Source organism: Amycolatopsis sp. NPDC001319, assembly GCF_042896185.1.
In the GTDB taxonomy this organism is placed as follows: Bacteria; Actinomycetota; Actinomycetes; order Mycobacteriales; family Pseudonocardiaceae; genus Amycolatopsis.
The window spans coordinates 114,096-171,766 of the sequence record NZ_JBIAWY010000016.1 but is presented as its reverse complement, the minus strand read 5'-3'; the positions used below and the strand labels follow the sequence as shown (position 1 = coordinate 171,766).

The following is a 57,671-nucleotide window of genomic DNA, read 5'->3' as shown; positions in this document are numbered from 1 at the left end:
CGCCGACGGCGATCGCATCGAACCTGCGATCCGGGCGGCGGCGTCAGCCAGCAACCCCGCGCCGCCGCGGGTCGCTCCTACCACGGAAGCCGAGGCGAACAGCCTTCGTTGACGTACCACGCCATGCTGCGGATCGTCTCCTCGGACACTTCACGCTGCCATCGCGCGAGGTGTCGATCTTGGAATTCGGTGGGCGACATCCGGCCGTAGAAGGCGATGCGCAGCCCACTCACGTCGGCGGCTCGCGTTCGGCGCCTGGAGCCCGCATGGCGTAGAGCGGCGTACCGATGTTCGCAATCGAGTTGGCATCGCCAGCCATGCCGCTCCTCGCCGTCAATCGTTACCAGGCAGGCTGGAACGCGAGGGTCTGGCACCTGATGATGCGGGAGCAGCCGATCTGCGCTCGAACGGCCGCACCCGCGGGGGAGTGCGGAGCCTTCTCAACCGGGGCCGACGTCTTGCTGCTCGGCCTCTCAGTTTTGCCGGAGGTTGCCGATCACGTATTCGGCCATCTTCGCGAGTCCGCCGCAGCGGTCGTTGCTCCAGTAGCTGCCGGGCAGGTCTTTGCCTTGGATGTCGAAGGTGAGCATCTGCTCGTCGGTGACTTGGACGGAGACGGAGCACTCGTCCATGTTCCGGAACACGTGGTAGATGACTGCGGGGAGGCCGGCGATCGACGTTTCGGTCCACGGGTCCAGTTGGCCGTTCTTCTTGAGGCCGTCCACCGATAGTTCGGTGAGGGTCTTCGGGCCGTCGAAGGGCTTCAGGGCTGAGATGAGCGCACCGCCCTGGTTGGTCCAGGCGCAGCCGAAATCAGGTGGGCCGTTCCGTACGTTCGCGCGGATGTCGTTGGGTGGGTCGGCCACGACGGCGGCGGCCTGGTCCTTGGTGAGCAGGCTGCACGGGTCTGCGTCGAACTTGGCCAGGTCGACGGGCCGGTCGACCTGGTTGAACGGAAGCGGCGCACCGGTCTGCGCCGGAGCCGGAGGCTGCGAGAGCACGCGGTGCGGCTTCGCCGGCCCGCACCCGCTGAGCAGACCGGCTGCGACGACCACGAGCCCGGCCAGTGCCCATGCCCTCATGCCGGGGCCGCCGACGGCTCCACGTGCCACTGCTTCTCGTCGTCCATTCCGGAGTTGCCGGGCAGCTCTGGGATATCCGGGAAATCAGTGTCGCTCCGCACCAACGTGATCGCTTGCTTGCTGAAGTCACCCAAGGTGGTTCGGGCCTGCGCGAACAACCCCATGACCGAGGTGACGAGGTTAGCGAACGCGTCCACCGCAGCGTCGAGCACGTCCTTCGCCGTGAAGATGTCCACAATGGGAATCTCTGAAGTCACGATTGCGATGATCGTCTTGTAGCCGAGCTTTCCCAGCTCGACAGCGCATGCACCGATGAACTCGATGGCTTTGCTGTAGGTCTCGATCACACAGCCGGCGATGTCGGTGAGGATGCCGGACATGCCGGCGACGACGTTCTGCTGACCTTCGAGAGCTTTTCCGACCCTGCCCGCGTAGGTGGCGAACTGGTCAGCGGCGCGGCCGCTCCAGGTACCGCTCACCGACTGCACAGCTTCGTCGATGTTGTCGCCGGCATCAGCGAGGGTGTGGTTCTTCGCGAACTCCATGGCCAAGTTCTGGACGTGGACGGCGTTGCCCAGCAGGTTGTTGCGGACGTCTTCCAGCAGCTGCAGGATGTCGCCTCGGCCGAAGAGTTCGGCGATCTTGCGAATTTTCCCGTCAGCGTCTTCCGGATAGGGTTTCGGTGGTGCCGTCGGGCCTGAAGGGACGGCTGGCGATGTGGTCATGGTCAGTTCATCCCCTCTTCCTTCGCGCGCAGCTGCTTGAAGTCCTCGTCATCGAGGGTTTCGTAGTAGTCGGCGGCTTTGTCCATTGCTTCGGCGAAACGCTCCAGCTGTACCGCGCCCTTGCCGGTCTTGTCACGGATCCCTTCGATGGCGTTGTTGAAGGTTGTGACAACGCCTGCCTGGACACCGAGCAGCCCGACATCGTCGTCGCGCAGGACCATCGGCGACAGGTCGTCGATGCCGAACTTCACGAGCTTTTCCCGCGCGGCGAAGACGTCGTCGGTCGCCGCCCGCAAGGCCTCGGGGTAGACCTCGAAACGCGAGCCTGCCGCCGCGTTGCCCAGCGGATTGAAGTTGCTGTTGTTCAACGGGCCTCCCGTGCCGCGTCCTCGACCATGGTTTTGCGCCGGGTCGATGCCGCCGACTCGGCGTTGTTGATCGCGCGCAGGACGTGCCTGGACAGGCTTGTTCCGGTGTGCCCGGCAACCGCGTCACGGTTGAGGTCCACCGAGACCAGTCGGCCCGAGCCGTCCACCGTCACGGTGCCGAGACCCGCGCCGATGTCGTGCACCAGCGGCAGGCTCTCCCCGGCCTTCGCGGCCTGCTCGACCGCGGCCACGCGCGCGTCGATTTCCTTCGCGAGGTTGTAGAGCTGCTCTTCGCTGATCACCAGCGTCCACCTCCCGGCTCCGGCTCGTCGGTCAGGAAGTCGAGCTCCTCGAAGTTCTGGTCGTCCTCCGGTTCGGGCGGGTAGTGGGCAGGTTCCGGCGCGGCCGCCTGCCGCTGCGGTGCGGGGCCCGTGGCCGCCGGAGGCGGCGGTTGTTTGCCGAACAGCGCGTTCAGCTGCGGCAACGACGACGCCAGCGCCTCGTTGCGCGCGTTCCGGATGGCGTCGACGATGCCGACCCCCAGCTTCTGCGCGTGCGTGCCGTGGAGCGCCCGGTCATCGATACGCAGGTCGACCAGCTTTCCCTGGCCCGTCACTATCGCGCTGACCAGCTGATCGGCCGACCTCGCGGTGTGCCTCGCGGCCGCGAGCTGCGCGTCCAGCTCGCCGGCCTGCCGCTGCATCAGCCGCAGATCGCGGCGCGGCGCGGTCATGACCGCAGCACGGTGTCGAGCATCCAACTCCCCCTACCCTAGGTTCCATCAAGTGACGGAACATGCCCAGTGGATCTTACTGCGACTCACCGACAAGGCAGAACCGGACGGGGAACAGCCGGGGCTGAGTGCTGGATGCCGCCCAACCGCCACCGGGCCGGACATGTGTCGAACGGCGGAAGCGAGAGCTGATCATCGCCGTTGGCGACTTCGACCAACTATCGGTGGCCCCGCATGTCGGCGTCGTCATGCCACCGACTTCCCCTTATAAACGTTCGGTCCGCGACCCGAGCGACAGGCGTGTGGTTAGTGCGCAAGACGCCCCTCGGACACATATTTGGTTCTCTGACCTGCGGGTTCGTCGATTCTTCTGATTGGTTCCTCCGTGGATCCGCTGGTCATGGGCGTGGGGGTTCAAGTCCCCTTCCGATACGCTCGCTAAACCCACGTTGTGATCGCTGGTCAGAGGGCTCACGCTGTGGTTTCCGGGTGGGGTGCAGGAGCAGTTCGGCGATGGCTTGGACGCGGGCCCGGGTGATGCCAGTCCGTTGTTCGACCGCCAGTGGGTGGTCGGTGGGCTCGAGTTCCACGATTGGCCGGACGCCGACGGGCTGGGTGTGCAGGTTGGTTTTGAGGTTCGGGGTTGTCGGCTCGTAGGTGGGGAGTTCGGTGGCGAGCCAGCCGAAGTAGGGTGGTTGCTGGACTCGTTCGGGCTTGTCCCACAGTTCGGTGACGCGGGCGAAGCTGGCTTTGCTGAGCGAGATCCACACGCCCCATTCGAAGTCGTCGTCGGTGTCGAGGGTGGGCAGGATCAGGCGGGCTTTGACGAAGAAGTGCTCGCGGTCGATCACGCATTGCTCGTCGCCGAGGATGCTGTCGGGTTGGCCGGTCAGGCCGTCGTGCCAGTAGGCCGGGGCGAAGGTGCCGTAGGCCAAGGGGAGCTCGTCGTGGTGCTGGTGGCAGCAGGAGCACTCGAATCCCAGATCCGTCGTCATGGCGAACAGCATATTCGTCTTTTACCTAACCTTGATCGATGTGCTCTCTGTACTCAGCGGGAGTGCCGACTTGTCGGCTGAGTGAGTCATTGGTGAGGTCGCCGAGGTGATGGGCGAGGCGACCGTGAGGTCTGCTTGATCGTTGGCTGGCAGCGTCGGGTCGAGCGCTACAGGGTGGATGCCCCGACTCGGACAGCGGAACGGTGCTGCAGCTAACGGGCGGGCTGAGGTGAAGCAGGCCAACACGGAGCGGGACTCCGGTGTCGAGCCCGAGGTGGTGTGCTGCAACCGCCCAAGAAGGCCGGCTGGCACGCGCGTGATACTGCCCAGAGTGTCGTCCTTGTCACTCTCTGGCTGTGTAACATTGTGAATCGACCCTGTAGCTGGGTCTTCGCTGAACGGGACTGGGCAGCTCGCGGGGTGTGCGCCAACTTGGCTGCCGACGATTTACCCGATCGCGAAGTCAGTTAATTTCACACCTCTCATTTATCTCGTCTTGGCACAAGCTTGATTGGTTGATACCTATCTCCTGATCGACATCGTGTCCGGGGTTCGCATGCCGGGCCGTAGCTGGGGGAGACTTCGTGCGTTCACTCTGTCGTGCCTTGCCGGTTGCTGCGCTGGTGGCGTTGCTACTCTCCGGCAACCCCGTTCCGGCCTCGGCGGAAGCTGTTGCCGGGGACACTCCCGCTGTGAACGCGGCGCTTGCCGAGGCGAAGCAGACGGGTGATCAGGTTGCCGTCCCGAGCGAGACGACGGAATACGCCGAGGTCGTCGCGAACCCGGACGGCACGCTGACGCGGACGGAAAGCTTTGAGCCACAACGGGTTCGCCGAGGTGATGCATGGCAACCGGTAGACCTCACCCTGATGGCGCGGTCTGACGGAACCATTGGGCCGAAGGTAGCCCCCGTGGACGTGCGCCTGTCGGACGGTGGCTCCGGGGAAATCCTCGTGGCGGTGGCTGAAGGCGCGCACGAGATCGGACTCGGCTGGAATGGAACCCTGCCCAAGCCCTCCCTTGACGGGCCGGCCGCGACGTACGCCGATGTCCTCCCCGGCGTCGACCTCACACTGACCGCGACGACGAAGGGCTTCAGCGAACACCTCGTCGTCAAGAACGCGGACGCGGCCAAGAATCAGGCGTTGCGCGAGATCTCGTTCCGCAACCACGTTCGAGGCGTAACACCGCGGACGACCAGCGCGGGAACGATCGAGGCCGTCGATCCGGATGGTGACGTCGTGTTCCGGGGTGACGCCTCGAAGATGTGGGACTCGGCGGCGCAAGCGCCGCAAGTGCGATCCGCGGTGGCCGGCGATCCGCCCGCCACGCCCGGTCAGGTGTCGACCATGGACGTCGAGGTGACGCCGGCGGCGACGATCGTGCGGCCGGACTACGAGTTCCTCACGGACTCGGCCCGCGTGTTCCCCGTGGTGATCGACCCCGAGTATTGGTGGGCCGGGGGCAAACGCAACCACGTCGTCGTCCAGGCTCCGTGGCCTGATGACCACAACTTCAACCGCACTGACGGAGACCTCGGCGACCTCAAGGCCGGCTACCAGGGCGGCTACATCTCCCGCTCCTACTTCGACTTCGATGTCTCCGCAATGCGGGGCAAGATCGTCAACCGCGCGGACATGCGGATGCGGGTCGTGAACTCCTACTCGTGCAGCGGCGGGCCGACCGAACTGTGGCGGACCGGGCCGATCGACTGGGGCACCACCTGGAACCACCAGCCCGGCTGGCAGGCGAACCTCGGGTCCTTCACGAAGTCCAACAACGTCAAATACTGCCCGACGGACGGCGCAGCCGGTGTCGCGACCAACGCGATCAATGACACCGTCCGCGGTGCGGCGGCCACCGGTGGCACGAGCTTGACGTTCATGGTCAAGGCAGCCGCGGAGAACGACCAGGACGACTGGCGCCGTCTGGCGCTCGACCCTGTGCTCGAGGTCAACTACAACTCGGTGCCGGGCCTGCCCGCCGACCTGGGCATGGAGGGCGGGCAGATCCCGTGTGCGTCCGGGGACGCTCGGCCGTTCGTCTTCACGCCAACGCCACGGGTGCGGGGGCGCGTGTCGGATCCCGACGGTGGCATGCTCACCGCCAGGTTCTCCCTGCACAAGGGAAAGCTCGGCGCGAGCAGTGAGATCTGGTGGACCACCACCGCCAACATCCCCTCCGGCTCGTACGCCGAAGTCACCGTGCCGACCGGGCTGGTGACCGCCGAAGGTGTCTACAACTGGTCCATGTACGCCTCGGACGGCGGTGCGAACTCGATCTGGGTCGGCAACTGCGAATTCGAAGTCGACAAGACCGCGCCCGGCTCGCCGTCGGTGACCTCGACGGATTACCCCGGCGGTGGGAACACCCCAGCAGGTGGGATCGGTCAGACCGGGTCGTTCACCGTCGATGCCAACGGCAACCCCGACGCACAGTACTTCCTGTGGTCGGTCACCGATCAGCAGAACGACGACCCGAAGACCAGGGTCAATGCTGACCGACTCGGTGGCTCAGGGGTCTTCAGGTGGACGCCGGAGACCGAGGGCCCGCAAACGGTGTTCGTGAGATCGGCGGATCGCGCCGGCAATCTCTCACCGGTCGTGCGCTACCAGGTGTACGTGCGCGCGGGTGACCCACTAACCGGAAACCTCAAAGGGTACTGGAAACTTGATGGTGACCAGACCGACGCCAGCGGCCAAGAGCATTCTCTGATTGCGACCGGAGCCGTGGACACCTCGGCCACCGGATATCTGGGCAAGGCCGCGAGCCTGGGCATTGGCAACCGCTTGTCGAGCTCCGGTCCCGTCGTGGACACCGCCCAGAGTTTCTCGGTCTCGGCCTGGGTGCGTCTCGACCAGATCGGCGCGTGGCCGTGCGCGGTCTCGCAGGACGGTAAGCGGACGAGCGGGTTCCAGCTGCAAGCTTCACCCGACGGCAAGTGGTCCTTCGCGATGTTCGCGTCCGATGTGGACGGCGGCGGGCCCGTGCATACTCGCGCCATTTCGAACGAATCGGTGCAGACCGGTGCGTGGACGCATCTGACAGCGTCTTATGACCAGGCCGCGGGGCGGGTTCGCCTCTACGTCAACGGTGCCCTCGCAGCGGAGGCTGCGCACGCCGGCGCGTGGACAGCGACCGGCGACGTGCAAATCGGCGGCGCGCTCTGGAACGGCACTCGGGTGGACTACTTCCCCGGCGCGGTTGACGACGTGCGGCTGTACCAACGAGTCCTCGTGCCCAGCGAAGCCGCCGCTCTCGCGAACCAGTCGGTCCTGCGCGCGCACTATGCGTTCGACGAGGGCGCCGGCGCCACTGCGAAGGACGAAGTGACGGGGAAGGACGCCACCTTTACGGGCACTGCGTCGTGGACCGAGGCCGATGACGAGAAAGCAGCGAACTTCACCGGCCTCGCCGATAGCGAATACGGCGCAGTGATCGGCCCTCGGCCGGAGCTGCGCACCGACCGCAGCTACACCGTGTCGGCGTTCGTCCACCTGAACGCGGCCGACGAGGCTCCCCGCACCGCGGTGAGCCTGCAAAGCCGGTAACCTCCCCGTCTCCGTCGCGGAGGAAGGCGGTTCCGCGCAGGCACGAGCAGCAGCGGTCTCCGCGAAGGTAAAGGTGGACACCTTCGACCAGGCCCGCGCGGCTGATGCCGGGGTGACAGGGCTGGTCCTCGGCGTCGCGGACGCCGGTGGGGCGGCCGGCCGGGCGCTGGATGTCAGGGTCGACTATCGCGAATTTGCCGCCGCGTACGGCGGTGACTACGGCTCGCGCCTCAGGCTCGTGTCGTTGCCCGAGTGTGCGGCGACGACCCCGGGAAAACCCGAGTGTCGGGTGGCTCAGCCGGTCGAGACGTCGAATGATGTGCAGGCGGGGACTGTGACCGCCAAGGTGACGTTGCCCGCGAACGGACGCTCGGGAACGTCGCGCACTCTGCTGGCGGCCATCGCCGCGCCTTCCGGCGCGGGAGGTTCGTTCGGAGCCACTGGCCTCTCGCCAGCCGGCTCGTGGTCGGCGGGTGGCTCGAGCGGTGACTTCACATACTCGGTACCCCTCCGTGTCCCGCCTCCTGCCGTCGGCGTGGCTCCGAAGGTTGGGCTCGGGTACTCCTCCGGAACGGTCGACGGCCGGACCAGCGCGACCAACAACCAAGCGGCCGCCCCGGGCGACGGCTGGGAGCTGTCCGCGGGCGGGTTCATCGAACGTCGCTACAAAGCGTGCGCCGAGGACCTCGGTGGCAGCCAAGGTGATCGCAAGACCGGTGATCTGTGCTGGGCGACCGACAACGCCGTGCTGCACCTCAACGGCGTGTCGTCGGAACTGGTCAAGGACCAGAAGACCGGTGTGTGGCGACCCAAACAGGACGACGGTTCGAAGATCGAGCGGTTGACCGGCGCGGTGAACGGTGACAACGATGGTGAGCACTGGAAGGTCACCGGCAACGACGGCACCCAGTACTTCCTGGGGCTGAACCGGCTGCCTGGTTGGGTGGCCGGCAAGCCGGAGACGAACTCGGCGTTTACCGTGCCGGTGTTCGGCAACAACACCGGCGAGCCGTGTGCGAAGAGCACCTTCGGCGAGTCGTGGTGCCAGCAGGCGTACCGGTGGAATCTCGACTACGTACTCGACACCAACGGCAACGCGACCACCTACTACTACGACACCGAGACCAACTTCTACGGCCGCGACATGGACCCGGCCAAGGGCACGTCCTACGTCGCCGACGGCAGCGTTCGCCGCATCGAGTACGGGTTGCGTGCGGGTGCCCTGTTCGCTCCGGCACCGGCGCGGGTGTGGTTCGACACCGCCGAAAGGTGCCTGCCGACGAGCACGTTCGCGTGCAATCCGGACCAGCTCACCAAGGACACGGCGAAGTCGTGGCCGGACGTGCCGTTCGACCGGATCTGTGCGGCGGGACAGACGTGTGACAACCGCACGTCGCCTGCGTTCTTCAGCCGGAAGCGGCTGGTGAAGGTTCTCACCCAGGTGCGCAGCGACGATGTCAGCGGTGCCGCGCAGTGGCGTGACGTGGATCAGTGGACGCTTCGTCACGAGTTCCCCGACACCGGCGATGGCTTGTCGCCGGCACTCTGGCTCGCCGGCATCCGACACACCGGTCTCGCGGGCACTACCAAGCCCGAGGACGGCATCGCGTTGCCGGAGATGGTCTTCCACGGCCTGGCCAAGGCCAACCGAGTCACCACGCCCGGTGACGGGCTGCCTCCGATCACCCGGTACCGCATCGAGCGTGTCCAGAACGAGGCCGGCGGCATCACCGAGGTCAAGTACTCCGATCCCGAGTGCGTCTCAGGTGAGTCCATGCCGGCCAACCCCGAGACGAACACGATGCGGTGCTTCCCCAGCTGGTGGCTTCCGGAATTCGGGTACGACGCGGTGCTTGGCTGGTTCCACAAGTACGTCGTCACGGCCGTCACGGAGGACGATCGCACGGGTGGATCGGCCCTGAAGAAGACGTTCTACGACTACCCCGGCGGGGCCGCTTGGCACTTCGACGACGCCGAGTTCTCCGACATGGCGCAGCGGACCTGGTCGCAGTGGCGGGGATACGGAGAGGTCCGTACGACCGTCGGTGAACCCGGTCAGACGCAATCCGTCACGGGCGAGCGCTTCCTGCGAGGTATGGACGGCGACCGCCTCCCGAACGGAGGAAAACGGCCGGTCACCGTCGAGGACTCCGAAGGTGGGAAGGTCACCGATGCTGAGGCTCTGGCGGGCTTCAGCCTGGAATCTCAGTCCTATGACGGGCAAAAACTCGTCTCCGCTTCGGTGAAGGATCCGTGGTTGTACGGCCCGACCGCGACAGCGGGAGACGAACAGGCGTTCATGACCAACATCGCCGCGACCCGGGGCAGGACGCTGCTGGGCGACGGCTCGTGGCGACGGACCACGGTCACGAACGCCTTCGACGACCACGGCAACGTGATCCAAGTTGAGGACCTCGGCGACACTGCGGTACAAGGCGACGAAACCTGCGCGCGGACGAAATACGCCGTGAACGACGCGGCGCACATCCTGACTCGTCCGGCATCGGTCCGGACGATTTCTCTCCCGTGTTCGGCGGGTGAGGGTGGCCCGGCTGACGTGATCAGCGAGATCCGCCAGAGCTATGACGGTGCGGGCCCCGGCGTGGCGCCGTCGAAGGGCAACCTCACCGCGACCGAGCGCTGGACCGGCAGCGAATGGCAGCTCACGCAAGGGACTGCCTACGACGAGTTCGGCCGGCCCACCGAGGTGACCAACTCCCAGAGCGAGAAGGTCACGACGACCTACTCGCCCGGCCCGGAGTTCGGGCTCCACACCGTGGCGAAGAAGGACCCGATGGGGTTCACCTCGACCACGACGATGGATCCCGCGCACGGTCTCACGACGTCCGACGTGGACATCAGCGGCCTACGTGCGGACCTGGACTACGACGCTCTGGGGCGAGTGGTGCGCAGCTGGGCTCCCGGCCGCTCCAAGGTGGACGGCAAGCCGCCGACGAGCACCTACGAGTACGAGTACCACGTTGACGCACCGACGGTGGTCACGTCTTCGTCGCTGCAGGAGAACGGCAAGTACACGACGTCCTACACGCTGTACGACGGACTCCTTCGGGAACGCCAGACGCAATTGCCGGCGGTCGGCGGGGGACGGATCGTCAACGACTTCTTCTTCGATTCCCGGGGCTTGCAGGCGAAAGTCAACGGTGCCTACTACAACGCGGACGCGCCGGGCAAGTCCGTGCTCGGGGTCCTCGACAACGCCGTGCCCAACCAGACTGTGACCACTTTTGACGCTCTCGCGCGTGAAACCGCAGTCGTCTTCCGGTCGCTGGCGGTCGAGAAATGGCGAACGACCTCCACCTACGAAGGGGACCGTGTCACGACCGTGCCACCCGTCGGTGGGACGACGACAACGGTCCTCCGCGACGCACACGGCCAGGCAACCGAAAAGCGGCAGTACCACGGCCGTGACGTCTCCGATGACTACGACAGCACCAAGTACGAGTACGACGTACGTGGCCTGCAGACCGCCGTAATCGGGCCGGATGGAGCACGGTGGTCCTACGAGTACGACAAGCTCGGGCGCAAGGTGTCCGACCACGACCCCGATCACGGCGACACCCGGTACACGTACACAGCCCTCGACCAGCTCGAGACCACGACCGACGCCCGGGGAATGATCGTCCGAACCGAGTACGACAAGCTCGGCCGCACCACGGCGCAGTTCGAGCGCAGTGGCCCGGACGCGACCGAAGCGAAGGTCGCGGACTGGACGTACGACCACATCAAACCGGGCCTCACGGACAGCTCGACGAGCTACTCTGACAACAAGGCTTACACGAAGAAGATCGTCAGCGTCGACGCCGCCAATCGGCCAACGCAGACGTCGGTGGTGGTGCCCGAGGGCGAAGGCAAACTCACCGGCACCTACACCTTCAAAACCGCCTACGACCCGAACACGGGCCACGTCATCTCCCGCACGCAACCAGCCGCGGGCGGACTCGACGCCGAGTTCATCACATACTCGTACAACGAACTGGGGTTGCCGACCGAGACACTCGGCACGGAGACCTACGTTCCCGAACACCTGTACTCGAAGTACGGCGAGACGTTGCGCCTGACCATGGGCGAGGGCTCGAAGAAGGTCTACACCTCGATGTTTTACGAGGAGGGCACACGGCGGCTCAACGGCGTCGACGTGCAGCGCAACCTCGAGAGCGGTACCTACCTCGCGAAGCGTTCGTTCGAGTACGACCCCGCCGGCAACATCACCCGGCTGGCCGACACTCCACCCGGTGCTCCGGCCGACGTCCAGTGCTTCGCTTACGACAGCCTGAAGCGGATGACCAGCGCTTTCACGCCGGCCAGCGCGAACTGCGCTGATCAGCCTTCCGTTGCGGGGCTCGGTGGCGCTGCTCCGTACTGGCACGAATACCAGTACGACAAGGCCGGCAACCGGACCTCGGAGGTCGACCACGCAGCGGCCGGCGACACGACGCGCACCTACGCCTACGGCGGTCCTGACGGTTCGCAGCCGCACACCCTGCGGTCGGTCACGGAGAACGGGCCTCGTGGCACGGCAAAGGACACCTTCGGCTACGACGTGCTGGGTAATACGACCAGCCGGGATGTCGCGGGCGATCCGCAGACCCTCGACTGGGACGCTCAGGGGCGGTTGGAGAAGGTCACCGAGCATGACGGCCGTATCTCGAAGTACGTGTACGACGCTGACGGCGAGCGGCTGATCAAGCGCGAGTCCGGTATCACCACGCTCTACCTCGATGGCATGGAGCTCGTGCTCCAGAACACGACCAAGGAGCTCACCGCACGTCGGTACTACGACCACGGCGGCGCCGACGTCGCCGTGCGGACATCCGAGAACGCCGGCGGTCTGTCCTGGCTGATGGACGATCACCAGGGCACGACGTCGATGACCGTCGACGCTCGCACGCTGGAGGCCAAGTCCCGTCGGCAGGACCCGTTCGGTAATCCGCGTGGCGATCAGCCGTCATCGTGGGCCGATGACAAGGGCTTCGTCGGTGGCGCCAAGGACGAGAGCGGCTTGACGAACCTCGGCGCACGCGAGTACGACCCCGAAACCGGACGCTTCATCTCCGCCGACCCGGTCATGGATCTCGACGACCCGCAGCAGCTCAACGGCTACGCCTACGCGAACAACTCGCCGGTCACGAACTCGGACCCGAACGGCCTGTTCTGGAAGACGGTGTCGGTCCAGAAGCGGATAGCCGTCACCGTCATGCTGTGGGCGCTGGTCGCGGCCTCATTGTTCTTCCCCGTGCTCATGCTGGTCGCGGTCACCTACTGGGTCGTGCAGGTATTCGTCTACCGCATCTGGATCGACCCGCCGTGGGGCATCGGCGGGGGCGGGGACACGTCGGCTCACGACCAGGCGCTCAAGGACGCCGGCCTGAGCCAAGCCGAGTACGAGGAGGCGAAGAAGGCCGCCGCGGACAAGCGCAGCTGGGTCGACATCGCCATCCAGGTCGGCGGCGACATCCTGCAGGAGATCATCGGTGTGAAGGGCATCGTCGACAACTGCATCAAGGACTTCAACCTCGCTGCCTGTGGCTGGGAGGTGCTGACCGCGCTGCCATGGGGCAAGATCCTCAAGGGCGGGAAGATCGTCGAGAAGATAGTCACAGCGTTCAAGGACACGATTTCGTGGATCCGGCGCCGAGACAAGGCAATGGCCGACCTGCGAGCCGTGGAGGCCGCGGAGCAGCGGTTGTCGAGCGTCCGCGGCTGTAACAGCTTCGCTGCGGGGACCCTCGTTCTCATGGGAGACGGCACCAAAAGGCCGATCGAGGACGTCAAGGTCGGCGACAAGGTCCGCAACGCCCAGCCCGACAACAGCAACACCGAGATCCACACCGTTACCGCCCTGCACATCACCGACACCGACCGCGACTTCACCGACGTCACCATCAGCACCCCAGCCGGCCCGAAGAAGATCACCTCCACCGCACACCACCTGTGGTACGACGTCACCACCCACAACTGGACCGACACCACCAACCTCAAGCCTGGCGACCTGCTCGACACACCCGGCAACGGCCACGCCGCCATCCAAACCCTCCACCGCTACTCCAGCAGCTTCCGCACCTACAACCTCACCATCGACACCACCCACACCTACTATGTACTCGCCGGCGCCACACCGGTACTCGTCCACAATTGCGACGTTGATGAAATTTCGCAGAACATCGCCGATCATGCAAATGGAGAAGCGCTGCGCCCTGACGGGAACGGGACGCACTTCGTTCGCGGAGTCGATCCGAAGGTGCTCAACTACTATGTAGATGGCGTTGTCAACCAGCAGGTTCCCAATCTGGAGATCAGGTACCTTAGGCACGGGCGCGTCGGCTATTGGGACCCGGATAAGGCTGCGGTGGTGATCGAGGATGGGGACGCCGGCACAGTCTTCACTCCTAAGGAAGGAAAGACGTACTTCGATGATCTCAAATGATGGCAGCGATGCTGAAACTCGTCCCTCTCCCGAGTCTCTGCGCATCACGTCCGATCAGTTCAAGGCGTTATTCCAGACCTTGAAAGAAGCACCGAACCTCCCCGACCGGCTGCATAGGAAGCTGGCGGAACGAGTTGGCGACGTAACTTCCGCAGTGTGGGCTGCGCGGGAGATTAACAGAAGTCTTGGCGGTGCCACCATCGTCAATTTGCTGATAGGGGCTCCGGAATCGGCTGTCGAAGAGGGCGGCCCTGGAATTTCTTCGTCTGTTAGTCCGCTGGAGTCGCATAAGGAAATCAATGCGTTCGTGGACCGTGGATTGCTCCGATCCTGGGGGGTGCTAGTGGAAACGGTTTTCGAGGCCTTCAGCGAGCGCGAGCTTTTCCTTCGTACCGGGTACTCCCGTGGAGAGGTGGAGCGAGCCTGTGGGTGGCTCTTCGGCTGGTTGAACTAAGGGATGTCTCGCAACCCGGCGTGGGTCGGTTGGGGTGTTGGTTGATCATGGTGTGGCGCAGGTGACTCGGGGCGCTCGATGAGCCCACCGGGAGCACATCCATGATCGGCCAGCCAGTCGTACGGTCCACAAAGGAGGACACCCCCGCTGGTCGGCAGGCATGTCGAGTAAGTGGGCCGCCAGGGGCTCGAACCCTGGACCCAGGGATTAAAAGCGGGTTCACCTCTGGTGATCTTGAGTCGGGCGGCGATTGTAGGGCTTCTACCTGCGGTTATCTCGCTTTTGAGATCAGGTTTGCGGTTGCTAATGGTCGTTCTGGGCTCCGTTATGTCTCCGTTCTTCCTGCCGTGCTCAGATGGGGACCGTCGGTGGTATTCGACCTTGGGTTCACCTCGTCCGCAGGGCTTCGACAAAGGATGACCGCGATGCGAGTGCCTCGCAGGAGCACATCGACCCGCCTTCGCCGATTCCCGCCCGGTACCGGCTGATCGACGACGAATCGAAGACCCCGGCGGTGTTGCGCACGCCGGACTGCGACCTCCGGGCGGGTGCCCGATCTTCTGGTTCGGCGCCATCACGGTAGAAGTGGCTGCTGATGACGCCGGCGGTGCGGGGCCGGGATCCAGGTGCCGGTACACACGAAGATTCTCTCAGCAAGGTCCGACAGAACTAACCGCGTCGGGGAGTCATCCCTGCAGCTGTAGACGTGTGGTTAGCGTGCAAGATCGTCTCGGACACAGTATTACCCCACGGATCTCGGAGCGCGATCTTGTGGCTGGCGCGGTCTTGGCCTAGGTCGAATCGATCTCCTGTAGTCGCCATCTCTTTGATCTCCGAGCCGAGTGTTGATTTCGTCGACGAGATGGTCCTCGCGGATGTAGAGGGCTCTCGGCCGCGGTTGGCCTGCGCGTTGGGTGCTGGTGTGGCCATGGCGGCATCGGTAGGTCGGGCGCCCGTGGTTCCAGTGCGAGTCCAGTCGTCGGTCGCAGACACCGCAGTGGATCAGGCCGGCCAGGGCGAACCGGTGAGTTTGATCGTCACTGGACGGTCGAGCCGCTCGGATCTGCTGGGCGGCGAGGAAGTCTTGCTCCGTGACGAGGACTGGATGCGCAACCTTCGCCGACAACGCCGGCATTGACGCTGGGCCGCGGGTGTCGGTGGCGCGGCGATTCCAGGCTTCTCGGCCGGTGTAGCGCGGGTTCGCGAGGATCACGGCTACGGTGCGCAGCGTCCAGGCGTTGCGGGTTCGGTGCCGGTTGCGGTCAGGGTCGGCACTGGATGGGCAGGGGACACCGCGCTCGTTGAGGTGTCGCGCGATGCTGGCGACGCTGTGGCCGGCCAGGCGCTGCTGGAACATCCACGCCACGTGTGGCGCGGTTCGCGGGTCGGGAGCCAGTCGCTGTAGCCGTCGGCCCCAGCGGGCGTGCGCGGGGTTGGGGTGCGGGCCCGCATCGACGAGCCGGTAGCCGTACGGTGGTCGTCCGCCGAGGTAGCGGCCTTGCTGGGTGGCCTGGTTGTGCATCGCCGCCAACACTCGGTGGCGAGCGCGGAGCACTTCGCGCTGAGACTGGGTGGCTAGTAGCGACAGCAGTGCCCGGTGGTCGCGGTTGGCGAGACCGACGGGGCCCCCGGTTTCGGGCAGCCAGAGCTGAATGCCGTGCCGGGTGCACCAGGTGTACAGGGTGGCGAACTGGGTGCCGGTGAAGGCGCCTTCGTACTCGCCGACCACGATCGCATAGATCGCGGACTCCGGGCTGGAGGCCGCGGCCACGAGCCGGGCAGCCTGGGGTCGTTGCCGCCATGGGATGCGGCGTGACGTGCCGGTGTCGAAGTAGGCAGCGATGATCTGACCGTGGCTGGCGACGAGGTGGTCGGCCATGTCGCGCTGCCACCCCTGTGATGACACGCGATCTTGATGGCGGGTGGTCGAGGTACGGCCGTAGAAAGCGAACTGCAAGCCACTGCCGTGGGTCGGGGCGGGCAGCGGTGGTTGCCGGTTTCTTGCCGTTCATCCACTGCGCCAGCAGGTCGACCGGGCCAGCAGGTGGTGCGGCCACGCGACGCGGGGGCGGGTGCGGTGGTATCACGCTGGACGGATGTCGCGGCCGTTGTGTCATGACGGCGCGCTCCGAGCCGTTCATCCGATCAGCGCAGTCGCGACGCGTTTTCGAGATCTGTATAACGCCCTATGCGGCGACGCTCTACACCAGTCCCGATATTTGCTGGGTCCGCATGGCGAGCTTGCCGATTGAGGACGTTGAGGCAGCCTCGACGATGACGGATGCGTCCGGAACTCACGCTGGCACAACGCCGGGGCCGACGCGGTGCTTACGGTCCGCTCGCTCCTGCTCGCAGTTTCGACTCTGGCCGGGTGGTCTGGCGCCGTGCGTGGCGTTGAGCGCGGGTACCGGAATCGCGGTCATCGACGGCACCCGACACGTGCCGGGCGCGTCCGGGCCCACTCATCGGTCCGGTCGGCCGAGGCAAAGGCCTTGGGGGTTCGTCTACGCTCTGCGCTCGATCCGCGGCTCAACCCGAGTGGCGGACTTGAGGCGTGACAACGAAAGGTGGCGGGGATGCGACGGCGATGGTGGGTGGCAGCCGCAGTGGTGGTCGTCGGAGTGTTTGCGGCGGTCGTGTTCTGGCCCGCGGGCAAGGGGGACGACCTGCCCCCACCGCGTGCGCGGGTGTATGCGGATTTTGCGATGTGTTTGCTTACAGGGCCGCAGGGTTTGGCGGAGCCGGGGGTCGGCCAAGTCTGGGACGGGATGCAGGACGCGTCGGCCGCGACGAAGGCGAAGGTGTCATATCTCGCTGCGGCCGGCGCGAAGTCGGAGGCGGCCTATCTCCCGTATTTGAACTCGTTGTTGCAGCGGCGATGCAACGTGATCGTCACAACCGGGTCGACTGCGAACGCGGTTGCCGCCCAGCAGGCCAGTGGTCATCCGCAGGTGCGGTTCGTGGCCGTCGGAGGGACCGCAGCTCGCGATCTTGTTGTGGTCAAAGCAGATGGTGGTCGTGACGCGGTTGCCAAGGCTGTCGTCGAGGCTGCGCGAGATGTCGGTTTTGGCTGACATGACGGTTTTTCCGGGAAGCTGTCACGATTCAGCGGTTGTCCGGTGTGTTTTACGTCGCTCGGATTAGGCGCTTCGGAGTCTTTTTCTTGAACCCGTTGCTGTGGTCAGATTTCGCAGCTGATTCGGGGATGGACTTCGAGGGAGGCCGCGGGTGCGTCGCCGTTCTGCGCGGGTGGTTGCTGCTGTCATTTTGCTGGCGCTGGGCCTGTCTTTGTGTACGGGTTCGGCCACGGCCGCCGAACTGGCGCCGGGACATCTTCCGTTGTCACAGTTGGGTTCCTGGCTCAGTTCGCTGTTCTCGGGTTCGCCGACGTGGGGGGCGACGCCGCAGCAGGCGTCCGGGACCGCGGCAGGTGCGCCGCATTTGCGTCCACATCGGATACTCGAGCGCCCGGCGGGGCCGGCCGAGCACGGGGAGCCGGGATTGGTGAACTTCCCGCTGCCGCACCGAGTGGCCGGAAAGTAACTCCCGGGCCTGGTGGTGTGGTGTCGACAGGTTTCGACGCCGCGACGAGCAAGCGGGACGCGGTCAAGTCGTCGGCGACGATGAACTACTTCACGAACGCCGACGGCTCGGTGACCCGCGACTACACCCGTGGCCCGGTCAACTTCCGGGACAGCACGGGGGGTTGGCGTCCGATCGACACCTCTGTGCACAAGGGAACAGACGGTCGGTGGCACGAGTCGGCGAACTCGCTGGGAGTCGATTTCGGAGGTTCGGCGGACGACCCGGCGCTCGCGACCCTGCGGATCGACAGCGGGCACTCCCTGGCCTACGGCCTGAGCGGGGCGCGGTCGGTCGTGGCCCAATCCCGTGCGCACGACGTGCTCTACCCGGGCGTCCTGGCAGATACCGACCTGACGCTGGAACCCACGGCGGCCGGGGTGAAGGAATCGGTGGTGCTGCGTTCCGCGGCGGCGCCGAACTCGTGAGTGTTCCCGTTGTCGCTCACCGGCCTCAGCCCGCGGCTGGAGCCGGACGGGTCGGTCAGCCTGCTTGACGGGGCCGGCGTGGTCCGCCAGACCGTGCCGCGTGGGTACGCGTTCGACTCGAAGGTTGACCCGGTCTCCGGGGTGCCGGCGACGACCTACGGGGTGCGCTACGAGCTGATCACCGCGGACGGCGGGCCGGCTCTGCGGGTGACCCTGGACTCGCAGTGGCTGGCCGACCCGGCACGGGTGTTCCCGGTCACCGTGGACCCGACCTTCAACGACACGCCGAGTTCGACCTATGCCGAGAAGGGCGCGGACGGCGACCATTCCAACGAGAAGACGATCAAGATCGGCTCCTTCAACTCGGGACCGGATTCGGCGAACTCGTTCCTGAAGTTCCCGAAGGACATCGACGGCTCGCAGGTGCAGGTCAACTCGGCCACGCTGAAGTTGTTCGACTCGTGGGCATCGACGTGCACCGCCGAGCGATTCGATGTCGCGCCGGTGACGCAGTCCTGGACCCCCTCGACGGTCACGACGTATCCGGGGCCGACGTTCGGGGCGAGCATCGGCAACGTCACGCCTACGGTTCCGAACGCCTGCGCGAACCGCGGGGCTGATCGGACCGTGGGCGACTGGGTGAGCGTTCCGCTGTCGACGGCGACCTTCAACGGCTGGGCGAACGGCTCGATCGCGGACAACGGGCTCGCCGTGTACGCGGCGACCAACGATGCCTTGCACTGGAAGCAGTTCGACTCCTGGCTGATGAACAGCGGCTATCAGCCGGTGTTGTCGCTGACGACGACGTTGAACGTGCCGCCGGTCGTGGACTCGGTTTCGCCCGGTGCGAGTGGCGTGACGCCGAGTCTCGTGCCGTTCCTTTTCGCCACCGGGCACGACATCGACAACGGGCCCACGACACCGCTGAAGTACCGCTATCAGATCGCCGACTCCGCCGGTGCGACGATCGCCGATTCGGGTCTGACCACCGAGGGCACGTGGCGGGTGCCTGCGGGAAAGCTGAAGTACGGCCAGACCTACTACTGGGCCGTGCAGACCTACGACGGTGCCTCGTACTCCGCCGACCCGCCGTGGAACCCGCTCACCGTTCAGGTTCCGCAGCCGCTGATCACGTCGTCGTTGTCGCAGAACAGCGATGTGCACGGCGTCGAACCGAGCATCGGTAACTACACGACCAGCGCGACCGACGTCGAGGTGCGGACGGTAGGCCCGGCGCTCTCGGTCGTGCGGGACTACAACTCACGTGACCCGCGCTCGAGCGGCGCGTTCGGCGCCGGGTGGTCGAGCGTGTTCGACGCGCGTGCGGCCGAGCAGTATTCGTTCGACGGGTCGGGCGCGGTCGAAAGCGTCCTCGTGACGTACCCGGACGGGTCGGAGGTCGGTTACGGCAAGAACGTCGACGGCAGCTTTTCCCCACCGCTGGGTCGGTACGCCACCTTCAAGGCGATCACCGGCGGCTACTCCCTGACCGACAAGAACGACACGGTCTACACCTTCACGCAGTCGCTGGGGTCCGGCGTTTACCGGCTTTCGTCCATTGCGGACGCGAACGGCCGGGCGGTGAACATGACGGTCACCGCCGGTCAGGTCAGTGCGATGACGTCCGCGGTCTCCGGGCGCTCTCTGCACCTCGCCTGGGTGACTCCTCCGGGCGCCACGGCGCCCCACGTCGCGTCTGTCGCGACCGACGACGTCACCCCGGGCGCGCCGCAGACCTGGACCTACCACTATTCCGGCGACCAGCTGACCAGCGTCTGCCCACCGGCCACCGCGGGACCGACCGACGGCTGTACCCAGTACACCTACGCCTCGGGATCGCAGTACCAGACCGAGGCGCTCGATCTGGGCCCGCACTCGTTCTGGCCGTTGGCCGAGGCCTCCGGGACGAAAGCGGCCAGCGCGGTGCTGGCGAACGAGGGGGTGGACGCGGGGACCTACTCCGGTGTGACGCTCGGGCAGCCCGGGCCGCTCGCCGGGTCGACGGCCACGTCGGCCGGGTTCAACGGAACCTCGTCCTCCCTGCAGCTCCCACGTGGCGACGCGTCGGCGCCGAACACCATGTCGGTGTCGATGTGGTTCAAGACCTCCGCCACCAACGGAGTCCTCTTCTCCTACAGCAACCTGCCGATCACCGAAGGCACCAGTCCCGGCGCTCACTACGTGCCCGCGCTCTACGTCGGAAACGACGGGAAGCTGATCGGCGAGTACTGGACCGGCGACACGAGCAAGACGATCACCACGCCGAGCCCGGTCAACGACGGCGGGTGGCACCACGTCGTGTTCACCCACTCGTCGACGAGCCAGGGCATGTACCTCGACGGCCAGTTCGTCGGTTCGTCGATCGGCGCGGTCCTGCCGATCGGGACGATGAACCGCTACATCGGTGCCGGTTTCCTGGGTGGCGCCTGGCCGGACGAGAACCACGCCGGCGCGGTCGGCACAGCCTCTTTCTTCAACGGGCAGATCGCCGACGTCGGGATCTGGGACAAGTCGGTGCCCGGCGTGTCGGAAATGCCGCTGTACCAGGCCGGGCGGCAGGCAGCGAGCCTGCTGTCGTCCATCACCCGGCCGAGCGGGTCCCGGCACACCACCGTCACCTACGACCCGGTGTCGGCCGCGGTCACCCAGCTCGGCGACGAGAACGGGGGCACGTGGACCTACGCGCCGCTGACCGTGACCGGGTCGAGCCAGGTTTACCGCGCCGCGGTCCTCGGCGCGCAACCCCAGCTCTACCAGCGGTTCGCCGATGCGCCCGGCGCCACCCAGCCGGCGAGTGAGGTCAACTACCGGCCCTCTACCTACGGCCCGGTGACACTCGGAGTGAAGGGGGCGTTCACTGACACCACCGCGGCGAGCTTCAACGGCACGAGCTCCGGCGTGACGCTGCCCGACCACATGGTCAGCGCCGCGAACACCGGGTCGGTCGAGCTGTGGTTCTCCACCACCTCGACCGCGGCCGGCGCGCTCTTCTCGACCGGTGGGTCACCCCTCGGCGCGCCCAACCCGGCCGGGGGCGCGATGCCCGTGCTCTACGTGGGCACCGACGGCAAACTGCACGGTCACTTCTGGGACACGACAGTCACGGGGATGGCCTCGCCGGGCAAGGTCAACGACGGCAAATGGCACCACGTCGTGCTCTCCGGCGCCGGCGCCAGCCAGGTCCTCTACCTCGACGGGCTGCAGGTCGGCACGGAAAGCGGGCAGATCGGCAACCTCGATCCGCTGAACTTCGTCGGTGCCGGTGTTTTCAACAGCAACGGCTGGCCGGCCGCACCCACCGGAACTGTCTGGAACTACTTCTCCGGGTCGATCGGGGAGGTCGCCTACTACCGGTCCGCGCTGTCCGCGGCACAGGTCGCGCAGCACTTCCTCGCCGCCGGCAACTCACAGGGCCTGGCGCCGATCTCGACCGCGACGATCACCGACCCGGGTGGCAAGACCTCGACCGAGCAGTACGACCCCGGTGCCGCCAACCACAAGGTCGCCGAGACCGACACCGCCGGCCACCGCACCACCTACGGCTACGACACGTCCGGCTTCCTGCACACCATCACCGATCCCAACGGCAACGTCACGACCACCGGACACGACGTCCGCGGCAACACGGTCTCGCAGACCACGTGCCAGAACCAGGCCGCCAACACCTGTTCGACGTCCTTCTACACCTATTTTCCGGACGACACCTCGGCGCAGCTGACCACCGCGGACCCGCGCAACGACCTGATGGTGACCTCCCGCGACGGCAGGTCGTCGAGCGCCACCGATCCGACCTACTTGACCACCTTCGGCTACGACACCGCCGGGAACCGCACCTCGGTGACGACACCGCCGGTGCCCGGCTTCGCCTCCGGACGCACAACCACCATCAGCTACAGCGACGGCACCGCGTCGTTCCCTGCGGCCGACAGCGGAAACCTCCCTGCCGGCCTGCCAGTGAAGACGACGTCTCCGGGCGGCGCGACCAACACGATCGCGTACGCCCACAACGGTGACGTCGCGTCCACCACCAACGCCGACGGACTGCTGACCAGGTTCACCTACGACCCGCTCGGCCGCGTCCTCACGAAGACCACTGTGTCGGACAGCTACCCGGCCGGCCTCGTGACGTCCTACATCTATGACGGCAACGACCAGGTCGTCTCGGAGACCGATCCGCCGGTCACGGACCGCGTCACCGGCGCCGTGCACACGGCCGTCACCACGAGCGAGTACGACCCCAACGGCAACGTCACCTCACAGACAGTCTCGGATGCGACCGGCGGTGACTCCTCCCGGACGACGACGTCGGCGTTCAACGACAAGGACCAGCTCGAGTCCACAACGGACGGCAAGGGCAACACGACGTCGTTCTCCTACGACATCTACGGCAACAAGAAGAGCGAGACCGACGCCAACGGCACCGAGACCGACTGGTCCTTCGACCCCGAAGGCCGGCTGCTGAGCCAGGGCGTCTGGTACACCGGCAACCCGGCCGACCCGCAACCGGCGACGTTCCTCACGCTCAAGTCGAACGCCTACGACCCGGCCGGACGCCTCGCGTCCGAAACGGACTCGATGGGCAACATCACCAAGTACGCCTACACCGACAACGGCCTCACTGCCAGTGTGACCCGCACCGATCCGACCGGCAGCGCCTCGTTCGTCGAACAGGCCAACACCTACGACGCCGCGGGTAACCCGCTCACCACGGTGTCGGCGAACGGCGCGAGCACGTCAGCGACGACCGTCGACGCCGCCGGGCGCGTGACGAAAACCGTCGACGATCCCAACGGCGCCGCGCGCACGACAACCGTGTCCTACACGCCCGACGATCAGGTCGCCACGAGCACACAGTCCGATCCTTCCGGCGCGAGCCGCACCGTCACCACCGGCTACGACCCGATGGGGGTGCTGACCTCACGCTCGTTGTCGGCCGATGGCGCCGGCCACCCGGTCGGCTGGTGGAAACTGGACCAGACCTCGGGCGCCGGCGTCACCGACTCGTCCGGTACCGGCAACACCGCTGCGGCGACGAACGTGGCGTGGGCCGATTCGGCGGCCACGTTCAACGGGTCCAACTCCGAGATCGCCACCAACGGCCCGGTGCTGAACACCGCCTCGAACTTCACCGTGTCCGCTTGGGTCAAGCCGACCGCGCTGACCGCCTCGTTCCAGACCTTCGTGGTGCAGAAGGCGTCCGTGATGAGCGGGCTCTACCTGGAGTACGACCCGGGAACGCACAAGTGGTCGTTCTCCCGCTTCGGCAGCGACGCGGCGAACGCACCGCTGTACCGGGCACAATCCGCGACCGCCGCGCAGGCCGGCGTGTGGACCCATCTGGTCGGCGTCTACGAGTCGTCCACCGGCGCGATGACGCTCTACGTCAACGGAGCCGTGGCGGGCACTGCGACGGATCCGACCCCGATGGCGTCGAACGGCCCGCTCGTGATCGGGCACGGCTGGTACGGCGGCGCGAACGGCAACTACACCAACGGTTCCGTCTCGAGCGTCCAGGCCTACTCCCGGGCGTTGTCGGCGGCCGAGGTTGCCGGTGTGTACAACGGCGGCCGCAGCGGCGGCACGGTCGCGTCCTCCGCGGCGGAGACCACGACGTGGTCGGTCGACCAGCGAGGCCTGCCCACGTCGATGACCGATCCCAACGGCAACACGACCACCTACGCCTATGACGAAGCCGGCCAGGCCGCGGTCACCACCGCGCCGACGGTGAACGCCGAATCCGGTGGGGGACAGGCCTCTCCGGTGCACCCGGTCAGCACCGCCGGGTACAACACCTTCGGAGAACCGGTCGAGGCCGTCGACCCCGATGGCAACCAGATCACCACCGTGTACGACGCGATCGGCCAGGCCGTGTCCGTCACCCGGCCCGACTACACCCAGCCCGGCACGGGCACACCGATCAGCGCCACCACCGTGCGCGCCTACGACAAGATCGGCCAGCTCACCTCCGAGACCGATCCGCTGCAGCACGTCACGAGCTACCTGTACGACCAGCTCGGCAACGTCGCACAGGTCACCAAACCCTCTGGCGCCAAGACGACCTACACCTACGACACCAACGGCGACCGGCTCTCGAGCACCGACCCGAACGCCGCCCGGCAGGAAGCGACCTACGACTTCCTGTCGCGGCCACTGACCTCGACCACCTTCGAGCGCTACCCCTCCGCGGTCACCTCGACCTCGACCAACTCCTACGCATCCTCGTTGGCCAACCCCGGCGGTGCTCAGCTGGCCTCGACGACCACCGCCGACGGCGCGGCCACGTCCTACAGCTACAACGGTCTCGGCGAAACCACGTCGGTCACCGACGCGGCCGGCCATTCCACGACCTACGCCTACACCTACCTCGGCGACAGGTCGACGACGACACTGGCCGACGGCACGTCCACGACCACCACCTATGACCCCGCGAGCCGCCCGCTCACCGTCACGAACAAGGACGCCTCCGGCACCGTGCTCACCCAGAGCTCGGCGACCTACGACGCCGACGGGCGCCTGGCGTCCAGTGTGGACGCGCGCGGCACCGCACAAACCTTCACCTACGACGCGGCCGGGCAGCTGACGAGCGAGATCCAGCCGATCTCGGCGACGTCCTCGATCACCACGTCCTTCGGCTACGACGCCGCAGGCAACCGGACCCGCTTCACCGACGGTCGGGGCAACGCGACGACCACGACATATAACTCGTGGAATCTGCCGGAATCAGTGATCGAGCCCGCGACCGCGGCCTACACCGCCGACTCCGATCGCACCTTCACCACGGTCTACGACGCGGCCGGCCAAGCGGTCACCCAGACCCAGCCCGGCGGCGTGACGGTGTCGGCCGGCTACGACGTCGACGGCAACCTGACGACCCAGACCGGCGCCGGAGCCGACGCCGCCAGCGGCAGCCGGACTTTCGGCTACGACCCCGCCGGGCGCATGACCTCGGCCTCGACCGCCGAAGCCGGCACCGCCGGTAACCCGGACCACCAGGCAGCCACGAACGAGACCTTCACCTACAACGACCGCAACGAACTGCTCACCGCCGCCGGCAGCGCCGGGTCCTCGTCGTTCGGCTACGACCGCGACGGCCTCATGACCTCACGCACCGACGCGTCCGGGACCAGCACCTACGGCTACGACACCGCCGACCGGCTGTCCACGATCACCGACTCGGCCACCGGCAAGGCCCAGACCCTGACCTACAACACCCTCAACCAGGTCAGCGGGATCACCTACGGCACCGGAAATGCGCGCACCTACAGCTACGACGCCCTGCACCGGCTGACCGGTGACACCCTCAAGACCGCGGGCGGCGCGTCGATCGCGTCGATCACCTACGGCTACGACGCAGACAGCAACCTGACGTCGAAGGCGACGTCCGGGTTCGCGGGCTCGGCCGCGAACACCTACACCTACGACCTGGCGAATCGGCTGGCGTCCTGGAACAACGGCACCACCACGACGAACTACGGCTACGACGCGTCCGGCAACCGCACCCAGGTCGGCTCGTCCACCTACACCTACGACGCGCGCAACCAGCTCACGTCGGACGGGGTGAACACCTACACCTACAGCGCTCGCGGCACCCTGCGCGAACGGGCCTCGGCCACCGATTCGTGGGTCACGACCTCGGACGCGTTCGGGCAGATGATCGTCCAGGGCACCCAGCAACTCGGCTACGAAGCCCTCGGCCGCAACCTGAACGACACCACCACCGCGACCGGCGCGACCACGACGTTCGCATTCTCCGGCACCGGCAACACCCTCGCCTCGGACGGCACGTCGACCTACAGCCGCGACCCCGGCGGCGACCTGGTCGGCATCAACACCGGCGGGGCCGGCCTGTTCGCCTTCGTCGACCAGCACACCGACGTCGTCGGCGCCTTCACCGACACCGGAACCACCCTGGCCGGGTCGAGCACCTACGACCCGTTCGGCAACGTCCTCGCCAGCCAGAACCCAAAGGGGCACCTGGGATACCAGTCCGGGTGGACGGAGCCCTCGGCCGGCACCGTGAACATGGCCGCGCGCTGGTACAACCCGGCCGTCGGACAGTTCATGAACCGCGACACCGTCTCCAACAACCCGGTGCCGAACCCGATGGAGGCGAACAAGTTCGCCTACGTCGACGACAACCCGATGACCGGCACCGACCCGTCCGGCCACGGCCTGTTCGACTGGGTGGGCGACGCGTGGAACGCGGTGAACCACTACGTGGTCCAGCCTGTCGTGCACTTCGTTCAGACCTATGTGGTCAAGCCGGTGGTGCACGCGGTGCAGGCAGTGGTGCACAAGGTCGCCGACGTCTACCACGCCGCCGTGCGCACAGTGAAAACGGTGTACCACGCGGCCGTGCGCGTGGTGAAAAAGGTGTACCACGCAGCCGTGCACGTGGTGAAAACCGCCTATCACGCGGTCGCGAAAGTCGTGAAATCCGCGGCTCACGCGGTCGTGCACGCCGCGGCGGCCGTCAACCACGCCGTCGCGTCGGCCGCGAAGAGCGTCGCCCATACCGTGGCCAAGGCGGCGGTGTCGACGGTGCATGCCCTCGCGTCGGCGGCGTCGCACGTGGGGTCGTTCGTGAAGGACCACGCTTCGACGATCGCCGGTGTCGTTGCCGGCGTTGTCGTGGGGGCGGCCTGCACCGCGGCCACGCTCGGCATCGGCGCGGTCGGCTGCGCGGCCCTCGGCGGTGCGATCGGTGGCGCGGTGTCCTACGGCCTGGACTGTCACAGCCAGGGCAACTGCTCCGTGCTCGGCGCGGTCGAGGCCGTCGGCCTCGGCGCCATCGGTGGTGCGCTCGGCGCCGGTATCGCCGGGTCGTTGGGTGGCCGCCTCATCGCGGACGCGCTGGACGGGGTGCTGCCGGAGGCAGCCACGCAAGGCCTGGTCGGGGGCCTCTCGGGCGCGGGTTCGGGTGGTGTCACCGGTGGGCTCGACTACGCCCTGCACTGCTCGGGCAGCTGTTCCCTCGGTGGGGGACTCAGGGCGGCCGGCGCGGGGGCTTTGGCCGGTGGTGCCGGGGGTGCGGCATTCGGCGCACTAGGTGGTCTGCGCAGTGCCCGTGGCCGTGCGCGGTCGGAGGACGACGCCTGTCCGATCCCGCACAGTTTTGTGGGCGACACCAAGGTGTTGATGGCGGACGGTTCGCGTAAGTCGATCGCGTCGGTGAAGGTCGGGGACAAGGTCGCGAACTCCCAGCCCGGCAAACCGGAGCTGGAGACGCATCGGGTCGATCGAGTCATCGTGACGCAGACCGACCACGACTTCGTGAATCTGAAGGTGAAGCGTGGTCGTGTGCGCGCGGCAGCCGGTCGAGTCGCGGCCGCGCTCGCGTTGGCGGTCGGTGTTGCTGCGGGTGGGAGTGTTCCGGCTGTTGCCGAACCGGTTTCCGACGCGCCAGCGGTGGTCACGACGACGTATCACCATCCGTTCTACGACGTCACGCGCTCCGCGTTCGTTGAAGCCGTGGACCTGCACGTCGGTGACGAGCTCCAAACCGCCGACGGCAGCAGCGCAGTCGTCACCGAGGTCACGCCTTACCACTCGACCGAGGTCACCTTCGACCTCACCGTCGACAACCTCCACACCTACTATGTACTGGCTGGCCCCGCGGCGGTTCTTGTCCACAACTGCGGTGGAAGAGTCGAGAATCTTGCTGCACGGACGATGGACCGTGCGGCGGCCGGATCGCGTAGGGAAGCGGGCAACTATCACGGGCGGCTGTCAGACGACCTGGAACTCGACATCATGGCGAATCCCGACGGGGTGTATCACTCCACGGGAAGCGGAGGGCGATACGTTTTCAGACAGGGTGGTAATGTCGTCATTACAAACGGTCCAGGGAGTAGAGCGGGACAGATCGTGACTAGTTACGGGCCGGATGGTCCCCGAGGTGCGAGTGGTGCCGCGATCTTCGGTGGTTCGCCGAGTGATCCTGGCCTTGCGGTCACTCACGAGATGATCGTTAACGGTCAAGTTGCCACGCCCGACGGTGGAACGCTGCCGCCAGCGAGAGAGATTTTTCCGGGCCAATGTACCTGCGACTAAACGGCGACGACGCGAGTTTCCTCCAGTTGGACGACCGCACTGTACGGATAGAAGCTGGGATCCAGCTCGATGCGCGTCCGCGGTTCTTGATTGATTCCAGTGTGGTAGCCGTCGGCCCGTATCTTAGCTCGCAAGATCACGAGCAGCATGTGCTTCACACTGTGGGCAGCGTCGATTGGTTCTCGACCGTACCCGTCGACGAGTTCAGATTTGACCGTGTCAGCGGGGCCTTGCAGTCCGTAGCGTTGTATGTGCCGGAGGAAGTATTTCCCCTTGACGCCCTCGCGCCGAAAGTAGAACAGGTGCATCAAGTTGCGGGCACTCCTGCGCTGGTCGCTGTCGAGAACTTCCGCTCCTCTTCGTCGAGGTGGCGACAGTATGGATCAGATGATGTATTGCTCTGTATGCGCGATACTATAAACGACAACTCTATGAACATTCTTCAAGTTAACATTGCGGCGGGTCTATCGCTTCTTTTCGCAGGCAAACGTTATTTCGGTTGGCGATTGGAAAATGCGGCGTCCACTCTTGCGGACAGTGATGAAGCCGGTCCGCCTGCGGGGGTGGCGGCTAGCCTTCGACTCCGTCGATGTTTGATCGACTATTTCGATATTACCTCGTATCCTAACGTTGATCTATTATTCGAGAGAGATGTCCGGATTCGAGAACGGCTGGAGTCTATAGTGAATAGTCTTCAGGGTGAAGGTAGCTACTCCATCGGCGAGGCGATTATGCGTGCTCAGGCGCAGAAATTGATAGTGGACTGGTATCTATAGATTTTCGTAGCTGAGTTGGTCACTATCGCCCGGAGGATCCATCTTAAGTCGATTGTGTCGGTGAAGGTTGAGAGACGGTCGCCGATTCGCAGCCGGGCAAGCCTGGGTTGGAGACGCATCGGGTCGATCGTGTGATCGTGACGCAGACCGACCACGACTTCGTCGATCTCAAGGTCAAGCCGGGCCGCCTGCGCGCGGCGGCTGGTCGCGTCCGCGGCTGGCGCAATCGAGGCTGTCCCACCTCGAACCCGCGGAGTGACGCACGAGTGGGATGTCAGCCATAATCCTTTGTGGTCGAACCGGCAGTTTTCGTCCGATGTCACTCGGAGAGGGGGTACTGGACGACTGCCGGCGAGGCACAGGACTGGAATGCATGCCCTGTAATTGCGGCGGTGGAAACGACGACTCGAGATTCGGTGGATGAGCTGTGACGGGTTTGATCGAACATCTGGAAAGCCGCCTGGGCAGGATCACCGGAGGCTGGTCTCGTGACCCAGGGGGTGGTTGGTGGCCGTTTCGGGTCGCGCACCTGTCCGATGGCGTGCTTGCTGGTGTCGAGTCGTTCGCCACGGTGGGTCTGAGCGATCGCGAATTGATCGCGCGCACCAACGGGCGGCCGTTGAGGGTGGAGATTCTCCTCGCCGGTCTTGCAGGCAGTGACACCAGTGCGTATCCGGCGTTGGTGGCCGGGGTGGCGAAAGCGATGATCGCTTCCGGAGAGGTGTTGCTGCGAGGCGATGTCGTGACGACGGCTGGCCCGCTAGTCCAGGGAAGCCGCATGGAAGCGTTGTACGCCGCCAACCCGGTCTATTACGACGACGGCTTCTTCGGTGTCGACTTGCCGTTGGGTAACCGAGCGGCCATCGTGTGGCTGGTGCCTGTTTCGGCGGCGGAGGCTGCGTACGTACGGTCGCGCGGGTGGCAAGCGTTCGAACGGGAGCTCACCAAGCACGATCCTGATCTCATGGACCCGTGTCGTCCCGAGCTGTCCTTCGCCTGAGCGCTTCAGGATTGGCCGTTCCATAGCGACCGTCGAGTTTCTGGGTATCAGCGCGATCGGCAGCGCGGCCACGTCAAGATCGACTCGAAGAGGGAGAGCGTCGGCGACCTTGCCGAGGCGGTCGATCAGGCGGTCGCGCTAGGAGTCACCGTGGCCGAGTTCCAGCCGCAGGAGAACGTCCGGGTGCTGTTCGATTCGGCCGGCAACCCCTTCTGCCTGGTCCTCGACGCGGGATGATCAGCCCGGTCCGCCTGCGAGTGCCCGGGCCGGTCGCGAGGGACTGGCGGTCGGCAGACGTGCGGATTACGAGGCGCGCGGATCTGGCCAGCCTTTGGCTGAGTCGGCGAGGGGGTGCGGCCATGGCTCTTCGAACGCCGCAGAAGCTGTACCTGAGTAAAGGTCTCTACGGACACGTTTTCCGGGTGGGCCGGCACTCGTGATCGGACGACGCGATCCGAGTCGGATCGTCGAAAGCGCACCCCATGACCCGCGGGCCTCGTCGTCGGGATCCAGCAGAGTCTCATGCTTCGTCCAGCGCCCGAAGATCGCGTATCCGGTATATCGCGAGATGAGAGGTTGCCTGGCGCGTTCAGCGTCGGCCGGGACCGAGCGACCGGGGAGACTTACTACGGCCACAGCGGCTCGGACGAGGGGCTGCACCCTGATGTCGAGGCGTTGCTTCCGGAGAGTCAACGCCTTGATCAGCGCCCGCCCGGTGTCTGTGCGGAGGCGCAGATGTGCAGCAATGCACTCAGCAGCGGAGCCGCCTTGAGAATCTTGATATTGTGACTGTCAACCCGAAGGGTAAGAAGTTCAAGATGTGCGAGGACTGCCAGGTCTGGTTGCCGGACGCGGTCGGAGGTGTGTTGACCGGATGAGCGGTGTGACGGGCAGGCCAAGGATGGCGGCGCTTGAGGAAATCCTTGAGAATGCTCGTGATTTCGAGTTCGGCGAGGTCAACGTCGAGAGGGCTCGTATGCGATATCGCGACGAAGGATATGAGGTGACGTCCTGGCTGGAAGAATTCATCGAAAACTACAGTGAGCTGACCGTTGAGTGGCAGGTTGATCCCTGGCCGACGACCGCGTTGACGACAAATGTGGAGAGCGCGTTGGAGGAGTTTCCAGGGAACATTCGGTATTACGCGCGCCGAATAGGAAAGCTGGTGTTACCAGTCGGAGCGGCATTTGAGACTGACGAACGAATACTTTTGGCGCAGGACGGCGAGATGCTTCTCGCTGGCGACGCTGGGATCCAACGTGTCGGATTCGGTTTCGAGACCTTCCTCAGGGCTCTGTTGACCGGGGATTGGGACAAGACGTTCCATTAAGTGCCTTCATGCGGGAGATTGTCGATCCGGTGGAAACCTGGTTATCTTCGATGGCGAGGATGAGGCTGTCGCCGACGGCATCGAATGCGTCGTTGGGCACGTACGGCTACTTCACCCGTACAGACTGCTGGCCGTAGCCTCGAGAGATGTTGGCGCACGGGCGAGGATGTCCCAAGTTCTACATTTGAGAGGGAAAAGTGAATTGAACTCAAGTCATAAAATTCTTTGAAAGTGGAAAATTCGGTAGCTTCAACGTCGGTATGAGTCTATCTGCAGTCCTGAAATTGGCAGGAGGCCCCGACTCGACGACGGGGTCGCTCCTGGCGATATACGCCCACGGTGATCTCCAATTGGGAATTTCGGCACGGGTAATTATTTGGAATATTGCGTTGGATCCTTCCGGGTCGGAGCTGGTTATTCCTGGCCCGCGCGGAGTGAGGAGTACGGCGCCAAATTTCACGCTGTCGGAATTTGCGAACATGGCTGAATCTAGTGGGCGGATGGCGGTGAAATCTGAACCGTTCGTCTCTGATGAGTATTGGTGGAATATCTCCGGATCGGGAGCATTTGTCGAGTTTGACGAGGAGGGCCTTATGGCTGCAGCTCAATACTCGGATCGGTCGCTTGCAGGCTAGGTGACATTGCGCGCACGATGCTGCGAGCCTTCGATACGCGGGAAGCGTCATCACTCGGCGGTGGGTGAGTCAGCCCTGGGACTACGAGGGGAGCAGCCGATCCAGGTACCGAGCTGGAAGTCTGTCAGCGCAACGAGCAGGATCACAGCGTCGGCCACCGGGGGTTAACCCGTGCGCATGAACCTTGCCCATCCCGATGGGGCGAGCTGACGGCGCCTGCGGTCTCGCCCTGACCCTCGATTAGCGATCGCCCGGCACCCATCGACGGGCCTGGCTCCGCTTGGGCCGAAGTGGCGAGGCAAGCCGGTCAGGCTGCGATGCAGCAATCACCCGCACTGCGACAACGCAATCAACCGCCGGCGGCATCGAGGGCCGAGGCACTGGGGAAGTGCGCACATCACGTGCGCGTCAGTTACTCTGGTGACATGATCTCCCGAAACTGGGGAGATCTCCCATGCGAAGGGGTTCAAGTCTCGGACACAGTATTACCCCACGGATCGCGGAACGCGATCTTGAGGTTTTGCCTTATTTTTGGTCTAGGTTGAGTTGATCGCCTTCAGGTGCCAGCCGGTGCTGTCGCAGACGATGAATCTTCCTGAGTCGCGTAACGCTGCGGCGGTGCGGTTGCTTCGTGTTCGGTGAGGCTCGAGCTTGGAACGGCCGTCGTTGCCTTGGCGCCCGAGTCGGCTGTTGATCTGGTCGACGAGATGGTCTTCTCGGACGTACAAGGTCTTCGGTCGAGGCTGATGTGGCCCTTGGGCGCTGGTGTGGCCGTGACGGCAGCGATAGGTCGGGCGGCCATGGTTCCAGTGCGAGTCCAGTCGTCGGTCGCAGGTGCCGCAGTGGATGAGCCCGCCGAGGGCGAATTGGCGAGGCTGGTTGTCTCTGCTCGGTCGCGCGGCTCGGATCTGCTGGGTAGCGACGAAGTCTTGTTCGGTAACGAGTGCCGGGTGCGTGGCTTTGGTGGACAGTGCTGGCGTTGAGGCTGGGCCTTCGGCTCCTGTGGCGCGGCGGTTCCAGGTTTGGCGTCCGGTGTAGCGCGGGTTGGCGAGGATGACGGCGACGGTGCGTAGTGTCCAGGTGCAGTGGGTTCGGTGGCGGTTGCGTTCGGGGTCGGCGCTGGATGGGCAGGGGATGCCGCGGTCGTTGAGGTCCCGGGCGATGCTGGCGACGCTGTGCCCGGCGAGGCGTTGCTGGAACATCCATGTCACGTGGGCTGCGGTGCGTGGGTCGGGTGCTAGCTGTTGGAGGCGTCGGCCCCAGCGGGCGTCGGCGGGGTTGGGGTGCGGTCCGGCGTCGACGAGCCGGTAGCCGTAGGGTGGTCGTCCGCCGAGGTAGCGGCCTTGCTGGGTGGCCTGGTTGTGCATGGCTGCCAACACGCGGTGGCGGGCGCGGAGTACTTCGCGCTGCGATTGAGCGGCAAGCAGCGTTACGAGTGCGCGGTGGTCGCGGTTGCCGAGATCGACTGGTCCTGCTGTTTCGGGTAGCCAGAGCTGGATGCCGTGTCGGGTGCACCAGGCGTACAGGGTGTTGAACTGTGCTCCGGTGAAGGCACGTTCGTATTTGCCGACGACGATCGCATCGATCGCCGGGACGGGGTTGGTGATCTCTGCCATTAGCTGGGCTGCCTGGGGTCGCTGCGGCCACGGGATGCGGCGTGAGGTGCCGGCGTCGAAGTAGTCGGCGACGATCTGGCCGTGGCCGGCGGTGAGGTGGTCGGCCATGTCGCGTTGCCAGCCGCGGGATGAAACTCGGTCCTGGTGGCGCAGGGTTGAGGTGCGGCCGTAGAAGGCGAACCGCAACCCGTCGCTGGGCTGTGGCGGGGGAGACGGAGGGGCAGACCTGCGGGTGGTCGTGGTCATCCATTGCGCGAGCAAGTCCGCCGTCTCTGGTGAGGAGGGCGCTGCCTCAGAGGGTGGTCGAGGTGGGGTCACGATGAGCGGATGCACCTATTCGGGCCTCATGACGTGAGCTAGGGAACGTTCGCTCGAACAGCGCAGTCGAGGTGTCGCGAGGCTAAGCTGTATAACGTTCTAGTCATTAACGCTCGTGGTAATGCGTCTCAGAGTCTCGACTCCCTCACTGCCAGGAAGGTCCGGACAGGCCCTCTGACCTCGGGTTTATTGAGAACCTGCTGGTCGTCGCCTGGGGTTGACGGCAGTTGGATTTAGTTCGATGCCTTCGATCGCCGTTGATCACGCATCGTTGCTCCGGAACTGCCCCAGAGCACGGTAGCCGAGTTGGCGGGCCAGACGGGGCGCTCGTCTGTCGCGGCACCAGGACGTCGCATCGGATCTTGGGCGTGATGCGACGTCCTGGTCGTGCGGACTCAGTTGATTTGTTGGGCGAGGGCCGTTACCTGGGTGGGTGTGAGGGTGTAGTTCCACGCTTGCAGATGGCTGATACTGCCGGGGAAGTAGAACGTGCTGGCTCCGCTGTATTTGCCTCGGCCGATGGTGAACGGTCCGGTGGCGTTCCACCCGGTGACGCCGGTGACGGTTTGGGCGAGTGTTCCGTTGACGTAGAGGGACATGGCGTGGGTGGTGGCGTTGTAGGTGCCGACGAGGTGGGTCCAGACGCCGGTGGCGGCCGGCCCGGTTGAGCGTGCTTCGGTGCCGGGTGCGTTGGCGGTGTCACTGTCGGAGAGGGTGTAGCACCACGTGCCGCTACCGGGATCGTAACCGAGGAGGAATGCGGAGTTCTGGGTTCCGTCTTGCGCTGCGATGGCCGCCAGTTGGCTTGTGGAGCTGAGTTTCGCCCACGCAGAGACGGAGTAGCTGCCGTCGGTGGGGAAGACGGGCCCGCTCGTTGCGGCGTTTCCGGTGCTGCCGTCGGTGGTGAGGACGGAGCCGCGGGTGGTGTCTGTTGTGTAGCTGGCGCCGGTGGTGAGTGTTGCGGGGTTGGCGCCGGCGGCGGGGTTGGTGATCAGGTAGGGGTTGGTGGCGTTGTTGCCGCTGTCGGCGGCGTTGGTGTCGCCGTCGTCGAGGGTCCAGGTGTCCTGGGGGCCGAGGTAGGCGGTGGCCAGGGCGGCGTAGCCGGCGTTGGAGAGGTTGACGTGGTCGCCGACGTCGGCGTTGCTGTTGAGTTTGGTCTCTCCGGTGGTGGTGTCGGGGACACCGACTGCGGCGTCGGAGTCGAGGTAGAACAACGAGGGCGTGGTCCACTGGCTCAGCAGGTCGGGGCCGCTGGAGAGCCAGGTGTTGGTGGTGGTGCGTTGCTGGTCGACTGCGGTGGTGCACGGGTTGTTCGGTGTCGCGCCGTCGCCGGCGTATCCGGAGCAGGGGGTGAGGCCGGCGACGATCACGTTGATGTTGTACGCCTTGAAATAGTCGATCAGCTGGGTGTAGCCGTCGGCAGTCAGGTCGTCGGCGTTGTGTCCGCTGAGGACGTCTTCCAGTCCTTCGTAGACGACGACGGTGTTGATTCCCGGCTGGTCGAGGATGTCGCGGTCGATGCGGGAGAGGGCGGCGGGTCCGCCGACGGCTCCGCCCTTGTAGGTCTGGGGGTTGTCGGCCATGAGCTGGTTGGCTTCGATGCCTTCGGCGATGGTGCCGTAGCCGCTGGGGGTGGTGGGTTCGGCGGTGGTGAGGTCGTCGGGGAAGCCGATGGTGCCGTCGGGGTGGGTGTTGGGTTGCCAGGCGTCGATGAGCCCGTCGCCGAGGACGGCTTGGGTCGGGGTGCCGGTGGTGGCGACGTCGACTCCGGTCAGGACGTCGGTGAACCAGCCCTGGTGGGTTCCGGTGCCGGTGAACGTGGTCCCGTTCGTGTCGGTGGTGTGGTCACCGGATCCGACGCTCGACACGTATTCGTACGCGGTGTTGGTCCAGGAGTGCTGCACCAGGTAGGGGACTGAGTTGACGAGCTGGAACGAGACCAGCAGGTATTGACTGGGGTCGACGGTGAAGGGGAGCGGGTCGCTGTAAAGCATCCCGCCTTCGGGGATCGTCAGGGGTGCCGCCGCGGTCGGGCTGGTTCCGCCGAACGTCACGTGGCTGAACGGGCCAGAGGGCGTCGCGGAGGGTGTGCCGCTACCCGGGGTCGTGGCGATCGTGACCGGCCCGATCTTCAGGGGGCTGGTGCCGAGTGCGTCGTCGAGCTTGATGCGGACGGTGTTGCCGGCGATGGACGGTTTGACCGCGACGCGGAAGGTCTGGTTGGCGTAGTTGGTGCCGCCTTCGAAGTTGTACTGGCCTTCGGTGGCATTGGCCCACGCGCCGGTCCAAGTCTGTCCTTGCGGAGCGCCGGTCGTGGTGGTGTTGCGGGTCGCCATGGCGAAGACGTGCAGGCCGGGTGTCGTGGGGAGCAGGTTGTTGCTCACGTCCGGCATCGTGACCGACGAGATGGCCTTGCCCGCTGCGAGCGGTACTGAGAACGAGTAGAGCTTGACGTTTTTCGCGATCTGGCTGGTGGCCTGGTTCTGGTGGGGCAGGGTGACAGTGTCGACGGCTTCCGGGCCGGCCACCCAGTCCGGCACGGTGAGGTAGTAGGTCTGGATGGTGCCGTCGCTGTAGGTGATGATGCCGTGCGGTGCGCAGAACGCCGCAGGATTGGTGGAGTCGAAGCAGTACGTGCCGGCCACGGCGATACCCGCCGGGATGTAAGGGGCGGTGTTGTCGCCGTTGATGGCGCCGGGGCTGGCGGTCATTGCCGACGTGGCGGTGGTGAGGAACGCTAGCGCGCTGTTCCCGGTGCTCGAGGTGTGCTGGTTGTACGCGGTGAGCGCGGGATCGGTGGCGGCGATCGTCTGGTTTGCGGCGAGCAGGTTGTCGGCTTGGCCCGACCCGAACTGGGGGAGGGTGAAGGTTGCGCCGTTTGCGGTCACATGGCCACCGGAATTCCAGCCGGCGGTGGTCAGGTCGCCGGCAGAGAGGCTGTTGCCGGAGCCGTCGAGGTTGCCGGCGGCCCGGTTGGTGTCGGAGCTGATGCTGGTGTTGTTGAAGCATGCGGCCAGCGAGGTACACGTCGTGGCGGGGTTTCCGGCGGCGACGAATCGGTAGGACTGGTATCCGGACACGTCGCCTGCGGGGTCGGCGGCGTAGCTGTAGAGCGTGTGCGGGCCGGGGGCCAGCGGTGTGATCGCGCCCGTGGACGACGCGGACACCTGCTTGACCTCCGAGGCACTCAAGACGCTCGGATACATCTGGACGTCGGTGACGGAGCCGTTGGTGTAGTTGTTCGCGGCGCCGCCGTAGAAGCCGCGGCCGATCACCAACGGGCCGGTTCCGTTCCACGGTGTGGTGTCCGTGGCGGTGCCGGCCGCGGTTCCGTTGACGTACAAGGTCATCGCGCCGCTGGTGGCGTCATAGGTGCCGACGAGGTGGGTCCAGGTCCCGGCCGCAGGCGTCACGCTGCCCCAGATCCGGGAGACCGCGCCGGGGGTGTCCGCGTTGAAGCGTGCGAAGGCCCATTTGTTGACGTCGGATTCGTACTCGAGGTAGAAGCTCCCGACGCTGGAGCCCTGCTGGGTCAGGAAGGTCTGGTAGCCACCGGACAGCGTGGCGAGGTTGACCCACACCGAAGCGGTGAAGCTGTGTGAAGTGTCCACAACAGACTGCGCGGTGGCTGCGTAGCCGGTGGTGCCGTTGAGCTTGACTGCCGGCGTGGGTGTGGAAGTCCAGGTGTAGCCGCCGTTCAATGTTGCGGTGTGGGCTCCTGAGGTGGCGTCTGCGGCGGTGCTGCCGGTGCCGTCGAGCATTCGCCAGCGGCCCGCCGGCTGCACGAGCCCACCGGTGCGGACGACCTGGTTCAGTTCCTGGCTGCCGAGGGCCGCCTGGTACAGCTGCACGTCGCTGATCGAGCCGTGCAGGTAGTTGTTCGCTGTGGAGTTGTAGAAGCCGTGGCCGAGGGCGAGTGGCCCGGTGGCGTTCCACGGAGTGCTGTCGACGGCGGTGCCGGCGGCGACTCCGTTGACGTAGATCGTCATGGTTCCGGTCGCGGCGTCGAAGGTGCCGGCGAGGTGAGTCCAGGTGTTGAGCACCGGTGTTACGGAAGCGCGGGCGCGGATGCCGGTCGTGGGCGAGTCGGTGGCGAACCGGGCGAACACCCACTGGTTCACGTCTGATTCGTACTCGAGGTAGAACCCGCCGACGACCGAGCCTTCCTGGGTGAGGAAGGTCTGGTAGCCGCTGTTGCTCGTCAGGTCTACCCAGGCGGCCATCGTGAAGCTGCCGTCACTCTTGACCACGGGGCCGGTAGCGGTGGCGCCACCGGTCGACCCGTCGAAGGTGAGCACGCTGCCCCGGTTGGGGTCGGTGGTCCAGGATGCGCCGCCGGACAAGGTCATCGCGTCGCTGCCGGCCGTGTCCTTGGCGGTGGTGCCGGTGCCGTCGGTGAGTGTCCAGCGTCCGGCCGGCGTGATCGCTCCACCGCCGGTGAACGGTGGGACATCGGCTGCGGGCGGGTTGGTGGTCGGGGGTGCCTGGTCGAGTGCTCGGACGAGCTTCGAGACGGTGCCGCCGGTGGATGCCTCGGTGAACTGGCCCGGCGAGTTCGCCGGCTTGCCGACGGTGAGGTCATCGGGGAAGGCGCCGTCGGCCGAGCTGATCGAGGGCTCGGAAGGCGCGGTGGGTTCGGCGATGAAGTGGCAGATCGGGGACCAGGCGCTCGAGTCCTGCCCGTCGGTGGATTGTGCCTGCCAGTCGACCACCTGGCCGTTGGTGAGGGAGGACGTGAACGACGACGGCAGGGAGTAGTTGGCCGTGGTGCCGGAGGCGATGTTGTCGGCGCTGGTGCCGGTGTGCGTCGTGCTGGTGCCGTCGATCCAGTATTTGAAGGTGGCCTGCAGGTGATCGGCGTTCGGGTCGGTCACCGTCGCCTTCAGCACCGGGGTGTTCGTGGCGATGGTCTTGCCCAGGTACGGGTACGGTGCGGCGGTGGCGCAGCCGAGGTTGTCCGAGCCGGCGGCGGCGGTGAGCGGGCCGGGTGTGTTCGGGATGAGGTTGTAGAAGATCTGCAGGGACGGGTTGTCGGAGAACCGGCTGAACTCGAGGCTGCCCCGCGTCTCGTTCCCCGTCAGCGACACCGTGAACTGGCTGGAGTGGTTGGCCGCCGCGGTGGCGATCTGGCTGCTGACGTTGAAGCCAAAGGGCACGGCCGAGTTGTTCACGCAGTTGTTGCCGGCGGCCGGGCGAAGCGTCGCTGAGCCGATGACCGGTCCGGGGCTGGGCTGGTTGTTCCAGCTGGTGCCCGAACCGATGCCGCCGGTCAGGTGCAGGAAGTCGGTCGAGCTCACACCGCACGCCGCGGAGTACAGTTTGGACACGTTGACCGTCGCGGCCGGCTGGCCACTCGTGTTGCCGATGTGCGCGCCCCAGATGACCGAGGGCAGCTGCCACTGGTAGTAGGTGCGCTGAATGCCGATGCAGGAGTCCCAGTTGTTGTAGCCCACGCCGAGCAGGCCGTTGTCCCCGTCCGGCCCGGTCCGGTTGTAGAAGGACGTGTTGGGACACGGCTGACCCTGCTTGACCTCGTCGAACGCGGGGGTGCCGCCGCTGACGGGGTGCCAGTTGAAACTCGGGTCGATGTAGACCGGGAACACGGTCGACGGCGCGGTGAGCAGGTGCGCGTCGGGCACCAGGGACAACGCCGAGGGCGTGACCTTCGTCGCCACCACCGCCTGGCGCGCGGCCAGCCCGGGATGGGTGGTGTCCGACGGATCCGCCGCGACCTTCCCGCCGCCCGTGGCTGCGGTCACCGCCGTGTTGGAGTCCCACATGAACGGCGTTGGCGCGTCGAGCACCGGAGCGTCGGCCTTGCCCGAGACCGTGAGCCCGCCGAGGTTGCCCGCGTGGACCGAACCACCGGAGACGGTGATCGGGAGAGCAAGGGTGGCAAGGGCGGGGTTCTTCGCCGCGGCGGCGTTCTTCACCACGAGGACTTCGGAGAAGCCGCCCGTGCGCCCGGCGGACACCGCGAGGTCGACTCCGGGCAGCACCTCGTGGTACGTCGCGGTGGAACCGGAGATCTGCGGAGCAGGCAGCGAACCGGGCCAGGACATGGTGTAGCGAACGGATTTCGACGACGTGGTGGCCAGCGGCCCGTGCCCGCCACCTGACAACGCGACCGTGCCGTACGCGGTGACGGCGGGGGAGTAGGTGCCGTCGTGGTTGCGGTGCAGTGTGGTGTCGATCGGCTTCCACGCGCCACCCTGCTGGGTGCGTACGGGCTGCGCGTTGATGGTGAGGGCGAATCCGCCCGTGGGGTTGGCCTCGACCTGCGTCGTCTCGTCGGTCAGCCCGGCGACCACGACGGTTTTGCCGCTGGACTTGGCCTGCGAGCTGGCCGCGGCCATTGCTTTCTGCTGGTCCTGGGTCGCGCCGTAGCCGTCCTCGAGGGTGGGAATGTTCCCCGGCTGCGGCGGAGTCGTGGGGATGGGACCCGGGCCGACTCCTGAATCTTGACCAGCCGCTGCGGCTATGGGCGCGGAGCTCAGACCCGGAGTCAGCAGGAGCGCCAGAAACAGCAGAACGGCGACCGGCGCAGAAAGACGCTGCAACAATCGGCCGAACGGTCTATCGTGTGTGGTCCGGGTAAGTGCATGTCTTTTTCCCACGAGAATCGTCCTCAATCGGCCAAAGGTTTTCCGGTCAATTTCGCCGTGCAGCGGCAACCGTTTGGGGAATTTACGTGATCTTCGAAGGTGTCGGTACGGGCATCACTCGGATAGCTCAACTGCAAGAATTGCCCGTTTGGGCCACTTGGTCACGTTCATCCCTAAACTTGTCCAAAAAATGGCTCGGCTCGCACTTCCAAAATGTTCGAAGCCTGCGCTATAAGCTTCGTCGATCGTTGCTCATCACGTTTTTCGAATGCGGAGAAGATTCTTCCGCCGGACTGAATTCGACTGCTACTGTCGCCCTCGTTTGCGTGATCATCGGATAGTGCAAGGGCGGTATCACGGTGTCCGGAATCTGGGGAAACCGACGTTTTGTTGCGGGTGGCCGGGCGGCCGTCGGCCGGCTGGGGTGGCGCGCGTCAGCTCATCGAGGTGTCGCGTGGGTGCTGGGCGTCGTGCTGCTCGCCGGGCTGAGCACTGCGATCCCATCTCCGGCCGCCGCGGCAACGGGGCGTAGCGCGCCGCACCCCGAGCAGACGAAGTCCGTTCCGGTGAACCCGGTGCAGGGGAAGTACCGGAAGCCGCCTGCCATGCCGACGTGGCACTCGTCGCCGCCCACTTGGCCCTCCGGCGGGGCGGACATCACCGTGGCACAGGCGAACTCCGCACCGACCCGTGCTGGAGCGTTGCCGGTGTGGCTCGCGCCGAGCGGGCACGCCCCGTCTGCCGAGGCCGCCGCGACGCAGACCCCGGCCGGCATCCACCTCGACCTCGCCACCAAGGCGAAGGCCGCCGCGGCCGGGATTACCGGGCCGATGATGTCGTTGCGCCACACCACCAGTGGCGCCGGCTCATCGAGCGTTCACCTGACGATGGGCTACAGTCAGTTCGAGGACGCGTTCGGCGGGGACTGGGCGTCCAGGCTCCGGCTGGTGGCGTTGCCCGGCTGCGCCGCGACCACTCCGGATCAGCCGAAGTGCCGCACCCAGACGCCGGTTCCGTTCACGCGCGATGCCAAGGCCGGGACCCTTGCCGCGGATGTCGTGGTACCTGCGGCTCCGACGGCCAAGGCCGCAGACAGCGCTGCGTCGGCGATGGTGCTCGCCGCGACGTCGGCACCGTCCGGCGGCGGTGGTGACTTTGCCGCGACATCACTGCACTCGTCGGGTTCGTGGCAGGCCGGCGGCCCCAATGACTCCTTCAACTGGTCCTACCCCGTCCCGGTGCCCAATGTGCCCGGCGGACTCACGCCGAACGTGACGTTGTCCTACGACTCGCAAGCGGTCGACGGGCTCACGCCGTCGACGAACAACCAACCGTCGTGGATCGGGGACGGCTGGGACTACTCACCCGGCTACGTCGAGCGGAGCTACCAGTCCTGTCACGAGAACCCGGCCGGGCCGACGCGCACCTGGGACAACTGCTGGTCGGCGAACAACACGTTGATCCTGTCGTTGAACGGCCAGACGGTGCCGCTGATCAAGGACGACGCGACCGGGACCTACCACCCGCGGTCCGACGCCAGTGAGCGGGTGCAATACGTCACCGGTGCGGCCAATGGGGCGCAGAACGGTGAGCACTTCGTGGTCACCACCGCGGACGGGACCCAGTACTACTTCGGTCTCAACCAGCTTCCTGGCTGGAGCAGCGGGAATCCGACCACCAACTCGGTGTTGACCGAGCCGGTGTTCTCCGCTGCGGCCGGACAGCCGTGTTACAACGCGACGTTCGCGAACTCCTGGTGCCAGCAGGCCTACCGCTGGAACCTCGACTACGTTGTGGACACCCACTCCGACGTCGTCTCGTACTTCTACAACACCGAAAACAACTTCTACTCCCGTGACCTGGGCAGCACGGCGAACACCCTGTACAACCGCGGCAGCTACCTGTCGAAGATCCAGTACGGACAGCGCGCAGGCCAGGTCTACTCGACGCAGCCGGCCGCGCAGGTGCTGTTCACGACCACCGGCCGGTGCAACCAGGCCAGCTGCGATCCGGCCACGCTGTCGTCGGCCACTGCGTCCAACTGGCCGGACGTGCCCTATGACCTCAACTGCGCGAACAACGCCAGCTGTTCGGTGCAGTCACCGTCGTTCTGGTCGGAATATGCGCTGCAGTCGATCCAGACGCAGGTCCTTGTCGGTATCACCGAGACCAATGTGGACAACTGGGCGCTGACCCACACGTACCCCGCGACCGGCGATTCCACCACCCCCTCGCTGTGGCTCTCGTCGATCGCGCGCACCGGCCAGGACACCTCGGCCGGCGGTTCGACCGCCGCCATCACTCTGCCGCCGGTGGTCTTCTCCGGAACCCCGCTGTCCAACCGGGTTGACCTCAGCGACGGCTACTCGCCGATCACCCGGCAGCGGCTGACGACGATCACCACCGAGACCGGGGAAACCATCTCGGTGGGCTATTCCTCACCCGGCTGCTCGTCCGGGACGCCCGCGGACCCGTCCCAGAACACCACGCTCTGCTATCCCGCCTACTGGCTGCCCCCCAACCAGGCCGAGCCGGTTCTCGACTGGTTCAACAAGTTCATCGTCACCGGTGTCACCGAAGAAGATCCGACCGGCGGCTCGGCCCACGACACGATCGCCACGACCTACACACCGGTGGGGACACCCGCCTGGCACTACACCGAGGACCCCACCGGTCAACCCGACGAACGGACCTGGGACCAGTGGAGGGGCTTCCAGGGCATGATCGTCACCACCGGCACGGCGCCGGACCCCGTCACCAAGACGCAGTACACCTACTTCCGGGGCATGGACGGCGACACCCTGCCCAACGGAGGAACCAGGCAGGCCACGATCTCCGACTCCCGCGGGGATCCACCGGTGACCGACAGTGACCAGTTCGCCGGTGGCACCTACGAAACGGTCGTCTACAACGGATCAGCGGTGGTCTCGGACACCATCAGCGATCCCTGGTCGTCGGCTGCCACGGCATCGCAGGCCGTCTCGGGTCTGAAGCCGTTGCAATCCTTCCTGCTCGATACTGCGGACACGAAGGTGTACACGCCGCTGAGTTCGGGCGGCTCTCGGGAGACTGAGACTGACTACACCCACGACAGTCATGGCCGGGTCACGGCGACCGATGACCACGGCGACGTCTCGACCCCGGCCGATGACCTGTGCAGCACCACGAGTTTCGCCGACAACACGACGGCGTGGATCCTGGACAGGCCGGCCGAGCAGAAAACCGTGTCGGCCGACTGTGGCACGACGCCCGTGTATCCCCAGGACGCCGTCGCTGACCAGTTGACCTTCTACGACGGCTCGACCACCTCAGGGGCTGCACCTACCGTCGGGGATCCCACCGAGACCGAGAGTGCGGTCACCTACACGGGATTGGCGGCGACGTCGACGTATGCGGCGGCCACGGCCTCTTTCGACGAGTACGGCCGACCGGCGAGCACCACGGACCCGGACAACCGCACGACCCAGACCACCTACACCCCCGCGACCGGGGCGGAACCGACGCAGGTGGTGGTGAAGGACCCGTTGACGTTCACTACGACGACGGTGAACGACCCCGTGCGAGATCTGCCTACCTCGTCCACGGATGCCGGCGGGTTCGTGACCAAGGAGCAGTTCGACGCGCTCGGTCGGCTCACCTCGGTGTTGAAGCCGGGAGTCTCGGCGCCGTCGTTGAAGTACACCTACACCATCTCGAACATTGCCCCGTCCGTTGTGGACACCTACACGCTGAACTTCAATGGCACCTATCGGCTTTCGGAGACGCTCTACGACGCGTTGCTGCGTTCGAGGGAGGTGCAGAACCAGACGCCGGACAACGGCCGGGACATCACCGACACGATTTACAACACCGACGGCTGGGTCTCGGAGACCACCAACCCCTACTTCAACTCCGACGCTGTCTCGCCGACCTACGTGCAGGCACCAGCGGGCGACGTCCCGTCGGCGACCGGCACCTCGTACGACAGCGCCGGCCGCAAGACCGCGGCGATCGCCTACGCCCTGGGCAACGAGACCTGGCGCACCAGCTACATCTACGGTGGGAACTTCGTCACCACGATCCCACCGGCCGGGTCTCCGGCGACCACCACGCTGGCCGATGCCAGGGGAAACACGACCGACCTCTACCGCTACAACGCTGGCGCGCCGGCGGATCCGACCGATCCGCCGGGCGACTACTCCGCCACCCACTACACGTACTACCCGAACGGCAAGCAGCAGAGCGTCAAGGACGCGGCGGGCAACACCTGGTCGTACCAGTACGACCTGCTCGGCAACCAGACCTCGGCCCAGGATCCCGACACCGGCACGACAACGAGCACGTACGACCACGCTGGGCAGCTGATCACGGCGACCGACTCGCGGGGGAAGCAGACCACCCACGCATTCGACGCCGACGGCCGCAAGACGTTCGACTACGACACGACGGGAAACGCCGCCCCCTCGAGCAGCAACGAGATCGCCGGGTGGACCTACGACACGCTCAAGAAGGGCTATCCCACCTCGCAGACGTCGCACTCCGGTGGCGACGTCTACACCCAGACGATCCGGGCATACAACGCGCAAGCGCAGGCAGAAGCGGTCACCGCGACGCTGACCGGCGAGGGCACCAGCCTCATCCCCGCGGCCGGGTACACGGTGTCGTTCGGTTACAGCCTCACCGGATACTTCACCGGCCACAGCGAGCCTGCGCTGGACGGGCTGCCGTCGGAGAGCGTCTCGGTCGGCTACGACGCCTTCGGCGAACCCACCTCGCTCGCGAGCAACGTCACCACCTACGTCCAAGCCGTCGGGTACTCGGAGTTCGGCGAACCGCTCCAATACACGATGCCGGCCACCGGCGGCAATGTCTGGGCGACCAACACCTACGACCCGCAGACCCACGCGCTCACCGATACCCAGACCACCACGTCCAACAACAGTGTGGTCGTCGACGACACGAGCTACACCTACAGCGGACCCGGCGTGTCCAAGGGCGCAGGCCTCGTCGTCTCGTCCACCGACCGCCAGAACGGCGGCGCCACGGTCGACACCCAGTGCTACGGCTACGACTCCGCCGACCGCCTCTCCCAGGCCTGGACCGCCACCGACAACTGCGCTTCGACGCCCGCGCCGGGCAACTCGGCGAGCGTCGGCGGCCCCACGCCCTACTGGCAATCCTGGACCTACGACGCCGCCGGAAACCGCCGGACCCAGACCGACCACAACACCTCCGGCAATACCGCCGGGGACACCACGACCACCTACAACTACCCGGCACAAGGCTCGGCGACCGACCAGCCGCACACCCTGACCAGTACGACCGCGACCGGACCGAACGCCACCGCGAACACCGCCTCCTACACCTACGACGCGGCCGGGAACACGACCTCGATAACCGGCGGATCCACCGGTGATCAGACACTGACCTGGAACGACCAGAACAAGCCCAGCACCGACGTCACCGCCGCCGGCACCACGTCGTATGTCTACGACGAGGGCGGCAACCTGATCGTGCGCCGCGACCCCAGCCAGACCACGTTCTTCCTCGGGGACATGCAACTGGTGCTCGACCCCGTCTCCGAAACCACGACCGCCACGCGCTACTACTCCCTCGGCGGGGCGACAGTTGCCGTCCGCAGCTCGTCGGGCGCCGTGCAGTACCTGGTGCCTGATCGGCAAGGCACCGACCAGCTCACGCTCAACTCTTCCACCCTCGCAACCACGCGCCGCCAGTACCTGCCTTTCGGCCAGGAACGGGGGACGGCGCCGAGCACCTGGCCCGGCGACAAGGGCTACGTCGGCGGCACGCCCGACCCGACCACACAGCTGGAGAACCTGGGCGCCCGCGAGTACGACCCGGCGAGCGGCCGGTTCGTGTCCGCTGATCCGGTGTTCGAGCAGACCGATCCGAACCAGATGGGTGGGTACGACTACGCGGGCAACGACCCGGTCACCAGCAGCGACCCGAGTGGGTTGTCCATCTGGGAACCGGCAATCGCGGGAGATGTGGTGCCCGGATGGGTGCCTCCGCCTCCTTCGCCGCCGGCGCACACCGCATCCGGCCACGCGAGCTCGAACGCCGGCGGTGGTAGGGCTGCGGGCGGGGCGCCGCCGCGACGGGCGCCGGTCGCGGCTCCGGTGGATCACTCGTTCCATCTGCCGCATTGGCTGATCGTTGTCGGTGCAGTTGCTGCCGTCGTCGGCGCCGTGGCCTGCGTCGTCGCCACCGATGGGCTCTGCTTGGGCGCGATCGCAGCCGGCGCGACCGAAGGCTCTTTGTTCGGCGGTGCCGGGGCTGCGGCGGGCGCCGCGGCCGCAGCGGTCTCGGAGGGCGCCGGTGCCGTGGCCGCCGCCGGTGGAGTGACCGCCGGCGCCGGGGTCGCGGGCGAGATGCTGGGCGACGGTGCTGGTGAAGCTGTCGGTGGCGAAGCAGGGGCGGAGGCCACCGCCGGGGAGTCGGCCGGCGAGGCGGGTGCTGCGCCCACGCCTGCGGATCCGCCGCCTCCTCCTGCTGCGAAGAGTGCTCCGGCGGCGAGCGCGCCGGCCGAGGAAGCCCCCGCTGCCAGTCCGGCCAGGGCTTCGTCCGGGTGTAACAGCTTTGCTGGTGCCACGGCCGTCCTGATGGCTGATGGCTCGAGCAAGCCGATCGACCAGGTCCACGTCGGCGACACGATCACCAACGCCGAACCCGACAGTCACGACGCCGAGCAGCACGTGGTGACGGCGGTGCACGTCACCACCACCGACAAGTCCTTCGACGATCTCACCTTCAGCACGCCGGACGGGCCGGCGACCATCACCAGCACCGCCCAGCACCTGTTCTGGGACGCCACCCTCCACACCTGGCGCGAAGCCGACAACCTCCGCGTCGGCGACGAAGTCGACACCCCGGACAACGGCCACGTCACCGTCGTAGCCACCCGCCTCTACACCGCGGCGATCGTCACCTACAACCTGACGGTCGACGGCGTCCACACGTACTATGTACTGGCAGGGGATACGCCGGTACTCGTCCATAATTGCAACAAGAATCAAGGGAGATACGAGTTCGAAGATCAGCAGAACCCCGGAAAGACGTATGTCGGCAAGACTAAGAACTTCAATAACCGCTTGCAGGATCACATCGACAGTGGGCGCCTGAAGAGTCGTGGAGATGCGACCTGCACGCATGTTTGCGGAACGAATGATGACCTGTTCGTTGCCGAACATCTTCGAATGGAAGAACTGCGTGGCCAGGGAGTTGATCTGTCAAATGACATTGCGTCGCCAGGTAAGAAGATCTTGGAGAAAAGGCAAGATGCCGAACAATTCGAACAACTTAGACTTTGGTAGGAGCAGCTCGAAGTGACTGATTTCTGGGAGGTCATCGGCTCAAGCTCCGTCGAGGATGATAGCGAGATTGAGTCTGCCCTGGAGCGGATCTCTGGGCAGCTCAGCGCGATGACACCCGATGCCTTGACTCGATTTGTTGAACGACTTCGGGAGTCGCTCTATCGGATCGATAGGAGGGATCTAGCGGAGGTGCCCGTGGCGCTTGCCAATGGTTTGAAACTCCCGCAGACGAGCGACCACTTCCTGTATGCGCGATGCGCGTGCATCTTGGCGGGCGAAAGAGTGTACGGCGATGTCCTGAGTTCTGGCTTCGGATTCGAACGTTTCGTTGCGCCGTTCGCTCAGGAGGCTGAGGGGCTGCTCTACCTCGCGTCGGAGGAATACGAAAGAAAGACCGCCTCCAGGATGAATGTCGAGAGCTATTTCTCGATTGAGTCGAGGTCGAACACTCAGGGATGGGGCGACTGATCTCGCCAGGGCGTATGGCTGCTACTCAGCTGACGGCCAAGCTGGAGCAGCGATGCCCTGAGCGCCAGATTCCCGCGCCCCACTGTCCGACGATGGCCGGCGCGAGGCTTCGACAGCGAGGAAGTCGTCGCCTGGTGACCGCAGAGGGCTGGTGGCGCTTGCCTGGGAGCGGTGCGCGGGCCGGCGGCCTGGCAGGTTAGCTTGCTCGGGTGAGTCTTCTCGATGATGTGGCCGAGCGCGACGGCTGGCGGTGCTGGGTGTGTGACGAAACGGTCGACCCTGACATGTCGGTTAACGACCCGCGGGGGCCGAGCGTTGACAGCCGGACCGCTGATCGGAAGGCCAAGGTCGCCGAGCGGCTCGCGCACCGCGGATGCAACTCCCGCAAGGGCGCGGTCAAGGTGGTCATTGCCTGGCCGGAACGCCTGCACATGGTCGAACCAGCGCCGCTGATCACTGTTGCCGGAAGACTCGAGCGCAAGGGGGGCCGCGAGATGGTGGCCCGTTGTCCGACCAAACAGGACGCTCAACAGGCGGCGGATTGGCTGGTGGACCGGTTCTCGCGGCTGGTGCCAGGGCTGCCGGTGACCGCTGGCATCGAGGCGGGCGGCGGTCAGTTCCTCGTGATCCTGGCCACCGGCCGCCGCTGACCGGGGGATCACCAAGCGTACACTCGCCTCGGCACGGTGAGGACCACCGGCCCTGGTCACATCACCCCGCTCGCAGCACCGCGTTGCGCTACTTCGCCCTTGACGGCAGTGACTACCCCTCCCACGCCGTCCGAGAGGCCGCGATCGCTGGCTATCTCCGCTGGCGCAACCGGCATTGCCATCCCAAACGCCACTTCGCGGTCAACTCGAAAATCCGCCGCCCGGATTACCTACCCAACGTTGCGTGACGCGGCATTAGCGCAGGTCGGCGCGGCCGTCTACGAATACCCCGGAGCGAAAGACGTCGTCGACAACTGCATCAGCGACTTCGAGCTCCTCGGTTGCGCCAAGGGCGCCGTCGAAGTCGGCTCGTGGTTCGTGTCCGTCGGCGCCGCCGGCGGGTTCTGGCGGTCCCCGCAACACCCTGGATTTCAGGGAGTTGCGGGGACTGTGCTGTCGCTGGGGTTGCGGGAGAGGTTCTTCGAGGTGCTGGAGCGGGAGGACGGCAACGTTTCGGTCGCGTCGCGAGCGGTCGGGGTGAACCTGAACACGGCCTTCGGGTGGGTTCGGAAGGCCGGTCTTCGTGGGTGTGGGACTCCCGGCCGTGGTGGTCACCCAGGTCGTGGCGAGTACGACCGGCTGCGCGGGGAAGGGGTCAGCCGGAATGAGGCCGCCCGGCGTGTCGGGGTCAACGTTCGCACGGCACGGGACTGGGATCACGGGGTGCGATCGATCGGACGAACCCGTCTCTATCCCGACGGGCGCGAGGTGGACTACCGGACAGGCGTGACCACGATGGTCACGGCGGCGCAGCCACCTGCTGTGGCTTCCTGGGAAGCCGAACTGCATCCCCGGTTCCTGACCCTGCCCGAGCGCGAGACGATCGCCGGCCTGCATCGTCAGGGCACCTCGCTGCGGGCGATCGGGCGCGAACTGGGCCGGCCCGCGTCCACGATCAAGCGTGAGATCGACGCCTACGCCGTAAGCGGCGTCTACCGGCCATACCGGGCCCAGCGGGCGTGGGCGAAGAACCGTCCACGGCCCACGGCATCCACGCTCGCTCAGGACGGACCGCTGCGGGACTATGTCACCAGCAAGCTGCGGGAAGAATGGTCCCCTGAGCAGATCTGCCACGCTCTGGTGACCGAGTTTCCCGACGACGAGAGCATGCGGGTGAGTACGGAGACGATCTACCAGGCGATCTACGTCCAGGCCCGCGGCGGGCTGCGCCGCGAGGTCGCCCTCGCGCTGCGCACCGGGCGCACCGGGCGCACGCCACACCGCAGCCCGGAGCAGCGCACACCACGGTTCGTCGACGAGATGGTGATGATCTCCGAGCGACCACCGCAGGTCGAAGACCGGGCCGTCCCAGGGCACTGGGAAGGCGACCTGATCATGGGCTCCCGCAACGAGTCCGCGATCGTGACCCTGGTCGAACGCCATACCCGCTACGTGATGCTCGGGCACCTGCCCGGCGGGCACACCGCCGAAGAGGTCCGCGACGTGCTCGTGCCGTTGATCGCGACCCTGCCCGAGCACCTACGCGGCTCGCTGACCTGGGACCAGGGCTGCGAAATGGCCGCGCACCAGCAATTCACGATCGCGACCGGAGTGCCGGTCTACTTCTGCGACCCGCACTCACCCTGGCAACGCGGCAGCAACGAAAACACCAACGGCCTGCTGCGCCAGTACTTCCCCAAAGGCACCGACCTGAGCGTCTACGGCCCCGAGGACCTCGAACACGTCGCCCAGAAACTCAACCACCGTCCACGCAAAACACTCGGCTGGGCAACCCCAGCCGAGCGTCTGCGTGATCTACTGACAACCACATAAGCCATCAGGTGTTGCGAGGACCCCGAGAATCCGCCGCCGCCGACGGGGCCGAAATCGCCGCCGACGCCGGTGCCCACTTCCTCGAGGGCGCAGCGACTAGCGCGGAAGGCCGAAGCCTCGTTGCCGAGGGCGCCGAAGAGGCTGCGACGGCTTGTACCCGCAACAGCTTTGCTGGGGACACCGCCGTGCTTATGGCCGACGGATCGAAGAAACCGATCGAGGACGTCAAGGTCGGCGACCTGGTCCGCAACGCCCAACCCGACAATAGCAACACCGAAATCAACACCGTCACCGCGCTGCATATCACCGATACCGACCGCGACTTCGTCGACGTCACCATCACCACCCCAGCCGGCCCGAAGAAGATCACGTCCACTGCACGGTACCTGTGGTACGACGTCACCACCCACAACTGGACCGACGCCACCAGTCTCAGGCCCGGCGATCTGCTCGACACGCCTCGCGAAGGCCATGCTGCCATCCAAACCCTCCACCGCTACAGCAGCAGCTTCCGCACCTACAATCTCACCATCGACACCACCCACGCGTACTATGTGCTCGCGGGCACTACTGCGGTCCTCGTTCACAACGCCACCTGTAAAATCGATGCACCCGCCGAAGACTGGGCGCAAAAGGGGTTCCACGTGAAGGTTCCGGGCAAGGGTAGTGACGGTGAAGTCTCGGTCTCGGCTGATGCGGACGGAAATCTTCTCTTCAGGTCGATGTTCAGTGGAAAAGCTGATACGGCTGCCATTGCCAAGGCGACGAAGGACTTCCAAGCGAGCAAGGGACTTGAATATCTGGAGCATAATCATTCCTGGTTCAGCAGTTCCTGAACCCCCAGCGAACCGTTGTTCTCGTAGGCCTCTTTCACCAACGCGTGCAGCGCGTCCGGCGGCAGCGCGCCGGCGAGGACCTCGTTCGCCGACGAGTCGCCAACCCATCGAGATGTGTTCTCAGTCACAGATGAAGCCTTTCCGGATCGCAGAGCGCGACCCGATCTTGGTCCATCCGTGGCTTACACGGTTGTCATGACACGGCCGCCTTGGGACTACGAGGGGTGCAGCCGATCCGGATACCGACCTGGAATTCTGTCAGCGCAACGAGCAGGATCACAGCGTCGGCCACGAGGGATAACCGGTGCGCACGACCTTGCTCATCCCGATCGGCCGAGCTGACGGCTCCTGCGGTCTCGACCTGACCCTCGTTTAGCGATCGCCCGGCACCCGCGGACGGGTCGGGCTCCGCTTGGGCCGAAGTGGCCAGGGCAAGCCGCTCAGGCTGCGATGCAGCAAACACCCGCACTGCGACAACGTGATCAGCCGTCGGCGACATCGAGAGTCGGCGTGCTGAGGGGAGTGCGCACATCACATGGGTGTCAGTTATCGGACACTCCTTTACCCCACGAATCTTCAGATCCGTGGGGTACTTCTATATCGGTCCACGGCTACCACCGGCTGATGATATCGGTCGCTCGCCGGTTGCAGGGAATGTGTGGTGATGCTCGTCGACGGCCGCCGTCCGGTACTCCGGTGGCGTACCCGCGTGGTGACTGCAGTCCAATTCGAGGGGCAGCTGATCCGGTTGTGTTGGCGGGTAGGTGACCTGCCGCGCGACGGCCGGCCGAAGTTCGCGAGTCTCGTGACCGCACAGGATCTCCAGCCCGCGGTTACGAAGGTCCTCACGCATCTCGCGCGGGCTGCGGTCGTCGGCCTGTCCGTTTTCGTGAAGCAGGCCCGCCAACGTCACCAGAAGGTGATCCTCCCGCACACAGACATTGCGCGGCCCATGAGCCGGCCGAGGTGCGGCCGTGCTGTAGCCGTGACGGCAGCGATACCCCGGGCGGCCATGAACCCAGTGCGCCTCCAGCCGACGACCGCACACCACGCATACGACCAGCCCGGACAACTCGTACTCGCGCGTGTCGCCATCCTTGGCGTGCCGCCCGGAGCGAATCCGCTGGACAGCGATGAACGTGTCCTCGTCGACCAACGGGGCATGAGCCAGACGCTCGGACACCTCCCACGCCCCGCAAGATTCCAGCGCACAGCGCCCGAGCCGCGACCACTCGGACGTCCACCGGCGCCGTGGCCTTGGGTGGTCTGACGGTTCCAGACCTGCCGGCCGGTGTACCTCGGGTTCTCCAAGATCATCCCGACGGTGCGGACAATCCACACAGCTGGAGAACCTGGGCGCCCGCGAGTACGACCCGACGAGCGGCTGGTTCGTGTCCGCTGATCCGGTGTTCGAGCAGGCCGACCCGAACCAGATGGGCGGGTACGACTACGCAGGCAACGACCCCGTCACCAGCAGTGACCCCAGTGGGACTGGGCCGAGCCACGGCTGAGGACCTCGCGCTAACCTCGTGTCGCAACAGCTTCGCGGGAGACACCCCGGTGCTCATGGCCGATGGGTCGACGAAGCCGATTGAGGACGTCAAGGTCGGCGACAAGGTTCGCAACGCCGAGCCCGATGACAGCAGCACGGAGATCCACACCGTCACGGCTCTGCACATCACCGACACGGACCGCGACTTCGTCGACGTCACCATCGCCACCCCTGCCGGCCCCAAGAAGATCACCAGCACCGCGCACCACTCATGGTGGGATGTCACCACCCATGCCTGGACTGATGCTGCTGATCTCGCACCCGGCGACCTCCTCGACACACCCGGTGGCGGCCACGCCGTCATCCAATCCCTCAACCGCTACACCAGCAGCATCCGCACCTACAACCTGACCATTGACACCACCCACACGTGCTATGTCGTCGCAGGCGCCACGCCGGTCTTGGTCCACAACTGCAATTTTCGAGTGGGAGACGCTGATGAGCACTACGATAAGCACGTTCTCGGCTTGGACGATGCAGGTAATCCGACGCGCACGCCGGACATGCCCGAGTACGACTACGACGGCGGCTTCGAGAAGTATGTTGCGGATGCGTGTAAGTTGATGTGTGGCCAACTTCCTAAAGGTGCGATAGAGGCGACCCGCGGCGACGGCGTTCTGAGCCGGCTCGACCCCCAAGGGCGTCTTGGAATGCGGAGCGGGAATGACATCACCACGTTCTTCAGGCCCGATGATCCCCTCAAATACTTCCAGCAGGAGGCTGGACGATGAGTGAATCGAAGTCCTTCGATGAGGCGTTCATAGAGTTCACGGTGGCATCAGGCAGGTGGCGGGACACTTCACCGGCGGAACTCCTTGCTCGATGGGAGAGGTTCGTCACGGACTGCGAGCATGGTTATTCGAGTGGCTCGGAGGACTATTTCAATGACCTCACTTCGCGTGACGCAATCGAGCGCGCAATGCGCGACGGGACGCTTTCTGGATACCCAGAGATGGATACGTTTAGGCAGCGGGTTACGGGGCCGGATGAGCGTTTCCGCGTGCTTCTGCAGCCAAACGCGTTCCCTCGCCTTCCGGAAGCAGAGTGGTGGGCTCGAGGCATCGTTCGAATCGCAGGGCGGCGACTGGTGGATGACCTCCGGAATCGTTACGGGGTGATCATCGATTTGGTAGCTGAAGGCGACGACAGCGCTGGCGAAGTGTGACAGCTGGCGCCAAAGTGCGCCTGGGTTGCCGTCAAGCCAAGGGTGATTGTGGGCTGACGACAACGCTCTCGAGCTGGACGGATGCCGTCGAGTTATCGCGCTCGGTCAAGGCGCGGATTTTCGTCTGGCCCCTTGAGGGGTTCGGTCGTACTTCTTCGAACCCAGGCTGGCGCCTTCAACTGTCGGAGGGAGGGCAGGGTGCGAGCGGAGCGCGCGATTCACGTTGTGCTCGGGTTTTGTGCATGACTGCTGACTGAAGTGCTGACCTGGTCCCGGCTCGGTCGACGCTGACTCGATCCAGTTGACAGTAGTTGGACGCAGTTCGGCGGTGTTGATCGCGGCTGATCACAGTCGGCCCTCATCGCGGCGATCGGCGCGCCCTGGTCGACTGCTGTCTGTACGGCCTCAGAGCGAGGTCGGGACGGCGTTCGATCACTTGCATCTCCGCCGTGTGCGCGCAGGGAGTTCCGGCGACGAGGCTCGGTCCGCTTCGCTTGAATCCTGCCACGGCCCTCGGGGCACGAGCTGAACACCGACCTCACGGTCTGCCTCGCGGCTGCGAACTGCGCGTCCAACTTGCCCGTGCCGCTGAATTAGCTGCAGATCGCGGCGCGGCGCGGTCATGACCGCAGCACAGTGTCGAGCATCCAATTCTCCTACCCCAGGTTCCGTCATGTAACTGAACGTGCTCAGTGGATCTCACTGCGAATCACCGACAAAGCAGAGCCGGACGAAGGAACAGCCAGAGCTCGGTGCCAAATCGCCGACCAACCGCCACCGGCCGGACGTGGTGTCGAACGGCGGAAGCGAGAGCTGATCATCGCCGTTGGTGACTTCGATCAACTATCGGCGGCCCCGCATGTCGGCGTCGTCGTGCCACCGACTTCCCCTCAGGAACGCTCCATCGGCCCCCGACCGACCGGCGCTCGGTTACCGCGATTAGCGCATGGGGCGAGGAGTGGCTGCGAGTCCAGCTAGTGAGAATCTACAGTTCAACCGGGGAGTTGCAGGCGTGTAGATAGTGCGCACGATCGTCCTCGGACACATATTCATGGGAGATCTCCCGAACCACAGAGTAACAGGCCCGCTACGGCGGGTCTTTCTCGCGTTCAGCCCCGCCAGGCCTCGACTAGGCTGGTCGTGATCGCACCCTCCCCTCGCGCGCGACGCAGGGGAGGTGCCGCATGACTGGCCTCGTCTCGCCCCTTGCGCTGCCGGGCCGGGTCACCGTGCCAGCCCGAGCAGAGACGTCACGTCCCGTTCCGATGGGCCTCCCGCTGCTTCGCGACCTCAGTGCTGTGGACGGTCCACGGCTGTCGATCGCGCTGATGGACGGCGGCGGCCGGCTGCAGGACCGCGGCGCCGTCGCGGCCCTCGGTTGGAGCCCGGGGGACCGGTTGCTGATCACGCTGGTCGAGACCTCCGTCGTGATCCGCCGGCGCGCGGACGGAGTGTTCGTGATGCCCCGCAAGCCCTACGTCGTGCTCCCGGCCGCAGTCCGTCGCGGATGCGGAGCGCTGGCGGGCAGTCGCCTGTTGTTGGTCGCCGACCCCGTCCAGGACGTTGTCGTCGTCCACCCGGAAGCCGCCCTCCAGATGATGCTCCGTACCTTCCACGCCGCGCTGGCCACCGCTGAGGAGCTGTCATGACCAACCCCGCAACACGACAGGACCTGGAGGCGGCCCGTCTGCTGGTGTCGCGCCTCGGCGTCGACCCGGCCGATCTCGTCACCGCTGGCTGGGAAGAGCCCGTAGCGGCGGACGCCGCGGGGGATGAGCGGCCGATGCCGATGATCCGTGAGTGGATCCCGGTGGTGGCCGGCCTGGTGTCCCGGAGCACGGCGGCCTCCTACGGGTCGTACTGGAACAAGGCCGAGGCGGAGTGGGGTGATCGGGCCATGGACACGATCACCGCCAGCGAGATCAAGGCCTTGTCGGAGGTGGTGCGCAGCACCGCTCTGGTTCGCCGGAACTCCCGCGGCGGGCGCAACGCGGCGGAGAACTTCGTCGCCGCCGTGCGTTGCCTGTACAGGCACTTGGAGAACGACGGGCGCCTCGATCGGCACCGCAACCCGGCGCGCCGGGTCACCAAGCCGCGCCGCAATGCCTCCACCCGCCGCGCACTGTCGAACAAGCAGTTGGCTGAGCTCAACGACGTTGTCGCCAGCACGGGCGATGACCCGGAGCTGGACTCGCTGATCTGCCGCCTGCACGAGGAGACCGCCTGCCGCCGCGGTGGCGCCCTCGGGTTGCGCCCGCGCGACCTCGACCGCGAGCAATGCGCGGTCCTGCTGCGGGAGAAGGGCGAAACCGAACGCCGTCAGCCAGTCTCGCCGACGCTGATGCGCCACCTGATCACCCACCACGAGGAACGGGGTACCAGCGACCCGGATGAACGATTGTTCCGCTACGCCAACGGAAATCGGATCACGTATCGTCGGTACGACTACATTTTCGGCCGTGTGCAGAAGGAGCTGAGCTGGGCACGGGCTCTGCAGGTCAGGGCCCACTGGCTCCGCCACACCACGCTGACCTGGGTAGAACGCAACTTCGGCATCGGTGTCGCCCGCGCCTACGCCGGCCACGCCGAGACCAACAGCGACCTCACCACCACCAGCTACGTCAAAGCCGACATCACCGAAGTCGCCGCAGCACTGGTCTTGACCGGGTGCAGCGGCGAGAAGTCGGGAAACGCCACGACGCCGACGCCCTCGTCGGCTGGCCCTTCAGGAAGTAATCTTCCGGCGAACGGAGCGCCGAACGTCGCCAATCCGATCGCCGATACCTCCAAGGTCGAGTCGGATCCGTGCGGTGCTGCCACTCAGGCGGACGTCGAATATCTGGGTGGCAAAGTGGCGAGCAGTCGAGTGGATGACCTCGACGGTCTCGGCAAAGAATGCGTCTGGGTGTACGCGAACCAGTACGGCAACATCGCCGCCGGTCTCGCTACCGGAAACACCAACGGTCTCAGTGGAATCTACTACCAGCAAGGCCACGGTGGTCTCACCACCTTCGAGCCACAGCCGAGCGTCGAAGGCTACCCGGCGGTCGTTTACACGAACGGCGGCGAGACTTCGGGCAAGTGCACGCTCGCCGTGGGCGTGCGGAACGACCTTGTCTACACGATCATCGCCCGCTTGGACACGGGAAACCCGCAGA

The 57,671-nt window shown here is 65.8% G+C and carries 30 protein-coding genes and 2 pseudogenes (2 of these 32 cut by a window edge); 20 read left to right on the top strand and 12 right to left on the bottom strand.

Annotation, left to right across the window (positions count from 1 at the left end; all coding sequences use genetic code 11):
- Positions 1-112, top strand: partial view of a hypothetical protein gene (locus ACFY1H_RS42305; protein WP_386955818.1) — the end only. It extends 146 nt beyond the left edge of the window; 112 of the gene's 258 nt are visible here — the last part of the coding sequence; its start codon lies off the left edge, out of view; the stop codon is at positions 110-112.
- A 361-nt stretch (positions 113-473) separates the two neighbouring features.
- Here the strand turns inward: ACFY1H_RS42305 and ACFY1H_RS42300 are convergent, their stop codons facing one another.
- The 6 genes from ACFY1H_RS42300 to ACFY1H_RS42275 all read right to left on the bottom strand — a co-directional run bounded on the left by ACFY1H_RS42300 (position 474) and on the right by ACFY1H_RS42275 (position 3,903).
- Positions 474-1,082: a DUF3558 domain-containing protein gene (locus ACFY1H_RS42300; protein WP_366585133.1), complete on the bottom strand. Its 609-nt coding sequence runs from the start codon at positions 1,080-1,082 to the stop codon at positions 474-476.
- Positions 1,079-1,807: a WXG100 family type VII secretion target gene (locus ACFY1H_RS42295; protein ID WP_386955817.1), complete on the bottom strand. Its 729-nt coding sequence runs from the start codon at positions 1,805-1,807 to the stop codon at positions 1,079-1,081. Before ACFY1H_RS42295 ends, ACFY1H_RS42300 begins: the two co-directional genes overlap by 4 nt.
- A 2-nt stretch (positions 1,808-1,809) precedes the next feature.
- The gene (locus tag ACFY1H_RS42290; RefSeq protein WP_366585137.1) at positions 1,810-2,175 is read right to left on the bottom strand and encodes a hypothetical protein; all 366 of its coding nucleotides are present in this window, start codon (positions 2,173-2,175) and stop codon (positions 1,810-1,812) included.
- Positions 2,172-2,477, bottom strand: a complete 306-nt coding sequence (locus tag ACFY1H_RS42285; RefSeq protein WP_386955816.1) for a YbaB/EbfC family nucleoid-associated protein — start codon at positions 2,475-2,477, stop codon at positions 2,172-2,174. The genes ACFY1H_RS42290 and ACFY1H_RS42285 overlap by 4 nt, the downstream gene beginning before the upstream one ends.
- A complete protein-coding gene (locus ACFY1H_RS42280) occupies positions 2,474-2,908 on the bottom strand; it encodes a YbaB/EbfC family nucleoid-associated protein (RefSeq protein ID WP_386955815.1) in 435 nt (144 codons plus the stop codon). The genes ACFY1H_RS42285 and ACFY1H_RS42280 overlap by 4 nt, the downstream gene beginning before the upstream one ends.
- Positions 2,909-3,306: 398 nt before the next feature.
- Positions 3,307-3,903, bottom strand: coding sequence for a DUF2199 domain-containing protein (locus tag ACFY1H_RS42275; RefSeq protein ID WP_386955814.1), 597 nt, complete (start codon positions 3,901-3,903; stop codon positions 3,307-3,309).
- A gap of 692 nt (positions 3,904-4,595) precedes the next feature.
- Between ACFY1H_RS42275 and ACFY1H_RS42270 the strand changes: the two genes are divergently transcribed.
- A complete protein-coding gene (locus ACFY1H_RS42270) occupies positions 4,596-7,454 on the top strand; it encodes a LamG-like jellyroll fold domain-containing protein (protein ID WP_386955813.1) in 2,859 nt (952 codons plus the stop codon).
- Positions 7,455-7,989: 535 nt separating this feature from the next.
- Positions 7,990-13,899, top strand: a complete 5,910-nt coding sequence (locus ACFY1H_RS42265) for an RHS repeat-associated core domain-containing protein (protein ID WP_386955812.1) — start codon at positions 7,990-7,992, stop codon at positions 13,897-13,899.
- A gap of 1,196 nt (positions 13,900-15,095) precedes the next feature.
- Here the strand turns inward: ACFY1H_RS42265 and ACFY1H_RS42260 are convergent.
- Positions 15,096-16,232 (bottom strand): recombinase family protein, encoded by a 1,137-nt coding sequence (locus tag ACFY1H_RS42260; RefSeq protein WP_386955811.1) that lies wholly within the window; start codon positions 16,230-16,232, stop codon positions 15,096-15,098.
- Between the two features lie 697 nt (positions 16,233-16,929).
- Between ACFY1H_RS42260 and ACFY1H_RS42255 the strand changes: the two genes are divergently transcribed.
- The 7 genes and pseudogenes from ACFY1H_RS42255 (at position 16,930) to ACFY1H_RS42225 (ending at position 31,522) form a co-directional block, all read left to right on the top strand.
- The gene (locus tag ACFY1H_RS42255; protein ID WP_386955810.1) at positions 16,930-17,427 is read left to right on the top strand and encodes a BMP family ABC transporter substrate-binding protein; all 498 of its coding nucleotides are present in this window, start codon (positions 16,930-16,932) and stop codon (positions 17,425-17,427) included.
- Positions 17,428-17,916: 489 nt separating this feature from the next.
- Positions 17,917-18,363 carry a hypothetical protein gene (locus tag ACFY1H_RS42250; protein WP_386955809.1) on the top strand — a complete coding sequence of 149 codons (447 nt, stop codon included), beginning with the start codon at positions 17,917-17,919 and terminating at the stop codon, positions 18,361-18,363.
- A gap of 9 nt (positions 18,364-18,372) precedes the next feature.
- Positions 18,373-28,416 (top strand): LamG-like jellyroll fold domain-containing protein, encoded by a 10,044-nt coding sequence (locus ACFY1H_RS42245; RefSeq protein ID WP_386955808.1) that lies wholly within the window; start codon positions 18,373-18,375, stop codon positions 28,414-28,416.
- 26 nt (positions 28,417-28,442) lie between these two features.
- The gene (locus tag ACFY1H_RS42240; protein WP_386955807.1) at positions 28,443-29,192 is read left to right on the top strand and encodes a hypothetical protein; all 750 of its coding nucleotides are present in this window, start codon (positions 28,443-28,445) and stop codon (positions 29,190-29,192) included.
- Positions 29,193-29,619: 427 nt separating this feature from the next.
- The gene (locus ACFY1H_RS42235) at positions 29,620-30,192 is read left to right on the top strand and encodes a suppressor of fused domain protein (RefSeq protein WP_386955806.1); all 573 of its coding nucleotides are present in this window, start codon (positions 29,620-29,622) and stop codon (positions 30,190-30,192) included.
- 51 nt (positions 30,193-30,243) lie between these two features.
- Positions 30,244-30,429 (top strand): annotated as a pseudogene (locus ACFY1H_RS42230) (VOC family protein); the annotation flags it as partial.
- A gap of 637 nt (positions 30,430-31,066) precedes the next feature.
- On the top strand, positions 31,067-31,522 hold the full coding sequence (locus ACFY1H_RS42225) for an SUKH-3 domain-containing protein (protein ID WP_386955805.1): 456 nt from the start codon (positions 31,067-31,069) through the stop codon (positions 31,520-31,522).
- Positions 31,523-32,693: 1,171 nt separating this feature from the next.
- On the opposite strand, the gene ACFY1H_RS42220 is transcribed toward ACFY1H_RS42225, so the two are convergent.
- Together ACFY1H_RS42220 and ACFY1H_RS42215 are read right to left on the bottom strand one after the other, a co-directional pair.
- Positions 32,694-34,019 carry a recombinase family protein gene (locus tag ACFY1H_RS42220; protein WP_386955804.1) on the bottom strand — a complete coding sequence of 442 codons (1,326 nt, stop codon included), beginning with the start codon at positions 34,017-34,019 and terminating at the stop codon, positions 32,694-32,696.
- Positions 34,020-34,486: 467 nt separating this feature from the next.
- Complete coding sequence (locus tag ACFY1H_RS42215) at positions 34,487-40,723, bottom strand: LamG-like jellyroll fold domain-containing protein (protein WP_386955803.1); 6,237 nt, start codon at positions 40,721-40,723, stop codon at positions 34,487-34,489.
- Positions 40,724-41,154: 431 nt separating this feature from the next.
- On the opposite strand from ACFY1H_RS42215, the gene ACFY1H_RS42210 reads away from it, so the two are divergent.
- The 5 genes from ACFY1H_RS42210 to ACFY1H_RS42190 all read left to right on the top strand — a co-directional run bounded on the left by ACFY1H_RS42210 (position 41,155) and on the right by ACFY1H_RS42190 (position 51,796).
- Positions 41,155-48,009, top strand: coding sequence for an RHS repeat-associated core domain-containing protein (locus ACFY1H_RS42210; protein ID WP_386955802.1), 6,855 nt, complete (start codon positions 41,155-41,157; stop codon positions 48,007-48,009).
- Between the two features lie 12 nt (positions 48,010-48,021).
- Positions 48,022-48,477: a DUF4240 domain-containing protein gene (locus tag ACFY1H_RS42205; RefSeq protein WP_386955801.1), complete on the top strand. Its 456-nt coding sequence runs from the start codon at positions 48,022-48,024 to the stop codon at positions 48,475-48,477.
- A 209-nt stretch (positions 48,478-48,686) separates the two neighbouring features.
- Positions 48,687-49,127, top strand: coding sequence for a hypothetical protein (locus ACFY1H_RS42200; protein ID WP_386955800.1), 441 nt, complete (start codon positions 48,687-48,689; stop codon positions 49,125-49,127).
- Between the two features lie 786 nt (positions 49,128-49,913).
- Positions 49,914-50,960, top strand: coding sequence for an IS30 family transposase (locus tag ACFY1H_RS42195; protein ID WP_386955857.1), 1,047 nt, complete (start codon positions 49,914-49,916; stop codon positions 50,958-50,960).
- 8 nt (positions 50,961-50,968) lie between these two features.
- Complete coding sequence (locus ACFY1H_RS42190; protein WP_386955799.1) at positions 50,969-51,796, top strand: Hint domain-containing protein; 828 nt, start codon at positions 50,969-50,971, stop codon at positions 51,794-51,796.
- Here ACFY1H_RS42190 and ACFY1H_RS42185 read toward each other — a convergent pair.
- The 3 genes and pseudogenes from ACFY1H_RS42185 to ACFY1H_RS42175 form a co-directional block, all read right to left on the bottom strand.
- Positions 51,772-51,924 (bottom strand): hypothetical protein, encoded by a 153-nt coding sequence (locus ACFY1H_RS42185; protein WP_386955798.1) that lies wholly within the window; start codon positions 51,922-51,924, stop codon positions 51,772-51,774. The two genes, ACFY1H_RS42190 and ACFY1H_RS42185, sit on opposite strands and share 25 nt — an antisense overlap.
- Positions 51,925-52,391: 467 nt before the next feature.
- The gene (locus tag ACFY1H_RS42180) at positions 52,392-52,952 is read right to left on the bottom strand and encodes a zinc ribbon domain-containing protein (RefSeq protein ID WP_386955797.1); all 561 of its coding nucleotides are present in this window, start codon (positions 52,950-52,952) and stop codon (positions 52,392-52,394) included.
- A gap of 119 nt (positions 52,953-53,071) precedes the next feature.
- Positions 53,072-53,155: pseudogene (locus tag ACFY1H_RS42175) on the bottom strand (recombinase); the annotation flags it as partial.
- Between ACFY1H_RS42175 and ACFY1H_RS42170 the strand changes: the two are divergent.
- The 5 genes from ACFY1H_RS42170 to ACFY1H_RS42150 all read left to right on the top strand — a co-directional run.
- The gene (locus ACFY1H_RS42170) at positions 53,140-53,307 is read left to right on the top strand and encodes an RHS repeat-associated core domain-containing protein (protein ID WP_386955856.1); all 168 of its coding nucleotides are present in this window, start codon (positions 53,140-53,142) and stop codon (positions 53,305-53,307) included. The pseudogene ACFY1H_RS42175 and the gene ACFY1H_RS42170 sit on opposite strands and share 16 nt — an antisense overlap.
- 55 nt (positions 53,308-53,362) lie before the next feature.
- Entirely contained in the window at positions 53,363-54,079 is a 717-nt protein-coding gene (locus tag ACFY1H_RS42165) for a Hint domain-containing protein (protein WP_386955855.1), read from the top strand.
- On the top strand, positions 54,076-54,513 hold the full coding sequence (locus ACFY1H_RS42160; RefSeq protein ID WP_386955796.1) for a hypothetical protein: 438 nt from the start codon (positions 54,076-54,078) through the stop codon (positions 54,511-54,513). Before ACFY1H_RS42165 ends, ACFY1H_RS42160 begins: the two co-directional genes overlap by 4 nt.
- Before the next feature lie 1,184 nt (positions 54,514-55,697).
- Positions 55,698-56,162, top strand: a complete 465-nt coding sequence (locus tag ACFY1H_RS42155; protein ID WP_386955795.1) for a hypothetical protein — start codon at positions 55,698-55,700, stop codon at positions 56,160-56,162.
- A protein-coding gene (locus tag ACFY1H_RS42150; RefSeq protein ID WP_386955794.1) for a DUF3558 family protein crosses the window boundary here: on the top strand, positions 56,159-57,671 show its 5' portion. Its footprint extends 68 nt past the window's final position; only the first 1,513 of its 1,581 coding nucleotides appear in the window; it begins with the start codon at positions 56,159-56,161; the stop codon falls past the right edge of the window. Before ACFY1H_RS42155 ends, ACFY1H_RS42150 begins: the two co-directional genes overlap by 4 nt.

What these genes read in the sequence shown, in the direction of transcription:
- ACFY1H_RS42300 (WP_366585133.1), bottom strand. Translation starts at nt 1,082, where the DNA reads ATGAGGGCATGGGCACTGGCCGGGCTCGTGGTCGTCGCAGCCGGTCTG.
- ACFY1H_RS42295 (WP_386955817.1), bottom strand. Translation starts at nt 1,807, where the DNA reads ATGACCACATCGCCAGCCGTCCCTTCAGGCCCGACGGCACCACCGAAA.
- ACFY1H_RS42280 (WP_386955815.1), bottom strand. Translation starts at nt 2,908, where the DNA reads ATGACCGCGCCGCGCCGCGATCTGCGGCTGATGCAGCGGCAGGCCGGC.
- ACFY1H_RS42275 (WP_386955814.1), bottom strand. Translation starts at nt 3,903, where the DNA reads ATGACGACGGATCTGGGATTCGAGTGCTCCTGCTGCCACCAGCACCAC.
- ACFY1H_RS42260 (WP_386955811.1), bottom strand. Translation starts at nt 16,232, where the DNA reads ATGGCCGACCACCTCGTCGCCAGCCACGGTCAGATCATCGCTGCCTAC.
- ACFY1H_RS42255 (WP_386955810.1), top strand. Translation starts at nt 16,930, where the DNA reads ATGCGACGGCGATGGTGGGTGGCAGCCGCAGTGGTGGTCGTCGGAGTG.
- ACFY1H_RS42225 (WP_386955805.1), top strand. Translation starts at nt 31,067, where the DNA reads ATGAGCGGTGTGACGGGCAGGCCAAGGATGGCGGCGCTTGAGGAAATC.
- ACFY1H_RS42220 (WP_386955804.1), bottom strand. Translation starts at nt 34,019, where the DNA reads ATGACCACGACCACCCGCAGGTCTGCCCCTCCGTCTCCCCCGCCACAG.
- ACFY1H_RS42165 (WP_386955855.1), top strand. Translation starts at nt 53,363, where the DNA reads ATGGCCGATGGGTCGACGAAGCCGATTGAGGACGTCAAGGTCGGCGAC.
- ACFY1H_RS42160 (WP_386955796.1), top strand. Translation starts at nt 54,076, where the DNA reads ATGAGTGAATCGAAGTCCTTCGATGAGGCGTTCATAGAGTTCACGGTG.
- ACFY1H_RS42155 (WP_386955795.1), top strand. Translation starts at nt 55,698, where the DNA reads ATGACTGGCCTCGTCTCGCCCCTTGCGCTGCCGGGCCGGGTCACCGTG.